Origin of the sequence: Bacteroides sp. D20, assembly GCF_003436255.1 — a bacterium.
Classification (GTDB): Bacteria; Bacteroidota; Bacteroidia; order Bacteroidales; family Bacteroidaceae; genus Bacteroides; species Bacteroides uniformis.
In genome coordinates this window covers 346,028-398,970 of the sequence record NZ_QSOO01000002.1, presented here as the reverse complement: position 1 = coordinate 398,970, position 52,943 = coordinate 346,028, and the positions used below count along the sequence as shown (strand labels likewise).

45 protein-coding genes and 2 pseudogenes (1 of these 47 cut by a window edge) are annotated in these 52,943 nt (G+C 45.0%); 14 read left to right on the top strand and 33 right to left on the bottom strand.

Going from position 1 to position 52,943, the window contains the following annotated elements:
* Window positions 1-347: 347 nt before the first annotated feature.
* Window positions 348-728, bottom strand: a pseudogene (locus tag DXD78_RS03530) (hypothetical protein); the annotation flags it as partial.
* 119 nt (window positions 729-847) lie between these two features.
* On the opposite strand from DXD78_RS03530, the gene DXD78_RS03525 reads away from it, so the two are divergent.
* The gene (locus DXD78_RS03525) at window positions 848-1,210 is read left to right on the top strand and encodes a hypothetical protein (protein ID WP_053078087.1); all 363 of its coding nucleotides are present in this window, start codon (window positions 848-850) and stop codon (window positions 1,208-1,210) included.
* Between the two features lie 80 nt (window positions 1,211-1,290).
* Here DXD78_RS03525 and DXD78_RS21005 read toward each other — a convergent pair whose 3' ends face one another.
* The 15 genes and pseudogenes from DXD78_RS21005 to DXD78_RS03455 all read right to left on the bottom strand — a co-directional run bounded on the left by DXD78_RS21005 (window position 1,291) and on the right by DXD78_RS03455 (window position 12,181).
* Window positions 1,291-1,446 carry a hypothetical protein gene (locus DXD78_RS21005; RefSeq protein ID WP_153093198.1) on the bottom strand — a complete coding sequence of 52 codons (156 nt, stop codon included), beginning with the start codon at window positions 1,444-1,446 and terminating at the stop codon, window positions 1,291-1,293.
* 21 nt (window positions 1,447-1,467) lie between these two features.
* Window positions 1,468-2,016, bottom strand: coding sequence for a hypothetical protein (locus DXD78_RS03520; protein ID WP_048317548.1), 549 nt, complete (start codon window positions 2,014-2,016; stop codon window positions 1,468-1,470).
* Window positions 2,017-2,035: 19 nt separating this feature from the next.
* Window positions 2,036-3,301, bottom strand: a complete 1,266-nt coding sequence (locus DXD78_RS03515; RefSeq protein WP_048317550.1) for a relaxase/mobilization nuclease domain-containing protein — start codon at window positions 3,299-3,301, stop codon at window positions 2,036-2,038.
* Window positions 3,298-3,693 (bottom strand): hypothetical protein, encoded by a 396-nt coding sequence (locus tag DXD78_RS03510; protein ID WP_048317552.1) that lies wholly within the window; start codon window positions 3,691-3,693, stop codon window positions 3,298-3,300. Before DXD78_RS03510 ends, DXD78_RS03515 begins: the two co-directional genes overlap by 4 nt.
* A 230-nt stretch (window positions 3,694-3,923) precedes the next feature.
* Window positions 3,924-4,766, bottom strand: a complete 843-nt coding sequence (locus DXD78_RS03505; protein ID WP_048317554.1) for a hypothetical protein — start codon at window positions 4,764-4,766, stop codon at window positions 3,924-3,926.
* A 97-nt stretch (window positions 4,767-4,863) separates the two neighbouring features.
* A complete protein-coding gene (locus DXD78_RS03500; RefSeq protein ID WP_048317556.1) occupies window positions 4,864-5,313 on the bottom strand; it encodes a helix-turn-helix domain-containing protein in 450 nt (149 codons plus the stop codon).
* 25 nt (window positions 5,314-5,338) lie between these two features.
* Window positions 5,339-6,478 carry a site-specific integrase gene (locus DXD78_RS03495; RefSeq protein ID WP_048317558.1) on the bottom strand — a complete coding sequence of 380 codons (1,140 nt, stop codon included), beginning with the start codon at window positions 6,476-6,478 and terminating at the stop codon, window positions 5,339-5,341.
* A 339-nt stretch (window positions 6,479-6,817) separates the two neighbouring features.
* The gene (locus DXD78_RS03490; protein WP_048317560.1) at window positions 6,818-7,543 is read right to left on the bottom strand and encodes a helix-turn-helix domain-containing protein; all 726 of its coding nucleotides are present in this window, start codon (window positions 7,541-7,543) and stop codon (window positions 6,818-6,820) included.
* A 290-nt stretch (window positions 7,544-7,833) separates the two neighbouring features.
* Window positions 7,834-9,135: pseudogene (locus tag DXD78_RS03485) on the bottom strand (TraG family conjugative transposon ATPase); the annotation flags it as partial.
* A 15-nt stretch (window positions 9,136-9,150) separates the two neighbouring features.
* Window positions 9,151-9,441, bottom strand: a complete 291-nt coding sequence (locus tag DXD78_RS03480) for a DUF4133 domain-containing protein (RefSeq protein ID WP_117652515.1) — start codon at window positions 9,439-9,441, stop codon at window positions 9,151-9,153.
* 12 nt (window positions 9,442-9,453) lie between these two features.
* Window positions 9,454-9,810 carry a DUF4134 domain-containing protein gene (locus DXD78_RS03475; RefSeq protein ID WP_117652514.1) on the bottom strand — a complete coding sequence of 119 codons (357 nt, stop codon included), beginning with the start codon at window positions 9,808-9,810 and terminating at the stop codon, window positions 9,454-9,456.
* Window positions 9,811-9,877: 67 nt separating this feature from the next.
* Window positions 9,878-10,312 (bottom strand): hypothetical protein, encoded by a 435-nt coding sequence (locus tag DXD78_RS03470; RefSeq protein WP_117652513.1) that lies wholly within the window; start codon window positions 10,310-10,312, stop codon window positions 9,878-9,880.
* A complete protein-coding gene (locus DXD78_RS03465; protein WP_199607936.1) occupies window positions 10,294-10,911 on the bottom strand; it encodes a MarR family transcriptional regulator in 618 nt (205 codons plus the stop codon). The genes DXD78_RS03470 and DXD78_RS03465 overlap by 19 nt, the downstream gene beginning before the upstream one ends.
* Before the next feature lie 3 nt (window positions 10,912-10,914).
* The gene (locus tag DXD78_RS03460; protein ID WP_117652512.1) at window positions 10,915-11,313 is read right to left on the bottom strand and encodes a hypothetical protein; all 399 of its coding nucleotides are present in this window, start codon (window positions 11,311-11,313) and stop codon (window positions 10,915-10,917) included.
* A gap of 28 nt (window positions 11,314-11,341) precedes the next feature.
* On the bottom strand, window positions 11,342-12,181 hold the full coding sequence (locus DXD78_RS03455) for a ParA family protein (protein WP_117652511.1): 840 nt from the start codon (window positions 12,179-12,181) through the stop codon (window positions 11,342-11,344).
* Window positions 12,182-12,466: 285 nt separating this feature from the next.
* Between DXD78_RS03455 and DXD78_RS03450 the strand changes: the two genes are divergently transcribed.
* Both DXD78_RS03450 and DXD78_RS03445 read left to right on the top strand, forming a co-directional pair.
* Window positions 12,467-16,867, top strand: a complete 4,401-nt coding sequence (locus DXD78_RS03450; RefSeq protein WP_147328001.1) for a sacsin N-terminal ATP-binding-like domain-containing protein — start codon at window positions 12,467-12,469, stop codon at window positions 16,865-16,867.
* Entirely contained in the window at window positions 16,842-18,638 is a 1,797-nt protein-coding gene (locus DXD78_RS03445) for an AAA domain-containing protein (RefSeq protein WP_147328000.1), read from the top strand. The genes DXD78_RS03450 and DXD78_RS03445 overlap by 26 nt, the downstream gene beginning before the upstream one ends.
* Window positions 18,639-18,690: 52 nt before the next feature.
* On the opposite strand, the gene DXD78_RS03440 is transcribed toward DXD78_RS03445, so the two are convergent.
* Window positions 18,691-20,259, bottom strand: coding sequence for a relaxase/mobilization nuclease domain-containing protein (locus DXD78_RS03440; RefSeq protein WP_117652508.1), 1,569 nt, complete (start codon window positions 20,257-20,259; stop codon window positions 18,691-18,693).
* 118 nt (window positions 20,260-20,377) lie between these two features.
* A complete protein-coding gene (locus tag DXD78_RS03435) occupies window positions 20,378-20,764 on the bottom strand; it encodes a hypothetical protein (RefSeq protein WP_117652532.1) in 387 nt (128 codons plus the stop codon).
* Window positions 20,765-21,628: 864 nt separating this feature from the next.
* Here DXD78_RS03435 and DXD78_RS03430 point away from each other — a divergent pair.
* Window positions 21,629-21,841, top strand: coding sequence for a hypothetical protein (locus DXD78_RS03430; protein WP_117652507.1), 213 nt, complete (start codon window positions 21,629-21,631; stop codon window positions 21,839-21,841).
* 75 nt (window positions 21,842-21,916) lie between these two features.
* On the opposite strand, the gene DXD78_RS03425 is transcribed toward DXD78_RS03430, so the two are convergent.
* Together DXD78_RS03425 and ppdK are read right to left on the bottom strand one after the other, a co-directional pair.
* On the bottom strand, window positions 21,917-23,413 hold the full coding sequence (locus DXD78_RS03425) for a phage integrase SAM-like domain-containing protein (RefSeq protein WP_117652506.1): 1,497 nt from the start codon (window positions 23,411-23,413) through the stop codon (window positions 21,917-21,919).
* A 213-nt stretch (window positions 23,414-23,626) separates the two neighbouring features.
* Window positions 23,627-26,347 (bottom strand): pyruvate, phosphate dikinase, encoded by a 2,721-nt coding sequence (ppdK, locus tag DXD78_RS03420; protein WP_022401040.1) that lies wholly within the window; start codon window positions 26,345-26,347, stop codon window positions 23,627-23,629.
* Between the two features lie 203 nt (window positions 26,348-26,550).
* On the opposite strand from ppdK, the gene rlmD reads away from it, so the two are divergent.
* Together rlmD and DXD78_RS03410 are read left to right on the top strand one after the other, a co-directional pair.
* Window positions 26,551-27,972: a 23S rRNA (uracil(1939)-C(5))-methyltransferase RlmD gene (gene rlmD / locus DXD78_RS03415; RefSeq protein ID WP_008663284.1), complete on the top strand. Its 1,422-nt coding sequence runs from the start codon at window positions 26,551-26,553 to the stop codon at window positions 27,970-27,972.
* 60 nt (window positions 27,973-28,032) lie between these two features.
* Window positions 28,033-28,944 carry an RluA family pseudouridine synthase gene (locus tag DXD78_RS03410; RefSeq protein WP_008663283.1) on the top strand — a complete coding sequence of 304 codons (912 nt, stop codon included), beginning with the start codon at window positions 28,033-28,035 and terminating at the stop codon, window positions 28,942-28,944.
* A 65-nt stretch (window positions 28,945-29,009) separates the two neighbouring features.
* Here the strand turns inward: DXD78_RS03410 and DXD78_RS03405 are convergent, their stop codons facing one another.
* The 6 genes from DXD78_RS03405 to DXD78_RS03380 all read right to left on the bottom strand — a co-directional run bounded on the left by DXD78_RS03405 (window position 29,010) and on the right by DXD78_RS03380 (window position 33,564).
* Window positions 29,010-29,423, bottom strand: a complete 414-nt coding sequence (locus DXD78_RS03405; RefSeq protein ID WP_005836471.1) for a hypothetical protein — start codon at window positions 29,421-29,423, stop codon at window positions 29,010-29,012.
* 10 nt (window positions 29,424-29,433) lie between these two features.
* Complete coding sequence (locus DXD78_RS03400; RefSeq protein ID WP_005828348.1) at window positions 29,434-29,868, bottom strand: hypothetical protein; 435 nt, start codon at window positions 29,866-29,868, stop codon at window positions 29,434-29,436.
* Window positions 29,869-29,925: 57 nt separating this feature from the next.
* Window positions 29,926-31,068, bottom strand: coding sequence for an MFS transporter AraJ (araJ, locus tag DXD78_RS03395; protein WP_009036955.1), 1,143 nt, complete (start codon window positions 31,066-31,068; stop codon window positions 29,926-29,928).
* 104 nt (window positions 31,069-31,172) lie between these two features.
* The gene (locus DXD78_RS03390) at window positions 31,173-32,042 is read right to left on the bottom strand and encodes an aldose 1-epimerase family protein (protein WP_005836467.1); all 870 of its coding nucleotides are present in this window, start codon (window positions 32,040-32,042) and stop codon (window positions 31,173-31,175) included.
* A gap of 16 nt (window positions 32,043-32,058) precedes the next feature.
* Window positions 32,059-32,388 carry a PAS domain-containing protein gene (locus tag DXD78_RS03385; RefSeq protein WP_009036953.1) on the bottom strand — a complete coding sequence of 110 codons (330 nt, stop codon included), beginning with the start codon at window positions 32,386-32,388 and terminating at the stop codon, window positions 32,059-32,061.
* 93 nt (window positions 32,389-32,481) lie between these two features.
* A complete protein-coding gene (locus DXD78_RS03380; RefSeq protein ID WP_009036952.1) occupies window positions 32,482-33,564 on the bottom strand; it encodes a hypothetical protein in 1,083 nt (360 codons plus the stop codon).
* 270 nt (window positions 33,565-33,834) lie between these two features.
* Here DXD78_RS03380 and DXD78_RS03370 point away from each other — a divergent pair, with 270 nt between their 5' ends.
* The 5 genes from DXD78_RS03370 (at window position 33,835) to DXD78_RS03350 (ending at window position 41,351) form a co-directional block, all read left to right on the top strand.
* Window positions 33,835-34,464: an HU family DNA-binding protein gene (locus DXD78_RS03370; protein WP_009036951.1), complete on the top strand. Its 630-nt coding sequence runs from the start codon at window positions 33,835-33,837 to the stop codon at window positions 34,462-34,464.
* Window positions 34,465-34,491: 27 nt separating this feature from the next.
* A complete protein-coding gene (locus DXD78_RS03365) occupies window positions 34,492-35,703 on the top strand; it encodes an exonuclease SbcCD subunit D C-terminal domain-containing protein (protein WP_009036950.1) in 1,212 nt (403 codons plus the stop codon).
* 15 nt (window positions 35,704-35,718) lie between these two features.
* Window positions 35,719-39,141 carry an AAA family ATPase gene (locus DXD78_RS03360; protein ID WP_009036949.1) on the top strand — a complete coding sequence of 1,141 codons (3,423 nt, stop codon included), beginning with the start codon at window positions 35,719-35,721 and terminating at the stop codon, window positions 39,139-39,141.
* Window positions 39,142-39,242: 101 nt separating this feature from the next.
* Entirely contained in the window at window positions 39,243-40,097 is an 855-nt protein-coding gene (map, locus tag DXD78_RS03355; protein ID WP_005828329.1) for a type I methionyl aminopeptidase, read from the top strand.
* A gap of 21 nt (window positions 40,098-40,118) precedes the next feature.
* Complete coding sequence (locus DXD78_RS03350) at window positions 40,119-41,351, top strand: DNA recombination protein RmuC (protein WP_009036948.1); 1,233 nt, start codon at window positions 40,119-40,121, stop codon at window positions 41,349-41,351.
* Between the two features lie 263 nt (window positions 41,352-41,614).
* Here DXD78_RS03350 and nqrF read toward each other — a convergent pair whose 3' ends face one another.
* The 7 genes from nqrF to DXD78_RS03315 form a co-directional block, all read right to left on the bottom strand.
* Window positions 41,615-42,889, bottom strand: a complete 1,275-nt coding sequence (gene nqrF, locus DXD78_RS03345) for an NADH:ubiquinone reductase (Na(+)-transporting) subunit F (protein WP_016272690.1) — start codon at window positions 42,887-42,889, stop codon at window positions 41,615-41,617.
* A 17-nt stretch (window positions 42,890-42,906) separates the two neighbouring features.
* Complete coding sequence (gene nqrE / locus DXD78_RS03340; RefSeq protein ID WP_005828321.1) at window positions 42,907-43,533, bottom strand: NADH:ubiquinone reductase (Na(+)-transporting) subunit E; 627 nt, start codon at window positions 43,531-43,533, stop codon at window positions 42,907-42,909.
* Window positions 43,534-43,646: 113 nt separating this feature from the next.
* Complete coding sequence (locus tag DXD78_RS03335; RefSeq protein ID WP_005836455.1) at window positions 43,647-44,285, bottom strand: NADH:ubiquinone reductase (Na(+)-transporting) subunit D; 639 nt, start codon at window positions 44,283-44,285, stop codon at window positions 43,647-43,649.
* A 4-nt stretch (window positions 44,286-44,289) separates the two neighbouring features.
* On the bottom strand, window positions 44,290-44,979 hold the full coding sequence (locus DXD78_RS03330; protein WP_008663259.1) for a Na(+)-translocating NADH-quinone reductase subunit C: 690 nt from the start codon (window positions 44,977-44,979) through the stop codon (window positions 44,290-44,292).
* A 14-nt stretch (window positions 44,980-44,993) separates the two neighbouring features.
* The gene (locus DXD78_RS03325; protein ID WP_005828314.1) at window positions 44,994-46,163 is read right to left on the bottom strand and encodes an NADH:ubiquinone reductase (Na(+)-transporting) subunit B; all 1,170 of its coding nucleotides are present in this window, start codon (window positions 46,161-46,163) and stop codon (window positions 44,994-44,996) included.
* Between the two features lie 53 nt (window positions 46,164-46,216).
* A complete protein-coding gene (locus DXD78_RS03320) occupies window positions 46,217-47,566 on the bottom strand; it encodes a Na(+)-translocating NADH-quinone reductase subunit A (protein ID WP_008663256.1) in 1,350 nt (449 codons plus the stop codon).
* 227 nt (window positions 47,567-47,793) lie between these two features.
* Window positions 47,794-49,194: a C1 family peptidase gene (locus tag DXD78_RS03315; RefSeq protein WP_005828311.1), complete on the bottom strand. Its 1,401-nt coding sequence runs from the start codon at window positions 49,192-49,194 to the stop codon at window positions 47,794-47,796.
* Between the two features lie 159 nt (window positions 49,195-49,353).
* Between DXD78_RS03315 and DXD78_RS03310 the strand changes: the two genes are divergently transcribed.
* The 3 genes from DXD78_RS03310 to DXD78_RS03300 form a co-directional block, all read left to right on the top strand.
* Window positions 49,354-50,556, top strand: a complete 1,203-nt coding sequence (locus tag DXD78_RS03310; RefSeq protein WP_005828308.1) for a BamA/TamA family outer membrane protein — start codon at window positions 49,354-49,356, stop codon at window positions 50,554-50,556.
* A gap of 247 nt (window positions 50,557-50,803) precedes the next feature.
* Complete coding sequence (locus DXD78_RS03305; protein ID WP_009036947.1) at window positions 50,804-51,994, top strand: glycosyltransferase family 2 protein; 1,191 nt, start codon at window positions 50,804-50,806, stop codon at window positions 51,992-51,994.
* A gap of 16 nt (window positions 51,995-52,010) precedes the next feature.
* Window positions 52,011-52,943, top strand: the 5' end (the start) of a protein-coding gene (locus DXD78_RS03300) for an ATP-binding protein (RefSeq protein WP_034528742.1). Its footprint extends 1,758 nt past the window's final position; only the first 933 of its 2,691 coding nucleotides appear in the window; its start codon is at window positions 52,011-52,013; its stop codon lies beyond the right edge, outside the window.

Here is a 52,943-nt window from a genome sequence, read left to right as displayed (position 1 = left end):
TGAAAAATTTCATCCTTCGTAGTTCAAAGTCGGGTGGTTGTCAAGATGATTTTTTTGGTTTGGTGTCGTCTTTTTTTAAGCTGCCGCATAACGGCTGGCAAATTGGCGATGGAGCCGACTTTTAGCACAAATGTTGAATAGAATTACTAATCTTCAACATTGCACAAAAGTTCAACCTCAAATCCGCAACTACGCGCCTAAATGATACAGAAGCGAAAAGAATCTGCATCGTTAGTAAAAGGGGGCACAGTGCAGTCACCATAAAGACATATAAATGCCCCTTACCCCACCATGCGACTTGAGGCAATACGCAAAATCACGACCATAAGTTGTCGGTGTCATCCAAAGTCATTCTGGGTAAGTTCCTTTATGGCTCTGAGAATCGTGTCGGCACTGCATGTGCGAAGTGTCGGATGAAGCGAGAGATGGTACATCAGATGAGTGGTGACATCCTCTATGCATGAGCCGCCACAGAAATAAACGCTCATAAGCGAACGGTTTCGTTAAGCCAGATGAGCAATGATGAGCTTGCTCGGGCATTGTCATGGCGAGAAACGGTCGGATAAAATCCAACGGATGATTTCGCTGTATTGATAACCATACAGCCTGCATCTCATACCGAGGGTTGAGTCGATTACAGATGAGAGATTGGAGTCAAATTGCTCCATTATTGAAAAAATTCCTTCAAAAGGAGAGAGGTTCTCAGATTTTATTGCTACCTTTGCCATGTCTGTCGGGTTTGATACATATTTTGATTTGCAACACTAAGATAGGTGAAAAATCTGACATAGCAAAATCCTGAGCAACTTTTTGTTGCTCAGGTACTTATAAAATAAGTTAAACTAAAATGCTGCGGAATTTAGGATATCTTGAAGAAGAACGTAATGAACAAATTAGAAAAGAAAATGAGAGACGATTCCAACAAGAGCAACAAAGGATAAACAATCAACGTCTTCATGAGATTAATGAACGTAATCGCATTGCTTTAGAACGGGAAAATGCGAGGAGAAGAGCAGAGGAAAAAAGAAAAGCGGAACAAAAGCGAAAAGAAACCAGTCGCACAAACACAAATGTTCCTCCGTCGCAACCGAAGAATAATCGTTGGTCAATAGGCTCTAATCCAACTCTTCTTCCACGAGCAACCTCATCAAAAACAGCAACTACAAAAACAAACTCATCTAATAAAACCGATGGAAAAGAGGGAAAGTAAGTAATCTTATTGCAAAATGAATTGTATATGCAGTCAATCGCCAGTCGGTTGGCTGCATTTTTTCTGTGTGCAAGGATGGTCTATTCGCCACCGATGGAGGGGCGGTTAGCACCGCTCGCCTCCAGATAGTCGTTTACTGCGTCACGCATGGTGAACTCTCTCATGCCTGTCTTTGCCCAGTAGATAAGGGCATCAACAGCGGCTTTTCTTGCCTTGCTGTATTCGTTGTCTGTCATGATTCTGATGTTTTGAGTTTTCTAAAAAAGTGTGATGCATATCCAAATGGTGATTTCAACAAAGATGATAGACCAACTTAGGAAAGCCAAGCCGAACATCCAGGCATAGGTGCTACCGTTGAAGTATGCACCCTCCTCGATATTGCGGATTCGTTTAAGCTCTTTCTGCTGGTGAGTGAACAGGTCGTTTATCCGCTTCTCATGCTCGTCAAGGGCTTGCTTGAAAGCAGAAATGGCGGTGTTGTTCCGCTTATCCAACTGGGCAACTCCTTCATCGTTGATGCCGACTTTGAGGTTGCTCTGCTCTGCCTTGACTATGGCATGGCATATACTATCCACGATGTTGTCCGTGCTCCTGTGGGCAGCCATAAGTGCCACTTTCGTTGATTCCAACCTCCGATAGGCATTGCCCAGTTCCTCCTTTGCCTCATAGAGTGCTTTCTTGGCTGATTCAATCTCTTTCAGGGTCACTTTGATTTCTTCCTTGCCACTCTCGATGTTCTCGTCCTCCTGCATCTGATTGTACAGGTTAAGCACATCCTGTGTGGCATCTTTCTTGTTTCTTCCCATACCGTTCTTGTTTGAAAAGTTATCGTTTCATGCCTCTCTTTATCGGCTTGCAGAGTGTGTTTGCTTGCATTGCGCAACGTCTTGCCCATTCACGGTCATCATCGTCCTTATCACGTCCCCAGCCACTGCCAGGACTGCCACCGCCACCACATGACTCAGACATCGATGTGGCAGCATCAAGGTAGTTCATGAAGAGCAGCATGGCTACATTCAGAATGTCAGTGTGGCTTGCGGATCCATTCTCGGGAACTTCGATACAACTGTTCATCGTGTCGTAAGCAGTTCTCGGCATGACTATGCTGAAACGCTCACCATCGACTTCAATAATCTTTCTCAATCCGGCAGGAAGGTCAGGTTTGGCAACATTGCTTGTACGAGACAGACCACCTTGCGATGCCGTATTTCTGCTGTCCAATGTGGTAGCGTTTGAAACAGAAGGAGAAGGTCTTTGACCAACTGCAACAGGTGTTGGCTGAGGGTGCAGCTTGCGGAAGGTATTCCCGATTTTCGATGCGGTGAGATTCCTTCCTACACCCAGTTCGGAAGCCTTGATGGTAGTTTTTCCGAACTTGAAGCGGTAGCCATGCACCCTGCCTTGACCATTCTTGTCACGGATAAGCTCGATGTCATATCCCTTTGCCCTCAATCGGTCGGCATATTCATCCCAATCAAAGAACGGCATTGAACGCAGCACATCCATACAGGCTTTGGTCACCTCTGCAATGCGTTCCTGACGAATATCCATGGCATCCTTCCAACCATGACGCTGATTGATGGCTTTCGCAGCCATCACGGCACGCTCACCGATGAACTTCACATCATTGAGATTACCGTCCATGTCGATGCGGTTCACCACCAGATGCAGGTGGGGAATGCCACTCTTGGAGTCACGGTGAAGGGCGGCAAAATATTGGGAGTTGGCTATGTTGGTCGGCTTGACCGAAGTTGCAGCCTTGCCTTTCTTCTTGCCGATGTGGTTCACCTTGGAGATACCATCCATCTCACGAATGAACTCGTCAAGGAATCTTCTCCAGTCCTCCATAGTCCAGTTACGTGCCTCCTCCTCAGATGGGGAAAGCTCAAAGCGGATGGACGTCAGTTCGATGGGCTTCTTGGCATACCTCTGCTTGAACATGGACTGATGCAGCACCATCTCGTCCCACATGCCCATCGGCGGCAGACCCTCGCTGAGATGGTTGGTCTTGACGATGTCCGCGCGATTGTTTTTGGTTGCGTAATTGGTCATTGCCTGACCATGCTGAATTGCTGACGCTTTTGCTATCATAACATATCCAAGAATTTGTCTCTAATGCGGCTCAATTCCTCTATCAGGGTGTTGATGCCTTGAAGCCAACGTTCCATGAAGTCGGCTCTCTTGAAGAGTTTTAGTCTCTCGGTCTGTGGCAGGGCATGAAGCGCATTGCGCACATAAACCAGTTCAGACCTTGCCCCGATTAAGCCCTTCAAGGCTTCCTCCTGCTCTGCGGTCATGGGTAGGGATGGCTTGTGTCCGATGCCTAAGTCATGAAGATATGTGCTCTTGCTCCTGCCTGACAGTCGGGCATTATGTACTACCAAGTCGTAGTGTTCTTCTGTGAAACGAACGTCAATGTGTCTGGTCTTCGGAGGTCTCTTCCTTGAGGTTTTCTCCGTGTTGTTATTCTTGTCTTTTGTCATTGTAGATGGGGTTTATAAAGTTTATACTTGATATAACAGGACAGCCAATGTGAGCCTGCGAACATTCAAGAATGCCAGTAGGAAGCGGTGGGCGAAGCGAAACCGTCTGACACTGGTACTTCTTGTTTAGACCTCCGAAAAAAAACTACGGCTAATAGAGGTAGCGGCTTCTGGATAGCTTGCCTGTCGGGAACGTCAATAGTCGAAATAAGGGAAAAGTAGAGATGACATCATGAGTGACTTGGGGTGATATGCGCGCCATGTCTCTCCGTGTGATCCTCGCATCGTCCTTCATGGGGCGGTGGCTGCAAGAGGTTGCCCTCGTCATCATAGACAGGAGACGGCAGCAACTCAATGGGTGATGCCCCTTCTCCTTGATTGCAGTCATCTTCTGACGGCTGTCCAACCTCATACTCAAAATGGTCATCACCTTCCTTTTCCCTTTGTTTGAAGTCTTGTGGTATCGGAGAAGGATCTGAAAGTCCATCCCCGATAACATGAGAATTAACGAAAGGGGAAGAGGTATTATAAGAGGCAGGAACATGGGGCTGCAGAATGTCAGTAGTGGCAGGATTGACGCTGCTGTCTTTCTGCTGACCTATGCCATTGGAAAGATTGCCTTCCGAAGAGCAAGCGGTATCGGATGGGACATTGGACACCGATTCCTCTTGGGTGGCGGAAGTCACGGATTGACGGTTGTAGAAGGGGTTCTTGATGGCTTCCTTGATGCCGTCAACGTACCAGAAGGCGATGCATAGTATCGTATGTATGGAGGTGCGGTTGTTCCTCTCGGTTGAGAGGATGCCCACCTGATTGAACAGTTCCACCACCTTTGCCGCTGTCTTGCGGTCACACTTCCAAAGGGCAGACAGCTCAACGGTAGAGATGGCAAACTGCCCGATGGAGAGAGAAGCGGAGAAGCCTGTCTTCAGATAAACACTTGGCTTGGTGGATGCCATTGATACAAAAGTGCCGAAGGCGGTCATGCGGTGGAAGCCCTGCCTGTCATCCTTCAAGAAATCGAGCTGTTCCTTGGTCAGCAGGATTCCGTATTTTATGCTTTGGTTACTCATCTTGAAAAACTGATTATTAGTGAAACGGATTACTCAGCAAAGAAAGAATGAATAGTTTCTCTTTCCCCTTTCGTAAAAAGTAGATTACATGATTCTCTTATCCGTCATGCCATTCTTCCCCATCAGGATTTTTCTCGCCCTTGACCCTCTTCATGGAGGCAGGCTTGTTCTTCTTGCTTTTCTGCAACATTGCCAGATGAGCCTCGAAGTCTGCCTGTTCCTCCTGGGTCGATTCGTAAGGCTTGTCCCATGAGCCACCTGCCTCAATCCATTTTATCAGCTGGTCTTTGAAGAAGTAGAGCGTGTTCCCTCTCTTGTAGAAAGGAATGCGCCTTTCAGATGTGTAAGCATAAAGCGATGAGACTTTCTTTCGGACGAAGGCACTTGCCTCTCTGATGTCCATAAGAACATGGTCATTCTCGCTCGGAGCATTGCCTATTCTCTGACCAATGTCATCAAGACGAGTCATCATCGTATTGACCTTTGTCAGAAGTTCGCCAACTGCACTGGGCAGTTGGTCGAACGATAATGATTTGTTTTCTTCCATTTGTTATCCTGATTATGTTTTTCACTTATGTCTGGTCACTCTCTTCCTTTGTTGGTATTTTGAGCGAGATACGTTCTGCCGCATCACGTTTGAGTTCGTCCACCACATCGGCATACACCTGAGTAGTGGCAAGATTGCTATGGGTAAGCAGCTTGCTCACGGTGTAGATGTCCGTTCCCTCTGCCAACTGCAAGGTGGCAAAGGTATGACGGAAGCAGTGGAAGGTGATGTGTTTCTCGATGCCGGAAGCCTTTATCCACGGTTTGAGATACAATGCCACTGTACTGTTCGTGAGATTCTTGAACACCTGTCCAGTGCTTCGCTCGCCACAGAGCTGCAAAGCCTCTTCGCTGATAGGCAGGATTGCAGCGGTGGAAGTCTTCTTTGTGATAATGTCCATTCCCCAGCCGCCATCAGCCAACTTGACGATATTCTCCCACTGGAGTCTGATGCAGTCAGAAAGGCGAAGACCTGTAAGGCAGGAGAAGAGACCTGCACGGCGAAGGACATCACTCTTGCAAGGAGTCTGAGACAACTGCAACAACTCTTCCTTGGTGAGGAACTGCCGCTTGTTGCCATGAGCCTTGGCACGCACAAGTTTCTTGGCGATATTCTCTTTGAGCAGTCCGTCCTCGTATGCGATGGCAAGGATGCACTTCAACTTGGTAAGGTTGTTGTTGGCTGTTGTTCCCATCATGCGCTTGCCGTTGTGCATACAGGCATCCGACAACAGGTAGTCGAGGAATCCCTGGCAGTACGGAACGGTAAGGTCGCAGAAGCGGCACTCGCCATGCGTGTAATTGTGGAAGTGCATGTAGGCGGTTGCCCAGTTCTGGCTGCTGCCACGCTCAATCATGAGGTTCTTGAAATATTCCAAGAAGCTCTCCTTGCCCTTGTTGCGGTCGAGGAAGCCATACTCCTCATTGATGATGGACTCAGTCCTGCGGCACTTGATGATTTCCGCTTTCTGAATCATACTTTTGTTGTACTCCTGCTGAAAGCGTTCAACAGGGTTGGTGTAGATGTAAAGACCAAGGTACTCCCTGCGTGAGAGCTTGCCTGTCTTCGGGTTGCGGATTGGAGGATAGAAATCCAGATAGAGGGAAGTCTGTCCGTTCTTGATAGGTCGTTTCCGCACGGTGACCTTTGTACAAATGTTCGTCATATTGTTATTCTTTTATTATTCTTACCGATGTGTATCTGTGGATGCGAATAGCCATGGTCGCAACGCTTTAACTCTCAAATCCGATGCAAAGTTAGATTGCCGTGAAAAGAGAAAAGCAAAGATGGCTTCAAATACAGCCAGAATTTAACCTGAATTTGCTTTTGAGTATGATTTTACGCTCAAAATCAGACTAAAAGCAGGTATTGGATGCGTTTTTTGTCTTATATCCGTTACTCTGCGTTGTGGGTTTGTTTCGACCGACATGGATGGGTGCTGCATAGCAATTGCAACGGCATGGGTCGTATATGAGTTTGTTTGAACCATCTCTTGACTTGTGTCTCACTTCCGTTTTGCCTTGGTCGTAGTACTGCTTTTCTCTGCCTTCTTGCGTGCAGCCTCCCAGTCTGCTTTCAGATAGTAGTTGGCTCTTCCGCCTTTGAACTTTCGGATTCTCACTCCATGGGTCTCCGCAAATCTGCGTACCTGTGTCTTGCCTAATCCGTAGAGTTTCATGATGTCGAAGCAGGTGTACCAGTCATCGGAAATGTTCTTACCCTGTTCTTCATTATAAAGCCCGATAACCCTTTCCACGTCTTCTTTCTTGAAGCAGGTCGTTCCCCATGCGTGAACTGACTGGAGTTGGTAACGATTGCGGACTTCATAGAATCTTCCATACTTGATATTAAAGGTGCTCAACACCTCTGCCATTGTGTAATGGGTGTCGTGGGTTACTCCATCAGGTGCTCTTTCACCAGCCCTGGGAGTCTTGCGACACTTTGCCAACTTGTTGACTGAGCCAGTCTCGGCATCTTTTAGCCTCTGTGCTTTCTTGGACGTTGCTCCTTCTAACGATAGGGAAGAAGGGAGAACCACCTGATAACCTTGTCCCTTGGCTATTTCAAGAAGGTCTTGCAAATAGATCCTGGTCATGCGTGTACCGAAATTTACGGCTCTTAGCCTGCCTTGACGAATAAGACTGCGTACTGTCTTGACGCTGATGCTTACTGCCTGCGCTGTTTCCTCTACGGACATCAGCACGATTGGAATGCGAGTTGTAGTATTCATTTTTACCGTTATTTTTGAATTTTGCAGTGACTCATGGGGGATGGTCCTTGACGGAAACTTTTAAGAGGAAACAAGGGGAAATAAGAGGAAATAAGAACCCTCATTAAGAACCGTGTGTCCCTCTGCCCATGGTACAACCGTGGTACAAAATTACTATAAACGGATGAAACTCGCAATAGGCGGTTGGAGCGTTATGTTAATGAATATGTATTGAAAATGAGCTATTTATGACGTTTCTCTAAGTTTTGTTTGGAGTTCTTTTCGATGCGTTTTAGTCCATATGACATGCATATGACATGCATGTGGAAGGACTTGCCGGAACCGGAAGGACCGATACAGAAGAAGTTGGCATTGTCCGTCATCTTCCTTTTGCCTTCCTTGCCGGTAATGTCGATGCAGACAGGAAGTCCCTGACGGTCGGTGTAGTATGTGGTCAGCGGTGTATCCTCAGACTCCTTCAGATGTTCCTTGAAGAAAAAGCACAGGGCAGTATCCGAAAGCGTCAGGAACAGGTCATAGTCCGGGTTGAAGGCATAGCCGTTACCGGGAAAACAGTCAATGAAAAGCTCCAGCTGGTTGTAGGCTGTTCTTGACGGCATGATGCCGCACTCATACAGCTTTGTCTCCAGAAAGGAAGTTACCGGAGTAACCTTGTCAGGGGGGCAGCTCACCAGAATGTTAAAGTTGCAATATACAAGCATGGTACTGTCAACGGCCAGCCTGTCCAGCACTTCCTCAATATCGGCCTTTGCAATACGGTTGCTCGGGTCCGGCATGGAACCGTGACGCTTCGCCTTGGCCTGAAGCTTGCGCAGCAGCTTCCTCTGTCCCGGTATCTGAATGACCTGGTTGAACACCACACAGTCCGAGTAGGGGACGCCGGTCAGGAAAGAAAGCAGGTCGGTTGCGATACCGTACCCGTTGATGTTCATCTGCGTGTACGGCTTTATCATGGAAGGCAGATTAATCTCGTCAATGTCCACCAGCGGATAGGAACGGATAATCCGGTCACCTGTCCTGAGATATTCGTCTGAAGCCTTGAAGTTGGTCATTGAGAACGGTCCGTGCCGGAACTGGAATGCCATGAAACGGTGACAGTACTCGCTGACTTCCTCCTTGCCGAGCTTTCTGTGCCGGATATGCTTCTCCGTCAGAATATCATCCGTCTTTGATACCTTGGCATGGAAATCGAGCCATCTTTTCGGGTCATACTGGATGAACTGGCTTCTCTGGGCCTCCTGGGTGAGGATAAGAAAAGTCCTTATCTCTGTGAATTCCCTTCCCTCGAAGTATCTGAAATAACTCCTTGTCAGGAACTCCGCATCGTCCGGCACGTCATGGTGATATGCCTGTCTGCACATAATATCCTGCTTCTGTAGTGCATATCCCTCACCGATGGTCTGAAGGATATTGGATAGCACGTCATGAAACAGCATGTACTGCTGCGCATCCGTACAGAGCTGCTGGACCGGATTGGTTATTTCAAAGATAACGGACGGCTCGCCTCTGGCCGAGAACAGCACTACATTGCCGTCCGTCTCCTCCAGCTGCGCATAGAGTCCGTCAAATATTCTTTTCCTTTTGTGTGCCATACTGTATAAAGTGATTTACTGTTCTTTTCTCAGGTTTCTGTAGATATAGATACCTCTTGCCCTTTTCTTGTTGTGGAGTCCTCCACGCTGCTTGATGTAGATGGTTATCAGTCCCACCAGTGCCATGACCATCATGGCTATGAATCCTGCAACCTTTCCCAAAGCGATTGAGAAACCGATGAAGCCTACGAATGATACGCCTATGGCTGCCGCTGCCAGAGTGAGGAAACGGCCACGTATGCCCATAAACTCCAGCGGTTTCTGCAATCCCTTGAACACAGGGTATCCTTCCTGATTCATTGTCATGCCGGGAAAGGATTACTGGAAGAACAGCGGGAGAGCTTCCGAGAGTGCGATGAATGCAATACAGCCTCCGATGGTAAGCATGATGGTCTTTTTCACGTCTTGGTCTCCGTTCTGCATCTTGAAATAGACGTTGAAGGCACCAACCAGGACGATAACGGCAGCAATGGCCTTCATCAGGTTCGATACCGGAGTCTGGTAGGAACTGACTTCCTGGGTGGCCTTGGTAAAACCTGCTGCACCCTTGCTTCCTGCCATTGCATTGGATGTGGAAATAATCAGTGCAATGGCCGCCATCACACTCTTCTGTGCAAAACTTGAACCGATGAAACGCTCCGTAAGATTCCGGGCATTTTTCTTTATTATCTGCATTTCTGAATAATGTTAAAGGATTTCATCGCCAAAGAAACAGATGTCACTAAAGGAACGGTATATAATATCAGGCGTTCTCACAGCTGAAGATAACGGCACCGAGATCACTGGTACCGGTCTCTGCCAACCGGTTTATTTCCTGAATGATATTCTCTACCAGAATGCCGTCAGTCATGATGGCCTCCCGGTAAACGTGTCTGGAAGATTCTGATTTGGATGCAGATTTCTCTGTACCGTCAGAATCAGTATTTTCATTCTCAGGTTCGGGATTCCCTGTATTATTCTCTTCCTGATTCTCTTCTTTGGATTCAGGTTCATCCCGGTTTATCCTTATCGGTCTGAAGCTTCGTGCCTCTTCCGATATGTCAATGTCCTCTTCTTTATGGCTGTCCTGCTCGGCATTCTGTGCGGCCTTTGCCCTCTGGAAGTCCATGAAAATCATTGCCGCATAGTAGAATACCATTGCCATGAAGAGAAGGAATACTATCTGTCCGTACTGCATGGCTGTTGTAATATGATGTTGGATGAAAGAGCGGAACTGTCCTCCGGAAACGGAAGGATATGCAGTCCCAGTCTGATACCCCGGCTTTCCAGACGTTCCCTGCGTTCCGTTGTGCCGGTATAATAAATCACGTTGTGTTCCTCACTGATGATGTATCCGTTTGACTTCATGTTTGAGCGCACCCTTACCTTCGCCCTGTTTGAAATGACACGGATACCGGTTATGGGTTCCAGACCGAAGACGATACGCCGTCTTTCCCTCTTTACCATCTGGGTACGGATACGTGAGGAAATCAGGTGTTTCTCTTCACTGCTGCGTTTCAGTTCGAGTGCAGCGGCTATACGTCCGACACTCATCCGGGTAATGCCGAGAGCTTTCCCTATCTCAGAGAAGGAACACTCTTGGAAATGATTCCTGATATAGTCGGCACGCTCCATCCATCTGGATTTGGCCATTTTTACAAGTCCAAGCTCACGGGCTTTCAGCTTGACGGTCGATTCGCTCAGATTGAGAACGGCAGCGGTATAGGCCGTGGTCTCTACCGGATACAGCTCGACAAGAGCGGCCAGCATCCTGTCGGTCCAGTCTGTCTTTTTCATATCCTACAGATTATAACTGTTAAACAACGATTTCTTTTCCCTTCTGTATTCTGCCAGACGTGGCAGGTATGACTTGAAGAATGCCCTTACGATGGCATTCACCAGGTCAGAGCGGCACCTGCCATGTATATCGCAGTCATCAAGTGAATCCGCAAGGTCACGGTCGAGTTTGCAGACAAGTCTTTCTGTTTTGTCCGTTCCCGAACCGTCCGATTGCAGGAATTCCATGAAGTCATCCCAGCATCCTGTATCCGAAAGGGAAACAGCAGTATCCTTTTCCTGTGCTTCATTATTATTTTCCTTTTGTTTAACTTGTGTTCCTGCGGTATCTTGCGTCAATATAAGTTCTGAATCATTGATGCCTCTTGTCAGGTCATCTATTTCTGGTATATCCTTACTCATAGTGCTATGGTTATTGAAGTGTTACTGATTATTCTGGTTCTTTGTTCTGATTACCTGTACCAGACTGGCCGGTATTGTTTTGTGAAGCTTCATCAGACGGCTGTGCCTTCTTTTTCTTCTTAGGCTTGGGATTCAGATTTTCCGTCAGCTGTATGCCTTTGAGTTCTTTTTCCCTTATCGGTTCAAGTGTATCGAAGATACTCTGATAGACCTTGTCAAATACCGGTGTAACGATAGCAGCCTGCATATCCAGTGCCGCCATGGTGCTGAACCGTTCCATGTCCGCACGTTTGGGAATCTTTGCAGTGACGTATCCATAGTTGGAGAAAGTATCCCTTGCATTGTCCCAGATAAGCAGTTCGGAACGCTTGCCGATTCTTCCGTCATTCAGATTGGGAATGATGAATAGTCTGGCTTTCATCCTTTCACCGACAGCCTTCTTCAGCCGGTCAACAAACATGAGGAAACTGGCCGTGGACGGAACGGTTACCAGGTCATAATGAAATGGAACAATGATGATGTCAGAGTTGACGAACATGGGTATCAGCCCTTCCGCTTTCAGACTGCCGGGAGAATCCATAAGTACAACGTCAATTTCAGGATCATTGTGCAGCTTCTCCATAAGGGAAGTCATCATCGCCTTGTCGTTGGCTTCATATGCCCATACCTCGTATGGCATTTCCTGTTCGCCGTATTTTCTGATGTCGGACTTTCGGCACTTCATGATGGAGTGCTGGAAGTCGCAGTCAATTACCACAACTCTTACACCCTTCGTCACCAGATAGTTGGCAAAAGTTACGCAAAGGGTAGTCTTTCCTACACCTCCTTTCTGATTGGCAAATGTCACTATAACCGGAGTCTGTATCATTTCAAGTATTGATTGATTTTGTGACAAATGTATTAACCAAGTTTTTCAGGTAAGAAATGTACAACACATTTGTGATTTGGGATGGATAAACTGAGATATTAAGATAGATTTGATTAAGTTATTCGGATTGATTGAGCTAAAAAGGTTACATATAGTAGTAGACTTATCATAGGGATTATTATAAATAATACATAGTAATATTTTTGCAATGTTTTCTGTAGAATAACTATAAATAATAATAATATTTGATGTTGAATTAGTACTTTTGTGTAAACTGAAAATTGTATGAAAAATAATATGAAACTTAGATTATTAGGATATTATAATTATCCTAACCAAGATATGTATCCAGAGAAAGATAGAATTGCAGAAGCAAATGAATTAGCACCTTTACTAGATGCTTCGCTTCAAAGTATTTACCAAAATCCTAAAACAGATGCATTAATAAAAAGAATGATAGATTCTGCTACTGTCTTCGTATTTAAGGATGAAGAAAACCATCTATACGGTTATTTTACAAAAAATAAAACTGTTCGACTTACAGATGTAAAATATAATAAATATTCAATAGAACAGATTCCATTCAAATATAAGGCTTGGTTTTATCCTGGTAAACAAATTACAATTATGCAAGAAAAGATGCTAGGCAAAAAGAAAGAATCATTTAAAGAAGAAATTACTGAAGATGGCAAACAAGAAATATCATCACCAGATGTAAATACTGATGCTATGAATGAAGTCTTCGACAATATGTATATTACAAATGTTGAAAAGAGACTTCGTGAATTGAATGCACCTTCAGATATCGATAAAAAACGATGGGTTTGGGAACTTATTCAAAATGCAAAAGACACAATAGCATTGGATCCTAATAGGAAAGAGATTAACGTACGTATTGATATTCACGGTGATATTGTTAAGTTTAGACATGACGGTGCTCCATTTACTGCTAAAGCTCGCTATGGTCTTTTGTACAAATATAGTGGAGGTAAGGAAAATCAAGAAAGTACAGGTAGATTTGGTACTGGTTTTTTGACAACTCATTGCCTTTCTAAGATTGTTACAATTGAAAGTAATCAGTATTCAAATAAAGATTGTACTGAGCTTTGCGGATTTGAGGTTACTATGTATAGAGATGGTCTCATCTCAAGTGAGCTAATTGATGGTCTTAAAAAAATGCGAGCTTCTGAAAAATTTTTCAAGCAAACATTTGATTGGACTACATTTACATACCATATAAACTCTGATTCCGGAAGAACAGCCGTTAAAATGGGAATTGATAATTTCCATGAGAATATTGCTCAAACAATGTTATTTTGTAAAGAGTTGAATTCGATAGAATTAAACGATAATGGTAATGTGACTAGAATAAAAAAATTACCACAGAGTTGTGTTGGCAACAATATATTTCTTGCAGAATATGAAATAGAAAGTCCACTAAAATCTTGTAAAAGACGTTTTTTATTTTCTCATTATGAAGGACCATCTAAGGAACTTTCAGAACGCTATCGAGCAGATAGAATTTTAAGGCTTGATGTTGCAATAGAAATAGATGAAAATAATAATATTGTAAACCATATTGGTAAGACATCTCACTATTGTGTACTTCCTTTAGTAGGTATTGAGGATCAGTTATGTGAACCAGTCATAATAAATAGTCCGGATTTTGAGCCTGATAGTGAAAGACAAAGTTTAATGCTTAGTGGGCAAATATGGAACGAAGAAAAAAATGTAATTACTGAAACCGGTATTAACCGAATAATATATGCACAAGTGTTTCCTATTTATGAGAAACTCGTAAATTACCTTTCATCTAATAAATTTGGTTGTCTTTATTATCTTGCTACTGGTTTAGACAAGGTTAAATCTCATAAGAATCTAGATAAGGAATGGTATGTACCTAATGTAATCCATAAGTATAGAGAGATTCTTTTGAAGTATAATGTTGTAAAAACATATAATGATGAATCATATAAAAAACTTACTGACTGTATCGTTGTTAAAGAAGACAAGCTTGAGGATGAAATAGAATTATATACTTTGCTAGAATCACTTTATCCAAATAAAATTGTAGCTGAAAATCATGAATGGTCCTTGCTCCTTTGGAAAAATGGTTTAAATCTTTGGTCAACTGAAGATTTGTGCATTGATGTTGAAAGTAAAGAAAACTGGTTAAATATAAACCTTATAAATGACACGCTAATAAATTGGTATAATAAATTTCTTAAGTTTATTTCTACTTATGATGTTCGATACTTAACAGAATATGCATTGTTGCCCAATATGAATGGCAAACTTCTAAAGAAGGATACTGATGGCTTTCAACAAGGTCAGAATATTTCCACTTTTATAATCAATTTATTATATAAACTTGGAAAAGATGTAAAGCCTATACTCTTACATAGCGATATATCAACTATATCATTAGATTCAAAATATAATTCTCAAAGCTATAGTGCAGATGTAAATCGCTTAGCCAAAGCGATTATTGATAATAATCAATCCAATAAGATTTCACTTTTGTTACCTTTGATATCAATAAATCCTGATAACAAAGAAAAATATTCTAACGAATTTATAAATCAAAGAAAAAGGTTTTTTGAAATATGTACTTCTTTATATTCATTATCTGGAATTACAACTGTAGTGGATAATAATCTTCTTGAAGGTGCATGGAAGGAATTGGATAATTGGTTCGTGTTTAGTATCCTTAATAGTCTTAAGGTTGCAGGCTCATTATCTAACTTACCAATGGGCCTTGATGCAAGGTGGCTTAATAATGCATTGTTGGCTCTTAATATTCAAACAGCTAAGTTAAATCAGTTTGAGGTACTTCCGAATCAGGAAGGAACTTTTCATGCTCTTAAAGATTTATATGAAGATGCTGGTATTCCAGACGAGCTAAAGCACAAAATCTTTGAATCTGTCGATATGAATTATAAGAAAATCCTTTTACATAAGGATATAGATGCATCTGCATTTTCTGTAAATCAGAAAAAAACAATCTCATCATTTGCAGCAGATTTGAGAGAAAAATTTGCAATAACCAGTGAATCTTCTAATGGTAATTATTTTAGAGGGGCTTACCATTATAAATCACAAGAAGTCCTAGATAAAATTGCGCTTTATGTTATTAGCATCCTCCCACAAAATAAAGAATCTGAATTATATAAGTATCAAAAAAATATTTATTCTATTTCAAAAGCAATATTGACTTCTCAAATATATAATGAAAGTATGATTTGTTTTGATGCTTCTGACTTATGGCAATCAGCAAATGGATATGTATGTAGCCAAATACATGAGACGATATCTTCTTTAGGCTCTGTTGATGCTCTCAATACTTCGTTAGGTATGATAGGTGAAGTCAAAGTTTGGGATTTTCTTAATAAATTCTATAACTTCCTTTCACATGCTAATATAACATATTCATCTCTTTCCATTTTTCCAAACCAAAATGGAATTTTTAAACCATTTAATAGTCTGAATAAAGATGAAGGTAATATTGGCGATTTACTTAAGGATGTAATATTAAAATTGGTTGACAGTGAATCGGAGTATAGAAATATTTTGATAGATACCCATAGTTGTCTGCAACCACAAGCCGTAATCAATGCTAATAATGCATATAAGCTAATAGATGATAAAGTATATGAGTATTATCAGATTCCAGCGAAATGGGAAGATAAAAATTATATTGATGCTGTACATGAATTAATTGAGGTTTGGAAAGAACAGTACGGATTATTTAATGAAAATAATTTCCCTAAGACTAAACCAATAGAGGATTCTATTGTTTTAAATGTGGTATGGAAAAAGGAGAAGCGTGAACTTCTAATGAATGTTAGCAGTAAACTTACAGATGAACAGATTCAAATCATTATAGAAAATAGTGATCAAATCGGTGAGTTGACAGACAAGGTCAAAAAACTTGAAAGTGAAAATGAAATATTAAAAAGTCAACTGGCTGCTTTGGGTATGATAAGTGAACCTGACCCAGAAATTAAAAATGCAGATGATTATAATACTGATAAACTTAGTGATGTAATTATACCGGTTCAAATAGATTGTATTAAGGAATCTGGTGAACATTGTACTATTACTGTTGCAGAACCTCAATATGCAGGTCTTTCAGCTGATGAAATGAGAAATTTTTTAATTCAAGCTAAAACAGATGTTAAACTATATCTTGAAGAAAAAGGGTATAAGTTTACAAAAGGTATATGTGAAGATTCATGGTGTAATATTTATGGAGTAAAAGACCCTCGAGGGAAAGAAGTTCCTATTGTTGTTCATAGTTATAAATCAAGAAGACGTGCTTTTTCTCTTAATACTTCTGATTGGGAACAACTTTCAAAAGATGGTTCTATGCTTTGGGTTGTTACAAATGATGGTCCTCAATGTGTACCATTCTATGCACTTCCGCGTGATACAAATACCATTGCAATAACTTTTAGTCCAGATAACATGCAATATAAGAGTAGATGTATTGCCCTTGCCGAGACACTAAAATATTTCAAGGGACTTCATTTTAATTTTGGTACATCAATTAGTAACAATAAAACACCAGAACCATTCAATAACCCCAATGAGGAACTTAAATTAGCAATGAGAGACATTCATGATTTACCAGCTCAATCAACAATAACTCCAACAATTGGTGGTAAAGAAGATACTTTATTATAATATGTATATTGATAGACATAGCCATTGGCAATTCCTTGAAGATGAGATGAAAGCAGAAACTGAGGAATTTAATAAGAAGTTTATGACTACAGCCATCTCCTTACTTATAAATAGTGAAGAGATGTTTGTAGCCCAGTTTGTTACATTTAAAGATGGAGAAATGATTATGAAATTCCCCAATACTAGATCTTTGCCAAGAAAAGGGGAATTTCTTATGTGTATGGTTCTTCCTCCTAATTTACAAAATTATCGCAATTGGGGGAAATTAACATATCGTGATTTATATAAGCAAAGATATAATTCAACTGAGGCGGTGTGTATTTGGCATTCATCTACTAATGACAAAAATTTTTCTTTAGTCGGTTTCAGAAGAGTTAGTATAGACTTTGCTGAATACATAAAAGAGGTTTCTGGTATAATTTTGGTATTTGGTCCGCAACGTCCACCTATCGATTATCTAATGAACCTTCAACGAATTGTAGAAGATAAATCTAGTCCGAATGTATCCTCTATTTTGGATAATACATATTTTACCAAAGAATGGACTCCCATACTTATAAATCATGACAATGTTTCAAATTTTGTTTATAATCAATTAAGTCTTACTGACACTATGATTATACAAGGACCTCCAGGTACTGGTAAAACTTATATGATATCGGAATTATGCAAAAGACTTTGTAAAGAAGGCTTTTCTGTTTTAGTTACAGCTTTGACTAATAGAGCGTTAATGGAGATAGCTGAAAAGCCGGCAGTAGCCTCTCTTCTTAATGAAGGAAAAATCTTCAAGACAAATATCACGATAGATGAACATCGAGAAAATTCAAAGTTGGAACCAATTAAGCATATAGTGCCTATTCCGTCAGCAATTATTTTATCTACATATTATATAACAAGTGGTTTTGCTGCAGATTTATCTTTAGAAACTCCTTTTGATTATATAATAATGGATGAAGCTAGTCAAGCACTATTAGCAATGTTTGCAGCTAGCAAAAAGATTGGAAAACATAATCTGTGGGTTGGTGACATCCATCAATTATCACCTATCATTGCATTAAATAGAGATAGGGTGAGGATTTCTAATTATAAAGAAATGATAAATGGCCTGCAATTACTAACAAATAGTAGTTCTTCTCCTATATATCAATTATCCACAACATATAGATTTGGACAAAGAGCTGCTAATTATACAGGAATTTTTTACAATGGAACTATAGTGGCAAAAACAACAAAATATTTTACCGACTTGCCTTCAATACAAAAAATTCTTTTTACTGAAGGAGGGCCTACATTGGTACTGACAGATATGCCTTCAGGAGAATATACTCCCCAATTTGCTCTTATGTTGACTACCTATATTGTAGGAAGTATTATAAGAGATGTAAAAGATAAAAAAATAGCAGTCCTAACGTGTATGAAGAATACTACACGTGCATTACAAAAAGTGATAACACAAAATATAGGATCTATGAATAATATTATAATTGAAACAATTGCTAGGATACAGGGGCTAACTACTGATGTAACAGTTTTTTTTGTGCCGAATACATCCTATATTAGGACTCTAGAACCCAATTTATTTAATGTAGCAACAAGTCGAGCAAAAGAACATACAATCATAATAGCAGATAAAAATTTGCTTGAATATCCTACAATAACTCCTTATGTTAGGTGTTATTTAGAGAGGTTAAAATCAGAAAGATATATATATATTCCAGCCCAAAAAAATATTAATAAATATCTAGAACAAAATTTTATGTTAGAAGAATAAGACTTAAACATTTAAGCCTAGAAATTTATAAAGTTTTTGAAGGCTAAAATTATTAATTTATTTTCATAGAATGATTATCGTCAAAAACATCATAATTTACATTATGGCCAACTTCCCACTCACGTTTCTCGCTATGGCTGCCACCACCTGCATCATGCAGTTTGGCCTTGCCAGAGAAACGTGAAGTAGGTCTTGTTGATTGCAGGTATTTATGCCGTCCAATTTGCTTCATCGGCTGTTTCTTCAATCGTTCAAGATTGAAGTTTTCTTCAGTAAGATTTATAATGATATGTTGCTTGAAATTGATGGCATAAGTTGCTTCCTCTTCATGACGGATAGTAAAGCCCTCTTCATGAAGTCGGCTTCTGACAGAGGAAACATTTTCGTCATTGAATATCTCACGCAGACGGTTTACAGCATCAGTGTAGTAGTGTGTTCTTTCCGGAGATATATCTACTAAATCTTTCCGAGATACCTTGAAGATTTTGCAGAGTAGATCACGTTCAGCCTCAGTTGCCGGGTTGAACATTTCTACCATAGCTATACGGTTATTACGGTCAATTGCTTCTGCCATAAAAGGTTTTAACGGACGGCTTTGGCCATCAAAATAAATGATGCCTTTCTTGATATAGGCACGCTGCTTCCTTATTTTACTGTATATTTCACTCTGGGTAATCTTAGGATTAAGTGTCAGTAATCGGTCAATATAGTCCTCAATCCGATTAAACCGCTCTTCAGGAGTAGCAAAGTCCAGAAGTTCCCCGACAGCCAAGACTCTTGCACCATTTATGACAGTCCTATTAGTATGGTCAACAAGCATATAACCGTATGGCGCATCCTTCTTGCCGAAGAACACAATGTCAATGCCGAACTTCGTTTTTAGTTCCTTCTGTAGTTCCTCCTTGTTGGAACTTACATCACGGTATTTCTTTAATATACTTCTAAGCTGACGGCAACGAGTCCTTTCCCGATAACCGCTCTTGAAAAGACTTTCTATTTCAGAAAAAGGCATTTCCTTCTGAACCTTTCCACCATGCCTGACGAATACATTCCCATCTTTCTGATATACTTCATATCCCATGGAAACCATGATTGCCTTAAACTGGGCAAAGGAAGAGAATGTATACTGTTTGGCTGCATCAATATCATTTTCCGTTTTCTTTTTCCTGTCATTCCCAATAATACGGTCAATGACCTCCTGGGAACGTCTGCGCTCATGGCTGTGCTGAATCTTTCTTCCATCAGATGCCACCCTTGAAGTAATAATATGAAGATGGGTATTCTCCGTGTCATAATGGGAATAAACAAGCAACGGCTGACCGGATTCTCCGTATCCCATTTCCTTGAGATACTGGTGTACGAAATCCAGCAGCTCATCTTCCGACATTTCGTGACCTTTACATGATATGGCTACATGAAACTGCGGTTTCCTGATTCTGCTGTTCTGTGAACTGTACTTCTGGAGATAACCGACCAGCTCACTTTGTGTAGGCTTGTGAAAAATTCCGAGTGAACCGAAATTCTGAATCTCGATAAGCCGTGCTACACCTTTCGAGACTTTATGTTCATTGTAACCGACAGCATGAAAGTTAGTGCTTCCCGGTAATATGGTTGCTATCATATTGAATCTTAATTTATCAAGGTTTTAGTGACTGAGTAACCGAAATGCTTCAAGCTCATTAATCTATGGTTACACAATAATAATATCAGAAATGATTGAATACCATGTAACTAATAACTCAGATTCTGACAGCTTTCTGTGTCAGAGAATCAAGGTCTTTCTTTATTCGGTTCAATGTATCCTGTGTTTCAAGGATAACCGGTAACAGAACTTCCTGAATATAGCTGGGTGCGAGTAACCCGGCTACCGCAAGCTCATTGGCACGTTTAACTGACTGATTAAGGTTTCCTCCAGCCCAGGAAAGTTCATTCTGATATTTCCGGTAAAACAAACCCAAATCATTCATCAGTTCGAGCTGCCTTTTGGTTCCGATATTTGAATACTCTGCCAGTGCCGAGCGTATATAATGACTCACAGATGAATAGGAGGCAGATTTCTCCTTAAACAGCTGTACTTCCTCCGGTGTCATTCTTACCTTGATGTACTTGGTTCTCTGATTCTTCATGCTTGAATACATTGGTGGTTAGGTTTCCCGGACCATCTTTCGCCATGCGAAACAGCGGCCAGCCGCTCCGATACGCCAGCATTCGGCAAGTTACTTTTGTGAGTACGAAACAGAGTTTTGTGGCCACAAAAGTACAACTTGCTTGGAAAATTCTGCATGGCAGAACAATGCCATCCGGAAATGATTATTACACCCAAATTTACCGGAGAAAGCCGTTGCAAACCGAAATCAACAACACAATTCTTTGGAGACATACTCCTGCTAACCATGTGCCGTAGCATCCGGTTGTCTTGGAATATCCATATAGCGAAATATTGTTGTATAGAGTCCTAGAACTTATCAAACCAATTTTCAGGTATTCAGAAACAGATGCTATAGGTATTTTTCAATCTTAGAACTATACGAAATTCAGTAATCAGAAAATAATGTTGCTTTAATAAACCAAAGTTTCAAAAACACACAAGATGTAGTTATATATGATAAATGGTTATTGCTTTCATTAAATCTATAGCCAATGTAATATGTAACTCCAATATCATGATAGCATGGTAAAAGTAACCAGCTTATCTAAGTTATTGGAATCCCAATAAAAGGGAAAATATAATCTTGTAGCTGATTCAGCTGATGAAATGGCTATCGGGAAATCTTATTATATCTGAACTTGTATTGTAGAAACATTCAAACAGAATAACCTTGTTTTCAGAGTCTGGAAATACCTTGTTATTATGGTGATATAATACAGATAATCAGCAAAAAAACTACTCGAATAATAAGAAAATAGTGTTGCGTAAATTTCTGTATCTCATTGATTTTTAGTATATTTATATAATTAATAAGCTCTTATACTCATAAATATTACACATTATGTTTGAACTGCTGTTGATTATATATCTGCTGCCGGTACTTATTATCGGTATGCTGCTCCTGAAGCTGGTATTCTGGCTTTTGAGGTTTGCCATACGTCTGGCAGTTTGGTTAATCAAGAAAACTTTCATTCTTATATGGAAGCTTATCATACTTGTCTTTGCTATAATTATAGGCCGTGAAATCATGCCCAGGAATCAACCGGACAAATAGAAAGAACCGTATCAGTAAGTGAAATGATACGGTTCTGATATGAATTAGGATAATTGTTCCCTCTATGTGTCCAATTTAGAATCCCTTACCTTTACTTCTGACATATACTGCTTCTTTTTGAGAATCACAGTTTGTTAATCGGAACTGTACATTACATCCTACGGGTATGTCATTAGGAAGCTGATTGGCAAGTGCTGAAATAACATCATCAACGGTATCAAAACCTATGTCCGTAACTTCGGCAATGACTTCGCCTTTAAAATATGCTCTTCCATATATCATCATCTTTTTTGTAATACGAAACATTTTCTCTGAAGGTGATTCAAAGTTACGAACCAAACTCTGTTTACTGTTTTTATTACTGAAAAATATGAAGTCTATGATTTTTGCATTAAGTTCCCATGCTGGAGTAAAGTCTATTTTTACATAGCCTCTTGTTATATTAAATCCATGGCTATGGTTCATACCGAATGCTACCTCATACATATTTGCTCCACAATCGTTTTGAGCAATGGTTGCCCAGGTATGACGAAACGTATAAAAGCAATAATATTCCTCCTTGGACATTCCCATATCTTGGCATATTCGCCTGATTCCCATATTTATATTGGCATTGAAACTATCGGAATTACTATAACGACTATGAAAATTAAACAGATATTCATCTGTTTGGTCCGTAGATAGATATTTGTTAAATGTATCCTGTATAAACGGTTCAATACGAATCTCCATGTATGCTTCATCCCTACGACTATGTCTTGTTTTCGCTCTCTTATATCCTATAATACCATTTTTATAATCTTTCTTTTTCAGTTCGTAAAGGTCTATCGTGTTAATACCACCCATACACAATGAAAGCAGGGCTATATCTCTGCCGAGTTCAGGAAGGGGAGATACCATTTTACTTTGTGGCAGAGGACGATTAAAGAATTCACGACAAGCTTCTGCACTGATTGCTCTTTTCAGTGTATTGTCTGATTTTGGGATTATAATTTTTAGCCATGGATTGTATTTTATACGCAAAATACCACGTTCTTCGTCATTCAATTCTATGATTGCTTTCTTAAAAATCTGTCTGATGCAAGTGGGATACATTTCTTTTGCTCTGCTGGTCTTATACAATGTGTCAATCCATTGTGTTAAAACAGAAGTCGTAAGAATGCTAAACATGATTTTGGTAGTACCTATATACCGTTCTAAATGATTGACTGCAAGTTTATAGTTTTTAGCATTACGTTCATGCCCTTCAGATTCCATCTTCGAAATAAACTTTCTCGCATAATCACTGAAGCATGTCTCTTCATCATTTTTGTGAAGGAATTCTATGACATCTTTAAGTTCCCAAAATGTAGCGTCAACACGATTCAGTTTGTCTGTATATTGGCGTATGATTATAGCACAATATTCATTCACTACCGGGTCTGTTAACTCACCATTACTGGTTATATGAGCCGAATCAATAATCTTGTTAGTCTTTATATAACTTGTTTTGCGCTGATGTGTGACTCTGATGTAAACTGTATAGAATCCATCTGATCTTGGCTTTTTTACCGTTGCTTTGAATGTTGTCATACCTACTATATTTTAATGATAAAACAATGGGGAAAACTTTGGGGTAAACGGGGTAAACATGGCCATTTTTGGGGTAAACATAGAGTAAAACAAATACGTTTATTTGGCTCATTTTTTGCGGTCAAATGTACGAACCGTCTAAGCGCAAATCAGGCTGTAATTACCATAAAACGGTGAATTACAGCCTGATATAAAAATAATGTTTTTAAGAGATTATTCCTCTATTGCCGCCTGCGCCGCAGCCAGACGTGCAATAGGCACACGGAACGGAGAACAGCTGACATAATTCAAGCCAACTTTGTGGCAGAACTTCACAGAAGAAGGCTCACCGCCATGTTCGCCGCAGATACCGCACTTCAAATCCGGACGGATAGCACGTCCCTTTTCAGTAGCCATGCGCACCAACTGTCCTACACCATTCTGGTCGAGTACCTGGAACGGGTCTACTTTCAGAATCTTCTTCTCCAGATAAATCGGGAGGAAGGAAGCGATATCGTCGCGTGAATAACCAAATGTCATCTGAGTCAAGTCGTTCGTACCGAATGAGAAGAACTCGGCAGAGGAAGCAATGCGGTCGGCAGTCAAGGCGGCACGCGGAATCTCAATCATTGTACCTACCTTGAAGTCGATGCTGTCACCCACTTCTTCAAACAACTGGGCAGCCTCAGCACGAATCACTTCTTCCTGCTGCTTGAACTCATACAAGATACCGGTCAGAGGCACCATGATTTCAGGATGGGTTTCAACACCTTCCTTCTTCAATTCCAAAGCAGCACCCAGGATGGCACGCGTCTGCATCTGTGTAATTTCAGGATATGTATTTCCCAAACGGCAACCACGATGACCCAACATCGGATTATGCTCACAAAGTGCCTCAACACGTTGCTGGATATACTGGAGGCTCACGCCCATCGTATCTGCCATTTCCTGCTGTCCCTTCAGGTCATGGGGAACAAACTCATGCAAAGGAGGATCAAGCAGACGCACCGTCACCGGACAGCCTTCCATTGCTTTGAAAATTCCCTTGAAGTCAGCTTGCTGGTAGGGAAGAATCTTAGCCAAAGCCTTGCGGCGCCCTTCTGCATTTTCTGCCAGAATCATCTCGCGCATGGCTTTAATCTTCTCGCCTTCAAAGAACATGTGTTCCGTACGGCAAAGACCGATACCCACAGCGCCAAAATTACGTGCTACTGCGGCATCATGAGGAGTATCCGCATTGGTACGAACCTGCAGCTTCGTATATTTGTCTGCCAAATCCATCAGTTCCGCAAAGTCACCGGACAGCTCAGCCGCTTTTGTCTCCACCTTGTCTTTATATACTTCACCGGTGCTTCCGTTCAAGGAGATATAGTCACCTTCTTTCAACAGTACACCATCCACTTCCACTGTACGCGCCTTGTAGTCGATGTTCAAGGCACCTGCACCAGACACACAGCACTTACCCATACCACGAGCAACCACTGCCGCATGCGAAGTCATACCACCGCGGGCAGTCAGGATACCTTCGGCAACTGCCATACCTGCCAAATCTTCCGGAGAAGTCTCGATACGTACCATCACCACACGCTTGCCGGCAGCATGCCATTCGGCAGCATCATCGGCAAAGAATACGATTTGTCCCGTAGCGGCACCCGGAGAAGCGGGAAGACCACGAGTCAACACCTTAGCTTGTTTCAGAGCTGTCTTATCAAATACCGGGTGGAGCAGTTCGTCCAACTTATTGGGCTCACAACGCATCAATGCAGTCTTTTCGTCAATCATACCTTGATGGAGCAAGTCCATGGCAATCTTCACCATAGCGGCTCCGGTACGCTTACCGTTACGGGTCTGGAGGAACCAGAGTTTACCCTCTTGTACTGTAAACTCCATATCCTGCATATCACGGTAGTGATTTTCGAGTTTTGTCTGCAAAGCATCCAGTTCCTTATAGATTTCCGGCATAGCCTCCTCCATGGAAGGATATTTGCTGACACGTTCTTCTTCGCTTACACCGGCTAATTCAGCCCAACGTTGAGAACCGATTTTTGTAATCTGTTGCGGAGTACGGATACCGGCAACCACGTCTTCACCTTGTGCATTAATCAAATACTCGCCATTGAAAAGGTCTTCACCGGTAGCAGCATCGCGGCTGAAGCAAACACCCGTAGCAGAGCTCTCGCCCATATTACCGAATACCATAGCCTGAACGCTTACGGCAGTACCCCATTCGTCAGGAATTCCCTCCATCTTACGATACAAGATGGCGCGTTCGTTCATCCAGGAGTTGAATACGGCACAAACGGCACCCCACAACTGCTCGTAGGCACAAGTCGGGAAGTCTTTTCCGGTTTGTTCTTTCACCGCAGCCTTGAACTTCTTCACGAGTTCCTTAAGGTCTTCCACCTCAAGCTCGTTATCCAGCTTCACGCCTTTAGCATGTTTCACCTCTTCTATAATAGCCTCGAACGGGTCTACATCTTCCTTGTTCACCGGTTTCATGCCCAGCACCACGTCGCCATACATCTGCACGAAGCGACGGTAAGAGTCCCATGCAAAGCGTGCATTGCCCGTCTTGCGCGTCAGGCCTTCCACCACTTCGTCATTCAAGCCAAGATTCAGGATAGTGTCCATCATGCCCGGCATGGAAGCGCGCGCACCCGAACGTACGGAAACCAGCAACGGATTCTCCACATCACCGAATTTGGAACGCATCAGTGTTTCCACATGGGCAATGGCTTGTTCAACTTCATTCTTCAACAGAGCAACGACTTTATCCTGCCCCATTTCATAATATTCCGTACAAACTTCTGTCGTTATTGTAAAGCCCGGAGGAACCGGAACCCCTATAAGGTTCATTTCTGCAAGGTTAGCACCTTTCCCACCCAAAAGGTTTCTCATATCGGCCTTTCCTTCTGCCTGGCCGTTACCAAAGGTATAAACTCTTTTTTTGTCCATAATATAAATTTAAAGTTTTTGATAGTGATTTCTCTTTTCTGCTCGCAAATCTAAGTATATTTCGCAGACTAGAAAACTTTTTCAGAAAAAACTTTATGCTAAAATGCAATTTCGACATTGCAATCTTTAATATTTCATTTCATAGAGAGAAATCCCGAAAAAATGTCTATTTTTGCCGAAGAATTTATTAGATTGGTGTAAAAGTGGCAAGAAAGAGAAAAGAACTTCCCCTACTGGAGAAGGTGACAATTACGGATGTGGCTGCCGAAGGAAAAGCCATCGCAAAAGTCAATGATTTGGTGATTTTCGTACCATATGTCGTCCCCGGCGATGTAGTTGACCTGCAAATTAAGAGAAAAAAGCATCATTATGCTGAAGCCGAGGCTGTGAAATTCCATGAATATTCGGCAGTACGGGCAGTTCCATTCTGCCAACATTATGGTGTATGCGGCGGTTGTAAATGGCAGGTTCTCCCCTATTCCGAGCAAATCAAGTATAAGCAAAAACAAGTAACGGACAACCTCACCCGCATCGGCAAAATCGAATTGCCGGAAATCTCTCCGATATTAGGTTCAGAAAAAACTCAGTTCTACCGGAATAAACTGGAGTACACTTTTTCCAACAAACGTTGGCTGACGACAGAAGAGGTTCAGCAGAATGTAGTGTACGAACAGATGAATGCCGTAGGCTTCCATATTCCCAATGCTTTCGATAAAGTGCTTGCCATAGAAAAGTGCTGGTTGCAGGACGATATATCCAACCGCATCCGCAATGCGGTACGCGACTATGCCTACCAGCACAACTATTCCTTCATCAACCTGCGTACGCATGAAGGAATGCTACGCAATATGATTGTGCGTACCTCTACCACCGGCGAACTGATGGTAATCCTCATCTGCAAGATAGAGAAAGAGGAGGAAATGGCTCTGTTCAAGCAAATGCTGCAATACATAGCAGATACATTCCCCGAAATCACTTCCCTGCTATACATTATTAATAATAAGTGCAACGATACCATCACCGACCTCGAGGTACACACCTTCAAGGGAAAAGACCACATCTTCGAGGAAATGGAGGGACTGCGCTTCAAGGTAGGTCCCAAATCTTTCTATCAGACCAACTCCGAACAAGCCTACAACCTCTACAAAGTAGCACGCAACTTTGCCGGACTGACCGGTAACGAGCTTGTTTATGACCTTTATACCGGCACGGGTACCATTGCCAATTTCGTATCCAAGCACGCACGCCAGGTAATCGGCATAGAATATGTGCCCGAAGCCATTGAAGACGCCAAGGTCAATGCCGAGATTAACGGAATTAAAAACACATTGTTCTTTGCCGGAGATATGAAAGACATGCTGACACAAGACTTCATCAACCAATACGGCCGTCCCGATGTCATCATCACCGACCCTCCCCGTGCCGGAATGCACCAGGATGTAGTGGATGTCATTCTGTTTGCCGAGCCCAAACGCATCGTATACGTCAGCTGTAATCCGGCTACGCAGGCGCGCGACCTGCAACTGCTCGATGCGAAATATAAAGTGAAGGCCGTTCAACCGGTAGACATGTTCCCGCACACCCACCATGTGGAAAACGTAGTATTATTGGAATTAAAAGATTGAAAGTACAAGTAGTTTTCAATCGTAAATTGTAAATTGTCTAATCGTAAATTAAAACCAGTCGTGGCAAAAGAAAAAATTACAGCAAGAGCCCGCACACAATATACGGACTACATGGTGAAGGAACCGATGGAGCTCATGGAGTTTCTGGCAGCTAAAATGCCGGACGCCAGCCGCACCAAGCTGAAATCATTGCTGAGCAAACGCATTATATATGTGGACAGCGTTATCACTACACAATACAATTTTCCTCTGAAACCGGGTATGAAAGTACAAATCAGCCGTGAGAAGGGACGTAAAGAGTTCAACCATAAACTGATGAAGATTGTATACGAGGATGCCTATATCATCGTGATAGAGAAGATGCAGGGTTTGCTGTCCGTCAACACTGACCGGCAAAAGGAACGTACCGCCTATACCATCTTGAATGAATACGTGCAACGCTCGGGCAAGCAGCACCGTGTACACATCGTGCACCGCCTGGACCGTGACACCTCCGGCTTGATGATGTTTGCCAAAGACGAGAAGACCCAACGTACACTACGCGATAACTGGCATGACATTGTAACAGACCGGCGATACGTAGCCGTAGTGGTCGGCGAGATGGAAAAAGATGCAGGAACCGTGGTTTCTTGGTTGACAGACCGCAAGCTGTATGTATATTCAAGTCCGACAGATGACGGGGGACAAGAATCCATTACGCATTACCGTACCATCAAACGAGCCAATGGATACTCTCTCGTTGAACTGAACCTGGAAACGGGACGAAAAAACCAGATACGTGTACACATGCAGGATTTGGGGCATCCCATTATCGGCGACGGACGCTATGGACTGGAAGACGTAAATCCTATCGGACGCTTGGCCCTGCATGCTTTCAAACTCTGTTTCTATCATCCCGTCACGGGAGAGCTGATGCGGTTTGAAACACCTTATCCGGGAGAGTTCAAGAAATTGGTTTTGAAGAATAAGTAAAAAGCTGACATACAATAAAAAACGGAGCAATTGATTTGCTCCGTTTTTTATTGATAAGCATGTCGTCATTGCCGACGCATACGAAAAGGCTGTCCGTGAATATTATCTTGATATTCCCTCCAGCTATTATACCAAGTACCACTGAAAGAATAAGAATCAGCCATGGCTCCTTCAATGTAAGCCATGCTGCCATCATCATAGAATTCCAATTCCATCAGATTGTAAGCCCCACTAACCCAATTCCATCTGAAAAGCAAATAATTCGGGTCGCCATATGAACCAATAGTACCTTGGTTGCGCGCGTTAAAGGTCATAATCGTCCCCCTACCCCAAGTATATGCCCCGAAATCTATTTCTTCAGATGTATACCATTCACCGGGCAGATTATATTCCGTTTCTTCCTCACTATCACATGATGTCAATCCTAATACAAGGACAAACAACAATAACATTTTTGTGTATTTCAACATATTATTCATAAGCCATACTTTATTTATAATTAGCATCTACCATCATAACAACCACTCCATCCAGTTTACCGGATAAATAATGTTCGCGCACCCATACATTATCAAAGTACTTGATTTCACCGGCACCATAATTCAGAGTCAACCCCTCCATAGACTTATCCATCCATTTCCAAGTAAAAGTACGTGAAGTCGTTTCATAGGGACGGGACTCGCCTCCGCGATAATACTCCCAGATTTCCTGTCCAGAATTATCAGCCTTGGCAAACTTCAGCTGATGACTGCATAACACTTCAACTCCATCTTTGTTTTCCGTCTGATATTCTTCTATCCACGTCTTCCCACACAATTTGTCGTCGCTATTCTGCATGGTATAATATACATCATCCCCACAAGACGCCAGCCCAATCGTAAATACACACAACAGCAATATCTTCACATAATTCAAAGTCTTCATAAGTTATCGAGTTTAGTTAATACTTGCGGACAAACATACACAAAAAAAATGAAACACTTAATACTTCGCCTGAAATTTCTTGTAGAAGACAAGGAATAAAATAAATCCCATCAGTGCAAACGGTACGCCTGCCAATGCGGGATAACGGTATCCTCCACTCAAGGCAAGACCTCCGATATAGGCTCCGATAGCATTCCCCAAATTGAAGGCCATCTGCACACAAGCGCCTCCCAACATTTCTCCTCCAGGGGCCACACGAATCATCAACACCTGCTCCGGACTGGAGACGGCAAACAAACCTGCCGTACAGAGTGTCATCAATATTGCCGAACACCACGGATGGGGCGAGAGTAAAAATATCAATAATAAAATAACACATATCATCCCTTGCACCACCGTACCTACCTTTCCCGGAGTGTACCGGTCGGACATGCGCCCACTGACCAGATTGCCGGCAACCATTCCGAATCCTGCCAGTACCATCAGCGCCGTAATGCTTTCCGCACTAAAACCGGAAACCTCAGTCAGCAACGGGGTGATGTAGCTATACCAGCAGAATACGCCACCGTTGCCCAAAGCCGTAGCTCCCAATATGAGCCACGGCGCCGGCTTCTTCAAAAAACGGAACTGTCCTTTAAATCCCGTGTCTTTCAGTCCTTCGACCTGCGGTACCCAACGCCAAATGTAGTACAGTGTTATCAATCCCCAGGCACCTACCAGCAGAAACGTGGCACGCCAAGACAGTGTATGGCTCAACGAAGTACCCAACGGCACCCCAAACAGATTGGCCACAGTCATTCCCGCTATCATAATTGAAACCGCCTCCGAGCTTTTCCCCTTATCAGCCAATTTTCCCGCAACAATGGAAGCCACCCCAAAATAAGCGCCATGAGGAAGTCCGGAAACAAAACGTCCCAACAGCAAGACCCAATAATTGGGTGCCATAGACGCACAAATATTACCCACAATCATTAATGCCATCAAGACCAGCAGAATCTGCTTCAACGGGCGTTTACGGGCCAGGAGCAGCATGGGCGCACCAAAACAAACACCCAACGCATACGCAGAAATGAAATGACCGGCCACGGGAATGCTGATTCCCAAATCAGTAGCCACATAGGGCAAAATACCCATCATCGTAAATTCGGCAATCCCTAGCCCCAATGTGCCGAACGCCAATGCAATAAGACTCTTCTTCATACCTTAAAAAACAACCTATATTTTTTACCGGGCGCAAAGATAATGACATTGCATTCTCCAAATAAAAAGGATACCGAATTATTTTCAGTATCCTTCTTCATTTTTTATCTTATATCAATTGTATACCCACCTTTAAAGACTCCTCCCGGCGCCAAGTGCTGCATCCAGTCCTTATCCTTATATTCGCCCTTATAATGGGCACGGTCACAACGCCCGTACCACGGCTCGATGCAGACAAACGGAGCATTCTTGGCCGGAGGCGACCACAACCCCACCACCGGAGTGTCGAAATACAGACTGAGATAGGGCTTCTTCTCCTTATTATATAATGTAACTTCTTTCACTTGACTGTTTTCCAGAATCAGGGCATCTTTATCAAAGGAGTGGATGTCCAAAGGCAGCAGGCCATCTGTCAACTCAAGCAAATATTCCTTATCCGGAGCGGCACATCCTTTCTCGGAGATAAGGATATAGTGCAAACCTTCCGTCTTATCAAAGCCGAAATATCCACGGTCCGTTGTCTCCGTATCATAGTCCGGGTAATAGAAAGCCGGATGGGCCCCTATCTGGAAGTGCATTTCGCGTGTTCCGGTATTGATGACTTTCCAAAGCACCTCAATCTTCTTTCCCTCTATCCGATAGCCTATCTCAAGGCAAAACGGGAAAGGATATTTCTTGCGTGTTTCCTCACTGTCAACCAGTCGATAACGCACTTCATCTTCCAGTTCAAGCATCAATTCAAAATCCATATCGCGGGCAAAACCGTGTTGCGTCAATGCATAGGAAACGCCTTCGTGGCGGTATTCATTCTCCCAAACGCTGCCTACAATGGGAAAAAGCACCGGAGAATGCCGTTTCCAGAAAGCAGGGTCTGCCTGCCAAAGATATTCTTTTCCATCATGCAAGATACTGCATAACTCGGCTCCATGCGGTGAAACTTTAATTGTCAGTTCTGAATTAGAAAGTGTTTTCATATCATATATCATTTTGTTATTTTCTCATATAGTGTGGCATCTCTCCGGGTATTTCCATCGAAATCTCCACCAGGCCACCGACCACCCCGTCCTGCTTCCATGCCGTCTGATAAATCATTTTCTTGACACCGTTCTTCTCAATGGTGTAGGCATTCACTCCCCCCGTCTCCAGCAGTTCGCGTATCTTGGCTTGCGATTGCGGGTTGTGGCAATCAAAGAGATTCTTGCCTATCAGGTCACCGCGTTTGGCAAACGTACGGCATGCTTTCTCGTTCATATATAGGATGATTCCCTTTGTGTCGCATACAGTTACGGCACAGTTCATTTCATTGGCCCATTCGTACATAATTCTTTATTTTTAATTGGCTATTTTCTATGCACTTGAAATACATTTACAGAAAACTCTTCAAAGTCAAATGTCCTTTTCTCTATCGAATTATTATTGCATTAATCCTCCTTCTATGAAGAAAACGACTTCATTCAATCGTTCTCTATTCGATTCCTCACCTTTGAAAATAGCTGGAGTGAAGATTATCCTATCTTGAATCAGATTATCTACCAAATCCCACATGACTTCATGGTACAGCATCACCATTGCCACTTTTTCATTGTCAATACCATATTGGCTTGCTAAGGAGCCACAATTATTCTTTAGTTCCGCACTGATAGAGTTTACCAATTTTTCAGTTATTTGATGAAAGCGGTCTTGCCGTTTCTTTATAATAGGAAATAATACATCTCCATTATCATCTACCAGCCCATAAGGTTTTAACTGAGAAACGAGTTTGGCATCTGTTACTTTTCCGAATTGTGCTATTTCATCAGCACAATGATCCATAATGTCGTTGTCAGGAGCAATGCCGCTATTGATGTAAGTCAAAATCAAATTCTGTTCTCCGAAACCATTCGTACCGCATGCAAAGCCATTTCTTGATTCGTATAATACCCAGTAACAGCCACTCCAGCTTGTATAATTGTCAACATCCTCAAACAAGACTAACTTTGTCCACATTTTTCCATCCAGAAGGTATGAAAAAACAAGTGAGAGTACATTGTTCTTGAATCCCATTTCACTGATAGTTTGTGCCAATGATATAAAGTCTGCCTTTGTTTTGACATACATGGATTCAGCAATCTCCTTACTTAAGCTTCTTAGAGAATTGGTCTGTTCTTTGTCGAGAATGGGTATAGTAGCTTTCCATTTTCCTTTTGTTTTACTGACAAGTCCACCTACTTCCAATAACAATAATTGGCTATCAGAGCATTTAATACCCATTTCACGAAGTTCGGCTTGAGTACGTGGAGTCCGTAAATTGTATAGTATTTCCCAATTATTATCTGGCTTTACATAGTCTTCGGGCTGATGTCCGTTCACTGCAACAAACTGGGTTGCTTCCCATTCGCTATACGGTCTTATCGATATTTGTGCTTTAATCATTGTGGTAACGGACAATAAGGCAAACAACAATAATAAGTCCGGATAATGTTTCATATATCGCTTAATTTTAGTTTTGTTCATCATTCATGCACTTCTCTTATGTAACAAAGATAACGTTTTTTTCAATTCCTCTCTCAAACCTATAACAAAAAACTTCCCGACTACCAATAAAAAACTTCCTAACTACTAATAGTAAAGTTTGCAAGTATAGAGATAAAGAATTACCTTCGCCCTTGGTTTGTCTATCCCAAGCCTTGGGATAGAAATCCCCAACCTTGGCATACACATCCGCAACCTTGGGACAAACTCTGTAAGCCCCAATAAACAAACGAACCTCATAACAACGCTACCATCATGGCAGAATACAACATGCAGGAACTGAACCTGCCGGGAGAAGACGGCAAACGCATCCTCTACCCACGAATGAAACTATACGGGCAGGTGGACTTGGAAACCATCACCGAAAAGATAGCATACGCCTCATCCTTCACACGAGGAGACATCATCGGACTGATGCAAGCCATCACCGACGAAATAGCCTACCAAATGGGGCAAGGTTACTCCGTGAAGATTGACAACTTAGGAGTATTCACCCCTGCCCTCGGTCTGCGGCAAGACCGTGAACGGGAGACGGGCGAAGAAGGAGACACCAAGCGAAACGCCGTCAGCATCTGCCTGAAGGACATACATTTCAAGGTGGACAAAGAACTACTGTACCGTACCGCTCGCCATTGCCACCTGAAACGTTCCACCGACAAATTCCAACGCTCCTCACAAGTGTTTTCTCCGCAGGAACGGCTGGAACGGGCAAAAAAATACCTGGAAAAGAACAGCTTCATGACCCAAGCCGACTATTGCCAACTGACCGGCTTATTGAAGTCTGCCGCCTCCCGCGAGTTGCGCGAATGGATAGCCAATCCCGAATCGGGCATCGACTACAAAGGACGAGGAACACACAAGATTTATATTCTAAGGAAACCATAACCCACATCCATTGAAACCATAAAAACAATGAAGATACTACACACCAGCGACTGGCACCTGGGACACACCCTCTACAACTACGACCGTACCGCCGAACAGCAGGCCTTCCTACGGCAACTCACCCGCATAGTAACCGAAGAGCAGCCCGACGCCATGGTGGTAAGCGGAGATATCTACCACTACTCCTCTCCCGCTGCCGCCACGCAGAAGATGTACACCGACGCCATGCTGAACATCCATCAAGCCTGCCCCGGAATGGCCATCGTAGTCACCGCAGGAAACCACGACAGCAGCTCGAAACTGGAGATAGACAGCAGCCTCTGGCAGCACTTCGGCTTGAACGTTGTGGGAAACATCGAACGTACAGCCGAGGAAGTGAATCTGGACAAGCACATCATCGAGATAAACAATGAAAAAAAGACAATAGGCTACGTCATTGCCGTGCCCCACGTCTATCCGCAAAACTTCCCCCTGCTGGACACTGAAACACCGCGCGACCAACGGCATGCACGCTTCTTCCAGGCACTGCTGGACGAAGTGAAGAAACGGAATACGACACAGCTTCCCGTCGTCCTCATGGCCCATCTCTCTATTGAAGGCAGCGACCGTAGCGGGCACGATGAGAGTATCGGCGGAATAGAGTATGTTCCCCTCAGCGCTATGGGAGAAGGGTACGACTACCTGGCACTCGGACACATCCATTGCCCTCAGGACATCAAAGGCAGTCATCACCACGCACGCTATTGCGGCACTCCCCTCCCCGTCAGCTTCGACGAAACCTATCCGCACTCCGTCTCCATCATCGAGTTGGAGAAAGGGGCAGAGCCACAAATCAGTACAAGGGAAATTGAAAATCCGATTCCCCTCGTCACGCTTCCCCATGACCCGACACCTTTCGAAGACGCCTTGAAACTGCTGGAAGAATATCCGGAAGAGAAACCTGCATACCTCCGTCTGAACGTGCTGACAAAAGGCTACCTGCCCCCCGACTGCAACGAAAAAGCCTCGAACGCCGCCAAAGGCAAGGCATGCAAATATTGCTACATCAAGACTACCCGAGAGCGGCAGGCCGACACTGACGAGAGCAAGCCTATCTCCATCCAAGAGATGCAGGAAATGTCTCCCCTGGAAATAGCCAGACTCTACTACCGCGAAACCGAAGGAGAAGAGATGGACCCAGAACTTTGCCAGCTGATGGAGACTGTCATGCAAAAAGTGAAAAGCAAGAACAACTCCTAATCATTTGTCCGAACCATGAAACTCCAGAAACTGACCATAAAGAACCTTGCCTCCATAGAAGATGCCGTCATCGACTTTGAGAACGGACCGCTAAGCGAGGAATCCCTTTTCCTTATCTGCGGCGAGACGGGTGCAGGGAAGACAACCATTCTCGACGCCATCTGCCTGGCACTCTACAACGAAACGCCCCGCATGGACCATGCCGAGAACGAAAAATACAAAGACCTAAGCCAGACTTTCTCTGCCAAAAAGGAAGATGTTGCCATCAACGACAGCCGACAACTGATGCGCCGTAACACCAGTGAAGCATGGACGGAGCTGGAGTTTACCGGCTCGAACGAAACGCCCTACACCGCCCGATGGTACGTGGCACGGGCACACCGCAAGATTTCAGGAGCCGTGCAAGATGTGCGCTGGACACTGGAAAATAAGAAAAGCGGCGCACAGCTCAACAAAAAGAATGAGATAAAGGCAGAAATACAAGCTGCAGTGGGGTTGACCTTCGAACAATTCTGCCGCACCACCATGCTGGCGCAAGGCGACTTCACCAAGTTCCTGCAAAGCAAGGAAAGCGAAAAATCGGATATTCTGGAAAAGCTGACCGGTACAAGTATCTACTCCGAAATAGGTGCCGAAATATATGCCGCCACCAAGGAAAGACGGACGGAATACGAAAACCAGAACCGGAAGCTGGAAGGCATCCACATCCTGGCAGAAGAAGAAGTCGCTGCAATCAAGGAAGCCATAGCCACGCAAAATGCCGGAGTCAAGGAAGCCAATGAGCAGAAAACCATCGCCCTCGCAAAAAGGGACTGGCTGAAGAAATACTCCGAACTCCTCCTCACCCGTGAACAGCAAAAGAAAATGTGGGAAGGGAAGCAAGCGCAACTGCAATCGGACGAATTCAAACAGAAAGAACTCCTGATTAAAGAATGGAATGCCACCGCCGACGCCCGCAACTGGCTCTCTACCTTGAAACAGCAGCAACAGCAGCAACAACAGAACCATGCACAAGCCGGAATGTTAAGAGCATCCTTTGCCCGGCTGGACGGAGGAAGCAAGTGGCTATGCGGTTTCCTGAAAGAGCAAGAAGACAAGCTGCATCGTGCCGAGAAGTACTTGCAAGAGCATTCGCCCTTACTGCCCATGTTCGAGCAAAGCCAATCCATCATTACCGGCCTAAAATCCGCACTCGATGCCCAAACACGCATCGGCACCTACAACGCGCACCTTGAAAGACTGGCCGCGCAACAACCCGTAAAAGTCAAGGAGCGTACCGACAAGGAAGCTGCCCTCACCCGGAAAGAACAAGAGAACCATACATTGCAAAACGAAATAAACCTCCGGAACAAGCAGCTTGAAACCATGGACCACCCTGCCCTGCAAGACAAGAAAAACAAACTCGATGCCGGACGGGAGAACCTGCTGCAAGCATTGAGCGCCTTGTCTTTACTGGCTGAAACGGAAAGGACACTGAACGAGGCAAAGGAAAACGAAAAGGCTTTGAACGCCAAAGTGGAGGCGTGCCAAAAGCAATACGTCCTCCTGCAAACGGCATTCGACAGCAAGAAAACAAGTTATGATGACATCCGCACCCTCTACGACAAGCAAAAGGAAGCCGTAGAAGAGTGGGCAAAGGAAACACGCTCCCGGCTTGTCGTCGGGGATACTTGCCCCGTGTGCGGACAAGAAATAAAATCGCTTTGCAAAGATGAAGATTTCCAGTCTGTCCTTGCTCCCATACGCACCTCCCTGGAAACAAAAGAGAAAGAATACAAGGAAACCGAGCAGGCATTGAACAACAACCGGACAGAATCCAATACCTACGGAACGCTGGCAGAGAATGCCCGTCAGTCCACAGCAAGAGCGCTCCGGAGCTACAACCTTGCCCACACTGACGCACAGGCCAAATGCGCCCAATGCAACGGCGTCGGCCTCTCCACAACCACCGGCGAAACCCTGAAGAAGCTACTGGAAGAGAACAAGCTGGAAGCAGACAAACTGAACGAAAAGCTCACGGAAGTTCAAAAGCTCAGCGCACAAATCATAGCTCTGCAACGGCAAAAGGACGAATGCCAAAAACATGTGGACGCTGCACGCCAAGCCTTCAACTCTGCCGACAGAGTGCTGAATGAGCTGAAAAACAGCATCGTCAATTACGAGTCGCTCACCGCCAACGAAAAGGAGAACATACGTGCCACCATGGACCGCGTCACTCCCCACATCCTCTGGGAAGGATGGAACACGGAATGGGAGAACTCCCCCCTCTCCTTTATTGACCGCCTGACGCAAGCTACGCGCAACTACCGTCTGGCGCAGGAAAAACAAAGAGAACTGAAATCCGCCATTGCCCTTATCCACAAAGAGCTGGAAGGGATAAACATCAACAAGGAAAGCATCGATGCCGCATTCCCCGACTGGCGCAACGCACCTGCAGCAACACAGGAAATGGAAATCAAGGACCTGGGGATTGCCTGGAATAATCTGAATACACAAGCAAGCGGACTGAAACAAAGCATATCCTCCACCGCAGAACAAATGGCAAGGCTGCAAAAGGATTTAACCGGGTTCTATGCCGCCAACCCCACTCTCGACGAGGAGCGTATCACCGTCCTATCCGCTTGGTCCGGCTCCCGGATAGAAGCATTGCGTGCCTCATTGCAGACACTTAAAGAGGAAGAAGTAGCTGCATCGACCGCCTTTCATCTGGCCACCGGACAAGTGGAAGAGCACATCAGCCGGAAGCCCGAAATAGAAGAAAACGAGAACCTCGAAACCCTGGATGCACTCATCGCGAATCTCGAAGAAAAGATAACCGTCGGCAACCAATCCATCGGCCAGCAGAAGTTACGCCTGGAAGAAAACACCCGTAACATCGACCGGATAAAGGAAGAAAAGGAACGTGCCGACCGGTTACGCGAAGAGTATCTGAAGTGGGACCGCCTCTGCCGTCACTTCGGTGACGAACGGGGAAAGAACTTCCGCAACATAGCCCAGAGCTTCGTCTTGAAAGAACTGCTGGCAGGCGCCAATTTCTATCTGCAACGCTTGACCGACCGCTACGAACTGGAATGCCAGGCCGGTTCGCTCACCATCCTGCTGCGCGACTTCCATCAAGGAGGTGCGGCACGTCCGGCATGCACCTTATCGGGCGGCGAAAGCTTCCTAGTATCTCTGTCACTTGCCCTCGGACTTTCTTCCCTCAGCCGCCAGAGCCTCTCGGTAGACACACTGTTCATCGACGAAGGTTTCGGCACACTGAGCAGCGACTACCTGAACACCGTTATGGACACATTGGAAAAACTGCACCAGATGGGCGGCAAGAAGGTAGGCATCATCAGTCACGTGGAAGGACTGAAAGAGCGCATAAAGACCCAGATACAAGTACGGAGGATAGACAGTTCAAGAAGCGAAATAAAAGTGGTGAATACCCTCTAAGCTGGTATCGGGATAAAGAAAACGAATGTTTTTTCGGCTCTTGATAGTACAAGCACCTGCATTATTGTGTATTTTTGCAGTCTCATAAAAAAGAAAAGACAATGAAAAAGTTCATGAAAGGAGTCCGGTTTACTCCTAAAAACTATTCCGACGAAGTAGAAGCCAAAATTCAACATTATAAGAAAGAAGGATATAAACTGCCGATGCGAAGCGCACTCCGCACCGAGGAGCAGTTGGCCGGTATCCGCGCAAGCGCCAAAATCAACACGGCCCTGCTGGATTATCTCTCCGAGAACATTCGCGAAGGCATGTCCACAGCCGAAATTGACCATATGGTGTATTGCTTCACCACAGACCACGACGCCATCCCCGCCCCCTTCATGTACGAAGGCTTCCCCAAAAGTGTGTGCACCAGCATCAACGATGTAGTGTGCCACGGCATTCCCAGCACCAGGGAATTCCTGAAAAGCGGTGATATTGTAAATGTCGATGTATCCACCATTTACAAAGGTTACTTTGCCGACGCATCACGCATGTTCATGATTGGCGAAGTCAGCCCCGACATGCAGAGACTGGTACAGGTCACCAAAGAATGCCGTGACATAGGCATACAGACCGCACAGCCCTGGGCACGCCTCGGTGACGTAGGCGCCGCCATCCAGGAGCATGCGGAAAAGAACGGATACAGCGTGGTACGCGACCTCTGCGGACATGGCTGCGGCGTCAAGTTCCACGAAGAACCGGATGTGGAACACTTCGGCAAACGTGGTACGGGCATGCTGATAGTGCCGGGCATGACGTTCACCATCGAACCGATGATTAACATGGGAAGCTACGAAGTCTTTATCGACGAAGCCGACGGATGGACCGTCTGCACAGACGACGGACTGCCTTCTGCCCAATGGGAAAGCCAAATCCTGATTACTGAAGACGGAAACGAAATATTGACACAATAAGGCGGACACTTCAAAACACCTATGGAGATAGTATTACTGATTATAGGGATAATCATCGGAACCGTAGTCGGCTATCTGGCGGCAGACCGCAAGTCTGCCGCACTGAGGGCAGAAATCAGCGGGACAAAGAAGGAAATAGAATTATTGAAGCTGCAGAAGGAAGAAGCCGAAGCGTTGCACAAGCGCATGAACACCGAGTTCGAGAATCTCTCCAACCGTATCTTCCAGAGCAAAGCCGAAGACTTTACCAGGCTGAATACCGAACACCTGGGCAATCTGCTCCGCCCGCTGGGCGATAACCTGAAGGACTTCCGCCAAAAGGTGGAACAAGTATACAGCACCGAAGCCAAAGAACGCTTCTCGCTGGGTGAACGCATCAAGGAACTGGTGGAGCTGAACAACCGCCTCAGCGAAGATGCCAACAACCTGACCCGTGCCCTGAAAGGAGACTCCAAAATGCAAGGCAACTGGGGCGAAATGATTCTGGAACGTTTGTTGCAAGCCTCCGGACTGATTGAAGGCGAACACTACTTCCGCCAGGAGTTTCTAAAAGACGAACGGGGCGAAGCCATCATCAACGAGGAAAGCGGGCAGAAGATGCAGCCCGACATCATCGTGAAATACCCCGACGAACGGGAAATGATTATCGACTCCAAAGTGTCGCTGACTGCCTATGCTGCCTACACCTCTGCCGAAAGCAAGGAGGAGCAGGCACACTTCCTGAAAGCACACCTGCAATCTGTCCGCTCCCACATCGACGAGCTCAGCCATAAAGACTACTCGCATTACGACGCCCAATCACCGGATTTCGTTATGATGTTCATCCCCACCGAAGGTGCCTACCTCCTCGCCATCCAAAGCGATGCCCACCTCTGGGAATATGCCTACAACAAAAAGGTGGTACTAATGAGCCCCACCAACCTGATTAGCGCCCTGCGCCTCTCGCTCGACCTTTGGAAGAAGGAGAACCAGGTAAAGAATGTGCAGGCCATCATCAAGCGCGGCACCATCTTATATGAAAAGATTGCAGGCTTTACCGACACCTTCCTCGGTATCGGCGACCGGCTGGCCAGCCTGCAAAGGGATTACGACAAAGCCTTCAACCAGCTCTCGGACGGTAACGGCAGTGTAGTACGCCAGGCCGAAATGCTGAAAGGCATGAGCCTCACTCCCAAGAAACGCATTTCTCCAAGATTTCTGCCCAAAGATACCATTCAAGAAGAAACAGAAGAGGAAAACGATAACATTCAATAAAACATCCAACATGAAAACTCTGAAAGACCGCATTCTCCTTCACCAAGAACCATTCATACGAGGTCTGTGTCAACAGGAATTACCACCGGAGAAGTAACAGCCATTCTGGCAAATGCACCGATTCATATCAAGGAATAAAGAAAAAGCGACGAAGAATCCACTCCACTTTCTTTCAATAGAGAGGAAATGCCCCGAACAAAAAACTCCGGCAAAGCCCTGAAGGACAAGCCGGAGTTTTTTTATCTCAAGACGGACAAGGAAGATTATCCGCCAAAGTTATCGAACATCAGGTTCTGAGCCGGAACGCCGAGGTCGTCGAGCATCTTCTCAACAGCCTTCGACATCGGGCCGGGACCACACATGTAGTATTCGATGTCTTCGGGAGCTTCGTGGTCTTTCAAGTAAGTCTCGTAAATTACGTTGTGTACGAAGCCCGGAGTGTACTTCACGCCCGCTGCATCGGCTGCCGGATCGGGACGGTCCAGTGCAAGATGGAACTTGAAGTTGGGGAAATCCTTTTCAATCTGCAGGAAGTCTTCCAGATAGAACACTTCATTCAATGCACGTGCACCGTAGAAGTAATTCATCACGCGATCTGTAGTGTGCAGTGTCTTCGTCATATGCATAATCTGTGCACGCAACGGAGCCATACCGGCACCACCGCCGACCCACATCATCTCCTTCTTGGAGTCGAATATCGGATGGAAGTCTCCGTAAGGGCCACTCATGGTTACCTTATCACCCGGTTTCAGGGTAAAGATATAAGAAGAAGCGATACCCGGCATTACATCCATGAAGCCCGGGCCCTGGTCTTTCGGCTTGAACGGAGGCGTGGCGATACGTACCGTCAGCATAATGCGGTCGCCTTCGGCAGGATAGTTGGCCATAGAATAGGCACGGATGGTTTCTTCGTCATTGCGGCACTTCAAGCCCAGCAGACCGAATTTCTCCCATGCAGGCAGATACTCATCACCGATAAGGCTCTTGTCGATGTCCTTATCATAATCCATCGAATATTTAGGAATCTTAATCTGCGCATAAGAACCCGGAACGAAATCCATGTGCTCGCCTTTGGGCAATGCAACGATGAACTCTTTGATGAACGTAGCCACATTCTTGTTGGAGATAACCTCGCACTCCCACTCTTTTACGCCCAGTACGCTTTCGGGAACCTTGATGGCCATATCGCCTTTCACTTTCACCTGGCAACCCAGACGCCAGTGATCTTGTATTTGCTTACGGCTGAAGTGCGGAGTCTCAGAAGGCAAGATTTCACCCCCACCTTCCATTACCTGGCATTTGCACTGTCCGCAGGAACCTTTACCACCGCAAGCGGAGGAAAGGAACACACCGTTTACAGACAGCGTATTCAGCAATGTAGAACCGGAAGCTACGTCCAGTTCCTTGTCGCCATTGATAGTCAGTTTTACATTACCCGAAGGCACCAAGAAATTCTTGGCAACCAGCAGGATAACAACAAGCAGGATGACAACCACGAGGAATACTCCAATGCTTGCTAATATCATATTCATATCCATTGTTTTATTCCTTTCTTTTAGATGTTCAAACCAGAGAAACACATAAATGCCATTGCCATCAGACCTACAGTGATAAACGTGATGCCCAGTCCTTTCAGTGGAGCCGGAACGTCAGAATAGGCCATTTTCTCACGGATGGCAGCCAAGCCTACGATAGCCAGCAACCAACCGATACCGGAGCCCAACGCATAAGAGACAGCATCAGCAATGCCACCGATGAATTTCGGGTCGCTCTCACCCAGCGTGATGCGCTGCTGCATGAAAAGAGAAGCACCCATGATGGCACAGTTTACAGCAATCAGCGGCAGGAAGATACCCAGTGAAGCATACAGCGAAGGGCTAAAACGCTCTACAATCATTTCCACCAACTGAACGATAGCTGCGATTACAGCAATGAAAAGAATAAAGCTCAAGAAGCTGAGGTCAACGCCTTCAATGATTGCGTTGGCAGCCAGCACCTTTGTCTGCAATAAATAGTTGACCGGAAGCGTAACCACCAACACGAAAGTTACGGCGATACCCAGTCCTACGGCAGTCTTCACATTCTTCGATACGGCAAGGTAAGAACACATACCGAGGAAGAACGCGAATATCATGTTGTCCACAAAGATAGAGCGGACGAATAAACTTATTAAATGTTCCATATCTCTTCGATAAATTAAGAATTAAAGAATTAAAGAATTAAAGCAATGAGAACTTGTACTGCAGCAGAGCAGCCCATTTTTCATTCTTTCATTTTTCATTCTTCATTTATTTATTACTGCTTTTCCTGCAATTCTTTGTGACGTGCACGCTGATACCAGATGATGCAAGCGCAGAGAATCAACGCCATTGGCGGCATCAGCATCAAGCCGTTGTTCACATAGCCCAACTTCTGCAGAGGTTCATAGTTCAAGATGTTGAAACCGAGCAGCGTTCCCGAACCCAGAAGCTCGCGGAAGAAGGCTACGATTACCAGAATCTTGGCATATCCCAAACCATTACCCACACCGTCAAGGAAAGATTCCCAGGGACCGTTCTGCATGGCAAATGCTTCCAAGCGTCCCATCAGGATACAGTTGGTAATAATCAGACCTACATATACAGAAAGCTGCACACTTACATCGTAAGCAAAAGCTTTCAGAATCTCACTTACAATAGTTACCAACGCGGCAACAACCACCAGCTGAACGATGATACGGATACGGTTGGGTATCGTCTTGCGCAGCAGTGAAATCACTACATTGGAGAATGCTGTAATCACCGTCACTGAAAGCCCCATCACAATGGCAGGCTCCAGTTTGGCAGTAACAGCCAAAGCAGAACAGATACCCAATACCTGCACGGTAACGGGGTTGTTCAGTCCCAGCGGAGTAGAGAATACTTCTTTATTCTTCTTTGAAAACAATTGTCCCATATTCTTATTCCTCCTCATTATTATTAGTTAAAAAGTTCTTGTAGCTGCTCAGACAAGCCTTCAACATGGCATCCACACCTACAGAAGTGATGGTACCACCGGAAATGCCGTCCACCTGATAGTCAGGTTTCTCTACCTTGCCGTTCTTCACAACACCGAGGACTACCTCGCCGTTCTCCAACGTTTTCTTGCCGGAGAACTCTCCCTGGAAATGCGTGCTGGCGATTTCGGCACCCAGACCCGGAGTCTCACTGGCATGAGAGAAGTAAACACCATAAACGGTATCCTTGTCGCTGTTCAGCGCAACATATCCCCAGATAGCGCCCCAAAGACCGGCACCGTAAACGGGAAATACATATTTCTTCTCACCGTCAACCTCTGCCACGAATACGTGCAGACGGTTATTTTCTTTGGCTTCCTTCTCGTAAGCGGTAGCAAATGCACCGGTATTCTCTGTCAGAGTACCGTCAACGTTCATCAGCATATCGCCCTTTACATATTTATTATATTCAGCTTCGGCATCCTTCACGTCCTTGATGTTGAGTGCAGCAAGAATCTGCTTCTTCGTGTCAAGTTCCACATTCTTGTTCTGCGTCTCGCGCAAGGAAGAACTTACGAATGCCAGCAGGAATGCAACGATAACAACCATTACCGAAGCATAAATGATAGTATAACTATTACTATTGGTATTCATTTCTTTTCCGGTATTTAATTGTTAGACTTGATTGCACGTTTTTCGCGACGGCTGATGTTACCCTGTACCACACAGTAGTCAATCAGCGGAGCGAAGATATTCATCAGCAGGATGGCAAGCATCATACCTTCGGGGTAACCGGGATTGAGCACACGGATAATGATAGCCATGGCACCAATCAGGAATCCGAAGATGTACTTACCAGTCTCTGTACGTGCCGATGTAACGGGGTCGGTAGCCATGAACACGGCACCGAAGCAGAAACCGCCCAGCACGAGGTGTTCGTACCAAGGCATCTGTGCCATCGGAGTGTCGGGACCGATTGCATTGAACACCCATGCCATGAAGGCACCGCCTACGAATACGGAGAACATCGTTTTCCAGCTTGCAATGCCCGTCCACAACAGCAGAATGGCACCCAGAGCGATGGCGATAACGCTTGTCTCACCGATAGAACCCGGAATAAGGCCGGTCACCATGTCCCAGGAGAACTCCGGAACGGCGCCCGAGGTAGCGGCTGCACCCAACGGAGTAGCTACCGTCAGACCATCTACCGACTGTCCCAGACCGAAGATACTGTCGCCCGATACCCAAACGGCATCACCGGACATCTTCGTAGGATAGGCGAAGAATAAGAATGCACGGGTAATCAAAGCTACGTTGAACACGTTCATACCCGTACCACCGAATACTTCCTTAGCAAAAATTACAGAGAATGCAGTAGCCACCGCCAGAATCCACAACGGGCAGTCTACCGGAACAATCATCGGAATCAAGATACCGGAAACCAAGAAGCCTTCCTGAATCTCCTCCTTCTTCCACTGAGCCACTACGAACTCAATGCCGAGACCTACTACATAAGATACAATGATTTTTGGCAATACAGCCAGAAAACCGTAGATGAACATTTCCCAGAAGCCTCCGGCAGCACCGGTAGCGTGGAAATGCTGGTAACCTACGTTATACATACCGAACAGCAGCGCCGGTACTAACGCAATGACCACCATCGACATGATGCGTTTGCTGTCAATGGAGTCGTGAATATGCGTTCCCGATTTCGAAGTGGCATTGGGCACGAACAGGAATGTTTCGAAGCCATCAAACACCGAACGAAATGCGTGGAATTTGCCGCCTTCCTCAAAGTTCGGCTTTATCTTGTCGAGATAATTTCTTAACGCTTTCATTAATATATTTACGATTTTACGATTTACAATTTACGATTTGCCATACGCCCCGATTATGCCATTTCGGCACGAAGCATATCGAGCCCTGCACGTACGATGCGCTGCACTTCCACTTTGGAAGAACATACGAATTCGCAGAGAGCGAAGTCTTCGGGAGCTACTTCGTAGATGCCCAGAGCCTCCATACGGTCGATGTCACCTGCAATGATTGCTTTCACCAAGTATTCGGGGAAGATGTCCATCGGAAATACGCGGTCGTATTCGTTGGACATAATCATGTGACGTTCACCACCCTTGATACGGGCATCTATCACATATTCCTTCTTGCCCATCAACCAGCTGAAGTAAGAGCGGTTGACGCTGAACTGATTGAAACGCGGCATAATCCAACCCAACATTTCATGGATTTCATCTCCTTCGGGAATAACGGTCAATTGGCTGTCGAAAGAGCCGAGGAAGCCGTTCGGAGAAACTTTCTTACCGGTCAGCACGTTGCCGCTGATGTAGCGGAGGTCTTTGTCGGTAGTCACGTTACCTTTGAAAACGTTCGTCAACAGAGCGCCGACTTTCAGCTTGCAATAAGCGGGTTTCAACACTTCGGAACCCGTTACAGCCACCGTACGGGTCATGTCCACACGACCGGTATTCATCAGACGTCCGATGAAGAGTACGGCTTCGGCACTGATGGTCCAGACCGTTTCACTCTTCACTACCGGAGAGATGTGGTTAATCTGTACACCCACGTTGCCTGCCGGATGTGGTCCGTCAAAAGCTGTTACGGTAACGTTCTTTGCCTGCACAAGAGCAGCAGACTTTTGTTTTACACTAATACCCAGATACGTCTTTGCCATCTTTGACAAAGCGTCGAGTCCCGTCTGGAAGTTTGCTTCTTCTCCCTTCAGCGCGAATTCAAAATCGGGAGCCAGCGGATTGCTGTCGAAAGCCGAAATGAAGATAGCTTTCGGAGTTACCGTCGGATCAGCGATAACGTCGTACGGACGTTGGCGGATGAAAGCGAACATACCTGCTTGCAAAAGAGCTTCTTTTACTTGCTGGCCGCTCATCTTGGACGGGTCCATCTTGCCGAATTCCTCATAGTCTTGCTCAGTGGCAGCCTCTACGACGATGTTCAGCACCTTGCGGCGTGCACCACGCTCCACGCTTGTCACTACGCCGCTAACGGGCGAAACAAATTTCAATTCAGGATGATTCTTGTCGATAAACAAGGGTCCCCCGGCCATCACATATTCCTGCTCTTTGACCACCACTTTCGGAGTGATGCCTGTATAGTCATCGGGAACCAGCGAATAGAATCCCGGTTCCTTAACAGACACAAGTTCCTGGGCAGCAGCGCCTTTCAGGTTGATGTCAAGGCCTTTACGTAACTTAATTACATTTGCCATGCGTTTATTTAAAATAATGGTTTCATTAATTTGCCGCAAAAGTAGCAAAAAAGAACGTGAATAAAGAGTAAAAAAGAAAGGAATTACGGAGAAATTTCCGTAATCCCTTTCGTTAACGAACACGAGAACAAGGATTAGGGGTTAAGAATTAGGGATTAATACCCTGCGGAATCATAGTGCAGCCCACTAATCCTTAATCCTTAATCCCTAACCCCTAATCCTTATCATCACTTTTCTTCAGCGAACATCGGGTCCCATGCCGGCAGGCAGACGGGCTTTTGTTTAAACAGTTCCATCACTTTGGCGGGAACATACTTTGTCTCCACTACCAGACGGAACATGTATTCATTGAACCACTCGTCGGTCATGATGAGATGTCCCTGATAACCGGAAGCGGCTCCCCAACTGTTCTCTACCATCCATTTTACGGGCTTTCCGTCTTTGTTCAAGTCAACGGCCATCAAGGTCATGGCGTGGGAAGAGCCACTGGAGAAAGTCTGGATACGTTGCTTCTTGTCCATCCCGAAGGTGGTGCCCATCAGTGATTCGTAGTCATAGTTTTTCACATCGAGCAGACCGCGTTCGGAGTTCAGGAACTTGCCCACATCGCAAGAGAAGTACATCATGGTGCTGTCCTTCAAGGAGGCAATGGCCATCTCTTTGATGTCCTCTACGGGCAGGTTGACATAAGTCCAGTTCTTGCCGTCGTAACGGTGGCGGTCATAGTCTATTTCATAGCACTTGTAATACTCGCGACTGGGGTCGTTCATCAGCATTACGTAGTTGGTCAGCAGTTGTTTGTCTCCATATTTCTCAAGGAAAGACATGGGAGTGTGATGCTCTGTCTCCACAGGATTACCCTTGGCATCGTGGCGGACATAGTCGAACTCCGTGGGAGGTACACCGAGGTTCAGCACCAGCATGCGGTAGATGGTTCCGAGCATCGTAGTTTTCTCCTTCTCCAGAGCTTCGGGCTTGGCACCGGCGGCAGCCATGTCACGCAGTTGCAGACCATACTCTTTCAGCTTCAGAGAGATGAGGTTGGCCATGCGGGAGGTATTTTCACTGCTGTTTGTTTCGGGCATGGCATCTTTGGGAACAAGGCCGTATTTGGAAACAATGTCGGCCACACCGGTAAAGGTACCCCCATCGCTCAGCGGATGCTGGAAGAGCCATTCTACGGTCTTATCAGTCAGGGGACTCTTGGAGGTGTCGATGATGCCTTGCAAGAAGAGGTTTGCCTTCTCCAACTGGTCCCAGAAGAAGGGATAGACTTCGGAGAACTCGAAAGACTGGAAACCGTATTCGGCAAGAGTCTTGGCACGCATCACATTCAGCCCCGTAAACAGCCAGCAGCGGCCAGACGACTTCTGGTCGGTGATGCCTTTGGATTCTACCTTGATGGAGAAGTGGGTATCCATGCCCTGCATATTCTCCTGGTTGAGTGCCAGTTTACGGATGTCATTATTGCCTATGGCATTGCGGAGCGCCTTGTCGGCAGCCGTGCCTTGATAACTTTGCTTGATTTGTCCAAGCATTTCGGGGCTGATACCCCCTTTTCCCTCTTGTGCCTGCACAGAGAACAGTGCGGCACTCAGAACAATTACAGATAAAAATCGTTTCTTCATTCAGATTATGTGTTTTTAGTTATTGATGTCTTGCTTCGTGAAGCAGACAAAAGTAATGTCTTTTTTGATAATTTTAGTGACATCTTTAGATTTATTATCTATTACAGTGAAAACTATTCGGGATAAAATAGTTTCCTTTGCACCCACATTTCGTACGACATGAAAAGATATATACTAAGCATTATCGCACTGGTGCTGTTCGCCACCACCTTTTATGCCCAGGAACAGACTGCGGCCGCCACAAACGACAGCGTTCCTGCACTGACCAAAAAAGAACTACGCAAGCAAAAGGTAGCGCGTCGGAATCTGCATTACAATATTCTGGGCGGACCCAGCTACACCCCCGACTTCGGTGCCGTGCTGGGAGGAAGCGCCCTAATGACCTTCCGTATGAACCCCAGCGACACCACGCAGCTGCGCTCCGTAGTGCCCATGGCCATCGCCTTCATGTTCAACGGTGGCATCAATCTCTTCTCCAAACCGCAACTCTTCTTTAAGGGCGACCGTTTCCGTATCTTCGGAAAGTTCAGCTATAAAAATACGGAAGAAAACTTTTACGGCATCGGCTATAATACCAATAAAGATTATGTACGAAGCGACAGTACCAGCAAATACCGGTACAGCGGCGTGCAAATCAACCCCTGGTTCCTTTTCCGACTGGGCAACAGCAATATCTTTGCCGGACCTCAAATCGACATCAATTACGACCACTTGACGGAGCCCGGCAAGTTCTTGGTGGACGAACCCTCGTACAAAGAGGCAGGCGGTACGGCTAATGGCTATAACAACTTCAACTCCGGCCTCGGTTTCCTGCTGACATACGACAGCCGTGACGTCCCTGCCAACGCCTACCGTGGTATGTATCTGGATTTCCGCGGCATGATGTACGCCAAGTTCATCGGCAGCGACCAGACCTTCTACCGCCTAGAGATAGACTACCGCCAATACAAGTCACTGGGCAAGCGCAGGGTGCTCGCGTGGACGGCACAGACCAAGAACGTGTTCGGTGACGTCCCTCTGACGCAATATGCCCTCACCGGAACGCCTTTCGACCTGCGCGGCTACTACATGGGGCAATATCGCGACAAGTCCTCGCATGTGGTCATGGCAGAGTACAGACAGATGCTCAATACCGACCGCAGCACTTGGGTGAAGCGGATGCTCAACCACATAGGTTTTGTAGCCTGGACCGGCTGCGGCTTCATGGGCCCCACTCCCGGCAAGATAGAGGGTGTACTGCCCAACTATGGTGTAGGTCTACGCATTGAGGTACAGCCACGCATGAACGTCCGCCTGGATTTAGGCAAAAACACGGTAAACAACCAGATGTTGTTTTACTTCAATATGACAGAAGCGTTTTGAGTAACGCCCTGCCTACCTGCCCATCCCTTTCCTATGGAGAATGATGTTTGAAAGCCTTTAATCGCCTCTCACTCACAAGGTTATTCAAGCTCACCTCTATAGGAAGCTCACTTCCTTATAACATCGGAACACCTTGAGAAACAAACATTTTATTTTTCTTTTATTTTTCTTGCATCGGTAAAAGATTATCCATACTTTTGGCAATCACATTTCTTTTTATCAAAAAAGAAAGCAAACGAGCGGATACATGAAAGCCCTTGAAGTACTCTTCTGGATAAGTTTATTCATAGTGTTCTATACCTATATAGGTTATGGTATACTATTATATATCCTGGTCAAGATAAAAGAATGTTTCCGCAAGCCTACGCCCCGTCCGATGCCTGCCGACGATGCTTTGCCCCCATTGACGCTGTTTATCGCCGCCTACAACGAAGAAGATGTAGTGGACGAAAAGATGCGCAACTGCCTGGAGCTGGACTATCCCACCGACAAGCTACACATCCTCTGGGTGACCGACGGCAGCAACGACCATACCAACGAACGCCTCTCTCACTGGCCGCAAGCCACCGTCCTCCACCAACCCCAACGCCAAGGCAAGACAGCCGCCCTGAACCGCGGTATACATTTCGTAGAAACGCCCCTTGTCGTGTTCACCGATGCCAATACTCACCTCAACCGCGAAGCCCTGCGGGAGATAGTGCACGCCTTCACCGACCCTAAAGTGGGATGCGTGGCAGGCGAAAAACGTATCGCCGTGCAAAGCAAGGACAATGCTGCCTCGGGGGGAGAAGGACTATACTGGAAATACGAATCCACCCTCAAAGCGCTCGACGCACGCCTCTATTCGGCAGTAGGCGCAGCGGGTGAGTTGTTTGCCATGCGCCGCGAGCTGTTCGAGGAAATGCGGACAGACACGCTGCTCGACGACTTCATACTCTCCCTGCGCATCGTCATGCAGGGACACGCCATTGCCTATTGCGCCAATGCCTATGCCGTAGAAAGCGGCTCGGCAGACATGCGCGAGGAAGAAAAGCGCAAGGTGCGCATCGCTGCCGGCGGCTTGCAGTCCATCTGGCGGCTGCGTCCGCTGCTCAACCCGTTCCGTTACGGCACATTCTGTTTCCAATATATTTCCCACCGGGTGCTGCGCTGGTCGCTCACTCCTATCCTATTGTTTCTACTGCTTCCCCTCAACACAATTCTCATCTTTACGACAAGCACGCCATTACTGTATGCCGTCATCTGGCTGTTACAAACTCTTTTCTACCTCATGGGAAGTTGGGGGCATTACCTTTCAACGAAGCATATAAAAAACAAAATACTTTTCATCCCCTACTATTTCCTCTTCATGAACGTCAACGTCATACGAGGATTCAACTACCTGTGCAAACGCAAAGGCAATGCAAGCGGCGCATGGGAGAAGGCCAGAAGGGCATGAAACTAATACTATAAGAATGAAAAACATTTTGAAACAAGCTGAAAACGCCGAGAGACTGTTGAAGCTGACGTCAGATACCATGCTCCTTCTGAACCGGGACGGCATTTGCATGGACATCGCAGTGCACAATGTAAACCTTTGGTTCATGAAGGAAGAAAAGCTGCTGGGCAAGAATCTGTTCCAACTGATACCGCCGTCCACTTACTACCAAGTATATCCGGAGTTCAAGAAGGTACTGACGCAAAAGGTACGTTCAGTCCATAATTACGAAATGACACTGGGTCACACTACCTATTACTTTAAATGCATCATGTACCCGTACGACGGCATGGTCCTCTGCCAGTACCGCGACATCACAGAACGCAGCCAGCGCAAACTGGAACTCGAAAAGAAAAACCACGAGCTCAACGAAATACAAAAGGCCGCCCTCATCGGAAACTGGCAATACGATACCCAGACCCGCATATTCTGTTATGCAGGTCATACGGGTATCATGTGTTCGGAAGAGGTGCAGCACATCAATATGGACAATTATCTGGAACTTATCCTTCCTGAAGACCGGAAAAGCTTTACCGGCTGGATGAAAGAGAATCTGAAAGGCAAGATGGAAAACAGCGTGGACTACCGCATCTTCCTCAAAGGAAACATTTTCTATATCCGCCTCAAAGCGTTTGCCCGCGAACGGCAGAAAGACGGGAATGTCACTATAGAAGGATACATACAGAACATTACCGACATACAGAAACGGCGCAACGACATCAATCTGCTGACACATGCCATCAACAACTCCACCGAGGACATTTATTCGGCACACGAAGACGGCACGCTGATATTCTGCAACCGTTGCTTCAAGGAACGGCATGGCATCGGTAATGGCCAAGACCTCACCCGGATGAAGATATACGACCTGCCCTCATACGGCAGGGATGAAACATCCTGGAAAGAGTTT

Bases quoted from the DNA above. Each gene is read 5' to 3' on its own strand.
- DXD78_RS03525 (WP_053078087.1), top strand. From the start codon at position 848: ATGCTGCGGAATTTAGGATATCTTGAAGAAGAACGTAATGAACAAATT.
- DXD78_RS21005 (WP_153093198.1), bottom strand. From the start codon at position 1,446: ATGACAGACAACGAATACAGCAAGGCAAGAAAAGCCGCTGTTGATGCC.
- DXD78_RS03520 (WP_048317548.1), bottom strand. From the start codon at position 2,016: ATGGGAAGAAACAAGAAAGATGCCACACAGGATGTGCTTAACCTGTAC.
- DXD78_RS03515 (WP_048317550.1), bottom strand. From the start codon at position 3,301: ATGATAGCAAAAGCGTCAGCAATTCAGCATGGTCAGGCAATGACCAAT.
- DXD78_RS03510 (WP_048317552.1), bottom strand. From the start codon at position 3,693: ATGACAAAAGACAAGAATAACAACACGGAGAAAACCTCAAGGAAGAGA.
- DXD78_RS03505 (WP_048317554.1), bottom strand. From the start codon at position 4,766: ATGAGTAACCAAAGCATAAAATACGGAATCCTGCTGACCAAGGAACAG.
- DXD78_RS03500 (WP_048317556.1), bottom strand. From the start codon at position 5,313: ATGGAAGAAAACAAATCATTATCGTTCGACCAACTGCCCAGTGCAGTT.
- DXD78_RS03495 (WP_048317558.1), bottom strand. From the start codon at position 6,478: ATGACGAACATTTGTACAAAGGTCACCGTGCGGAAACGACCTATCAAG.
- DXD78_RS03490 (WP_048317560.1), bottom strand. From the start codon at position 7,543: ATGAATACTACAACTCGCATTCCAATCGTGCTGATGTCCGTAGAGGAA.
- DXD78_RS03480 (WP_117652515.1), bottom strand. From the start codon at position 9,441: ATGACAATGAATCAGGAAGGATACCCTGTGTTCAAGGGATTGCAGAAA.
- DXD78_RS03475 (WP_117652514.1), bottom strand. From the start codon at position 9,810: ATGCAGATAATAAAGAAAAATGCCCGGAATCTTACGGAGCGTTTCATC.
- DXD78_RS03470 (WP_117652513.1), bottom strand. From the start codon at position 10,312: ATGCAGTACGGACAGATAGTATTCCTTCTCTTCATGGCAATGGTATTC.
- DXD78_RS03465 (WP_199607936.1), bottom strand. From the start codon at position 10,911: ATGAAAAAGACAGACTGGACCGACAGGATGCTGGCCGCTCTTGTCGAG.
- DXD78_RS03460 (WP_117652512.1), bottom strand. From the start codon at position 11,313: ATGAGTAAGGATATACCAGAAATAGATGACCTGACAAGAGGCATCAAT.
- DXD78_RS03455 (WP_117652511.1), bottom strand. From the start codon at position 12,181: ATGATACAGACTCCGGTTATAGTGACATTTGCCAATCAGAAAGGAGGT.
- DXD78_RS03450 (WP_147328001.1), top strand. From the start codon at position 12,467: ATGAAAAATAATATGAAACTTAGATTATTAGGATATTATAATTATCCT.
- DXD78_RS03440 (WP_117652508.1), bottom strand. From the start codon at position 20,259: ATGATAGCAACCATATTACCGGGAAGCACTAACTTTCATGCTGTCGGT.
- DXD78_RS03435 (WP_117652532.1), bottom strand. From the start codon at position 20,764: ATGAAGAATCAGAGAACCAAGTACATCAAGGTAAGAATGACACCGGAG.
- DXD78_RS03430 (WP_117652507.1), top strand. From the start codon at position 21,629: ATGTTTGAACTGCTGTTGATTATATATCTGCTGCCGGTACTTATTATC.
- DXD78_RS03425 (WP_117652506.1), bottom strand. From the start codon at position 23,413: ATGACAACATTCAAAGCAACGGTAAAAAAGCCAAGATCAGATGGATTC.
- ppdK (WP_022401040.1), bottom strand. From the start codon at position 26,347: ATGGACAAAAAAAGAGTTTATACCTTTGGTAACGGCCAGGCAGAAGGA.
- DXD78_RS03405 (WP_005836471.1), bottom strand. From the start codon at position 29,423: ATGAATAATATGTTGAAATACACAAAAATGTTATTGTTGTTTGTCCTT.
- DXD78_RS03400 (WP_005828348.1), bottom strand. From the start codon at position 29,868: ATGAAGACTTTGAATTATGTGAAGATATTGCTGTTGTGTGTATTTACG.
- araJ (WP_009036955.1), bottom strand. From the start codon at position 31,068: ATGAAGAAGAGTCTTATTGCATTGGCGTTCGGCACATTGGGGCTAGGG.
- DXD78_RS03390 (WP_005836467.1), bottom strand. From the start codon at position 32,042: ATGAAAACACTTTCTAATTCAGAACTGACAATTAAAGTTTCACCGCAT.
- DXD78_RS03385 (WP_009036953.1), bottom strand. From the start codon at position 32,388: ATGTACGAATGGGCCAATGAAATGAACTGTGCCGTAACTGTATGCGAC.
- DXD78_RS03380 (WP_009036952.1), bottom strand. From the start codon at position 33,564: ATGATGAACAAAACTAAAATTAAGCGATATATGAAACATTATCCGGAC.
- DXD78_RS03370 (WP_009036951.1), top strand. From the start codon at position 33,835: ATGGCAGAATACAACATGCAGGAACTGAACCTGCCGGGAGAAGACGGC.
- DXD78_RS03365 (WP_009036950.1), top strand. From the start codon at position 34,492: ATGAAGATACTACACACCAGCGACTGGCACCTGGGACACACCCTCTAC.
- DXD78_RS03360 (WP_009036949.1), top strand. From the start codon at position 35,719: ATGAAACTCCAGAAACTGACCATAAAGAACCTTGCCTCCATAGAAGAT.
- map (WP_005828329.1), top strand. From the start codon at position 39,243: ATGAAAAAGTTCATGAAAGGAGTCCGGTTTACTCCTAAAAACTATTCC.
- DXD78_RS03350 (WP_009036948.1), top strand. From the start codon at position 40,119: ATGGAGATAGTATTACTGATTATAGGGATAATCATCGGAACCGTAGTC.
- nqrF (WP_016272690.1), bottom strand. From the start codon at position 42,889: ATGGATATGAATATGATATTAGCAAGCATTGGAGTATTCCTCGTGGTT.
- nqrE (WP_005828321.1), bottom strand. From the start codon at position 43,533: ATGGAACATTTAATAAGTTTATTCGTCCGCTCTATCTTTGTGGACAAC.
- DXD78_RS03335 (WP_005836455.1), bottom strand. From the start codon at position 44,285: ATGGGACAATTGTTTTCAAAGAAGAATAAAGAAGTATTCTCTACTCCG.
- DXD78_RS03330 (WP_008663259.1), bottom strand. From the start codon at position 44,979: ATGAATACCAATAGTAATAGTTATACTATCATTTATGCTTCGGTAATG.
- DXD78_RS03325 (WP_005828314.1), bottom strand. From the start codon at position 46,163: ATGAAAGCGTTAAGAAATTATCTCGACAAGATAAAGCCGAACTTTGAG.
- DXD78_RS03320 (WP_008663256.1), bottom strand. From the start codon at position 47,566: ATGGCAAATGTAATTAAGTTACGTAAAGGCCTTGACATCAACCTGAAA.
- DXD78_RS03315 (WP_005828311.1), bottom strand. From the start codon at position 49,194: ATGAAGAAACGATTTTTATCTGTAATTGTTCTGAGTGCCGCACTGTTC.
- DXD78_RS03310 (WP_005828308.1), top strand. From the start codon at position 49,354: ATGAAAAGATATATACTAAGCATTATCGCACTGGTGCTGTTCGCCACC.
- DXD78_RS03305 (WP_009036947.1), top strand. From the start codon at position 50,804: ATGAAAGCCCTTGAAGTACTCTTCTGGATAAGTTTATTCATAGTGTTC.